This window comes from Zymomonas mobilis subsp. mobilis ATCC 10988 (assembly GCF_000175255.2).
In the GTDB taxonomy this organism is placed as follows: Bacteria; Pseudomonadota; Alphaproteobacteria; order Sphingomonadales; family Sphingomonadaceae; genus Zymomonas; species Zymomonas mobilis.
The window spans coordinates 922,745-980,415 of sequence record NC_017262.1 but is presented as its reverse complement, the minus strand read 5'-3'; the positions used below and the strand labels follow the sequence as shown (position 1 = coordinate 980,415).

42 protein-coding genes, 1 tRNA gene and 3 pseudogenes (2 of these 46 running past the window's edge) are annotated in these 57,671 nt (G+C 45.7%); 18 read left to right on the top strand and 28 right to left on the bottom strand.

Annotated elements, in window-relative coordinates; translation table 11 throughout:
• Both metK and lnt read right to left on the bottom strand, forming a co-directional pair.
• A protein-coding gene (metK, locus tag ZMOB_RS04320; protein WP_011240214.1) for a methionine adenosyltransferase crosses the window boundary here: on the bottom strand, positions 1 to 92 show its 5' end (the start). The gene continues 1,084 nt to the left of window position 1, outside the view; the window shows 92 of its 1,176 coding nt (coding positions 1-92); its start codon is at positions 90 to 92; its stop codon lies beyond the left edge, outside the window.
• 192 nt (positions 93 to 284) lie between these two features.
• On the bottom strand, positions 285 to 2,036 hold the full coding sequence (gene lnt, locus ZMOB_RS04315; RefSeq protein ID WP_014500734.1) for an apolipoprotein N-acyltransferase: 1,752 nt from the start codon (positions 2,034 to 2,036) through the stop codon (positions 285 to 287).
• A gap of 199 nt (positions 2,037 to 2,235) precedes the next feature.
• Here lnt and ZMOB_RS04310 point away from each other — a divergent pair, with 199 nt between their 5' ends.
• The 8 genes from ZMOB_RS04310 to ZMOB_RS04275 all read left to right on the top strand — a co-directional run bounded on the left by ZMOB_RS04310 (position 2,236) and on the right by ZMOB_RS04275 (position 11,143).
• Entirely contained in the window at positions 2,236 to 2,616 is a 381-nt protein-coding gene (locus ZMOB_RS04310) for a hypothetical protein (protein WP_185737971.1), read from the top strand.
• A 43-nt stretch (positions 2,617 to 2,659) separates the two neighbouring features.
• The gene (locus ZMOB_RS04305) at positions 2,660 to 4,084 is read left to right on the top strand and encodes a retropepsin-like aspartic protease (RefSeq protein WP_014500732.1); all 1,425 of its coding nucleotides are present in this window, start codon (positions 2,660 to 2,662) and stop codon (positions 4,082 to 4,084) included.
• Between the two features lie 54 nt (positions 4,085 to 4,138).
• Positions 4,139 to 5,548, top strand: a complete 1,410-nt coding sequence (locus tag ZMOB_RS04300) for a pepsin/retropepsin-like aspartic protease family protein (RefSeq protein WP_014500731.1) — start codon at positions 4,139 to 4,141, stop codon at positions 5,546 to 5,548.
• Between the two features lie 56 nt (positions 5,549 to 5,604).
• A protein-coding gene (locus tag ZMOB_RS09845; RefSeq protein ID WP_099045773.1) for an IS5 family transposase occupies positions 5,605 to 6,368 on the top strand; the annotation gives its coding sequence in 2 pieces (ribosomal slippage) (positions 5,605 to 5,938 and positions 5,938 to 6,368; 765 coding nt in all).
• A complete protein-coding gene (locus ZMOB_RS10530) occupies positions 6,365 to 6,697 on the top strand; it encodes a hypothetical protein (RefSeq protein WP_041573372.1) in 333 nt (110 codons plus the stop codon). Before ZMOB_RS09845 ends, ZMOB_RS10530 begins: the two co-directional genes overlap by 4 nt.
• 54 nt (positions 6,698 to 6,751) lie before the next feature.
• On the top strand, positions 6,752 to 8,179 hold the full coding sequence (locus tag ZMOB_RS04285) for an aspartyl protease family protein (protein ID WP_014500730.1): 1,428 nt from the start codon (positions 6,752 to 6,754) through the stop codon (positions 8,177 to 8,179).
• A gap of 54 nt (positions 8,180 to 8,233) precedes the next feature.
• Positions 8,234 to 9,661 carry a retropepsin-like aspartic protease gene (locus ZMOB_RS04280; protein WP_014500729.1) on the top strand — a complete coding sequence of 476 codons (1,428 nt, stop codon included), beginning with the start codon at positions 8,234 to 8,236 and terminating at the stop codon, positions 9,659 to 9,661.
• Between the two features lie 54 nt (positions 9,662 to 9,715).
• The gene (locus ZMOB_RS04275) at positions 9,716 to 11,143 is read left to right on the top strand and encodes a retropepsin-like aspartic protease (RefSeq protein ID WP_014500728.1); all 1,428 of its coding nucleotides are present in this window, start codon (positions 9,716 to 9,718) and stop codon (positions 11,141 to 11,143) included.
• Between the two features lie 58 nt (positions 11,144 to 11,201).
• On the opposite strand, the pseudogene ZMOB_RS10090 reads toward ZMOB_RS04275, so the two are convergent.
• Positions 11,202 to 11,980, bottom strand: a pseudogene (locus ZMOB_RS10090) (IS5 family transposase).
• A 59-nt stretch (positions 11,981 to 12,039) separates the two neighbouring features.
• Between ZMOB_RS10090 and ZMOB_RS04260 the strand changes: the two are divergent.
• The 4 genes and pseudogenes from ZMOB_RS04260 to ZMOB_RS04240 all read left to right on the top strand — a co-directional run bounded on the left by ZMOB_RS04260 (position 12,040) and on the right by ZMOB_RS04240 (position 15,792).
• Positions 12,040 to 13,477: pseudogene (locus ZMOB_RS04260) on the top strand (retropepsin-like aspartic protease).
• A 54-nt stretch (positions 13,478 to 13,531) separates the two neighbouring features.
• Positions 13,532 to 14,089, top strand: coding sequence for a hypothetical protein (locus ZMOB_RS04255; protein ID WP_252507321.1), 558 nt, complete (start codon positions 13,532 to 13,534; stop codon positions 14,087 to 14,089).
• 25 nt (positions 14,090 to 14,114) lie between these two features.
• Positions 14,115 to 14,893 (top strand): annotated as a pseudogene (locus ZMOB_RS10565) (IS5 family transposase).
• Positions 14,863 to 15,792, top strand: coding sequence for a retropepsin-like aspartic protease (locus ZMOB_RS04240; protein ID WP_252507320.1), 930 nt, complete (start codon positions 14,863 to 14,865; stop codon positions 15,790 to 15,792). The pseudogene ZMOB_RS10565 and the gene ZMOB_RS04240 overlap by 31 nt, the downstream one beginning before the upstream one ends.
• Positions 15,793 to 15,797: 5 nt before the next feature.
• On the opposite strand, the gene ZMOB_RS04235 is transcribed toward ZMOB_RS04240, so the two are convergent.
• From ZMOB_RS04235 to ZMOB_RS04190, 10 genes are all read right to left on the bottom strand, one after another.
• On the bottom strand, positions 15,798 to 16,442 hold the full coding sequence (locus ZMOB_RS04235; protein WP_041573435.1) for a heme exporter protein CcmB: 645 nt from the start codon (positions 16,440 to 16,442) through the stop codon (positions 15,798 to 15,800).
• Complete coding sequence (ccmA, locus tag ZMOB_RS04230; protein WP_014500726.1) at positions 16,442 to 17,107, bottom strand: heme ABC exporter ATP-binding protein CcmA; 666 nt, start codon at positions 17,105 to 17,107, stop codon at positions 16,442 to 16,444. Before ccmA ends, ZMOB_RS04235 begins: the two co-directional genes overlap by 1 nt.
• A gap of 196 nt (positions 17,108 to 17,303) precedes the next feature.
• Positions 17,304 to 18,761 carry an ATP-binding protein gene (locus ZMOB_RS04225; RefSeq protein ID WP_014500725.1) on the bottom strand — a complete coding sequence of 486 codons (1,458 nt, stop codon included), beginning with the start codon at positions 18,759 to 18,761 and terminating at the stop codon, positions 17,304 to 17,306.
• A 2-nt stretch (positions 18,762 to 18,763) separates the two neighbouring features.
• On the bottom strand, positions 18,764 to 19,441 hold the full coding sequence (locus ZMOB_RS04220) for a response regulator transcription factor (RefSeq protein ID WP_011240200.1): 678 nt from the start codon (positions 19,439 to 19,441) through the stop codon (positions 18,764 to 18,766).
• Between the two features lie 222 nt (positions 19,442 to 19,663).
• On the bottom strand, positions 19,664 to 21,388 hold the full coding sequence (gene dld / locus ZMOB_RS04215) for a D-lactate dehydrogenase (RefSeq protein WP_014500724.1): 1,725 nt from the start codon (positions 21,386 to 21,388) through the stop codon (positions 19,664 to 19,666).
• Positions 21,389 to 21,509: 121 nt separating this feature from the next.
• Positions 21,510 to 22,691 carry a beta-barrel domain-containing protein gene (locus tag ZMOB_RS04210; protein WP_014500723.1) on the bottom strand — a complete coding sequence of 394 codons (1,182 nt, stop codon included), beginning with the start codon at positions 22,689 to 22,691 and terminating at the stop codon, positions 21,510 to 21,512.
• Positions 22,684 to 24,831: a type I secretion system permease/ATPase gene (locus ZMOB_RS04205; protein WP_014500722.1), complete on the bottom strand. Its 2,148-nt coding sequence runs from the start codon at positions 24,829 to 24,831 to the stop codon at positions 22,684 to 22,686. The genes ZMOB_RS04210 and ZMOB_RS04205 overlap by 8 nt, the downstream gene beginning before the upstream one ends.
• Positions 24,828 to 26,303 (bottom strand): TolC family outer membrane protein, encoded by a 1,476-nt coding sequence (locus ZMOB_RS04200; RefSeq protein WP_014500721.1) that lies wholly within the window; start codon positions 26,301 to 26,303, stop codon positions 24,828 to 24,830. The genes ZMOB_RS04205 and ZMOB_RS04200 overlap by 4 nt, the downstream gene beginning before the upstream one ends.
• 4 nt (positions 26,304 to 26,307) lie before the next feature.
• A complete protein-coding gene (locus tag ZMOB_RS04195) occupies positions 26,308 to 34,950 on the bottom strand; it encodes an Ig-like domain-containing protein (RefSeq protein ID WP_014500720.1) in 8,643 nt (2,880 codons plus the stop codon).
• Positions 34,951 to 35,298: 348 nt separating this feature from the next.
• Entirely contained in the window at positions 35,299 to 35,757 is a 459-nt protein-coding gene (locus ZMOB_RS04190; protein ID WP_011240194.1) for a RidA family protein, read from the bottom strand.
• 171 nt (positions 35,758 to 35,928) lie between these two features.
• Between ZMOB_RS04190 and ZMOB_RS04185 the strand changes: the two genes are divergently transcribed.
• Positions 35,929 to 36,291, top strand: a complete 363-nt coding sequence (locus ZMOB_RS04185) for a response regulator (protein ID WP_012817423.1) — start codon at positions 35,929 to 35,931, stop codon at positions 36,289 to 36,291.
• A gap of 115 nt (positions 36,292 to 36,406) precedes the next feature.
• On the opposite strand, the gene rpmG is transcribed toward ZMOB_RS04185, so the two are convergent.
• The 3 genes from rpmG to hslV all read right to left on the bottom strand — a co-directional run bounded on the left by rpmG (position 36,407) and on the right by hslV (position 38,731).
• Positions 36,407 to 36,574: a 50S ribosomal protein L33 gene (gene rpmG / locus ZMOB_RS04180; RefSeq protein WP_011240192.1), complete on the bottom strand. Its 168-nt coding sequence runs from the start codon at positions 36,572 to 36,574 to the stop codon at positions 36,407 to 36,409.
• Between the two features lie 285 nt (positions 36,575 to 36,859).
• Positions 36,860 to 38,152 (bottom strand): ATP-dependent protease ATPase subunit HslU, encoded by a 1,293-nt coding sequence (gene hslU / locus ZMOB_RS04175; protein ID WP_012817424.1) that lies wholly within the window; start codon positions 38,150 to 38,152, stop codon positions 36,860 to 36,862.
• 24 nt (positions 38,153 to 38,176) lie between these two features.
• On the bottom strand, positions 38,177 to 38,731 hold the full coding sequence (hslV, locus tag ZMOB_RS04170; RefSeq protein WP_011240190.1) for an ATP-dependent protease subunit HslV: 555 nt from the start codon (positions 38,729 to 38,731) through the stop codon (positions 38,177 to 38,179).
• A 534-nt stretch (positions 38,732 to 39,265) separates the two neighbouring features.
• Here hslV and ZMOB_RS04165 point away from each other — a divergent pair.
• Both ZMOB_RS04165 and ZMOB_RS04160 read left to right on the top strand, forming a co-directional pair.
• Entirely contained in the window at positions 39,266 to 39,541 is a 276-nt protein-coding gene (locus ZMOB_RS04165) for an HU family DNA-binding protein (protein WP_011240189.1), read from the top strand.
• 261 nt (positions 39,542 to 39,802) lie between these two features.
• Positions 39,803 to 40,639: a TorF family putative porin gene (locus tag ZMOB_RS04160; RefSeq protein ID WP_014500719.1), complete on the top strand. Its 837-nt coding sequence runs from the start codon at positions 39,803 to 39,805 to the stop codon at positions 40,637 to 40,639.
• Between the two features lie 399 nt (positions 40,640 to 41,038).
• On the opposite strand, the gene ZMOB_RS04155 is transcribed toward ZMOB_RS04160, so the two are convergent.
• From ZMOB_RS04155 to ZMOB_RS04125, 6 genes are all read right to left on the bottom strand, one after another.
• A complete protein-coding gene (locus ZMOB_RS04155) occupies positions 41,039 to 41,305 on the bottom strand; it encodes an ATP synthase F1 subunit epsilon (RefSeq protein ID WP_011240187.1) in 267 nt (88 codons plus the stop codon).
• Between the two features lie 59 nt (positions 41,306 to 41,364).
• The gene (gene atpD, locus ZMOB_RS04150; protein WP_014500718.1) at positions 41,365 to 42,819 is read right to left on the bottom strand and encodes a F0F1 ATP synthase subunit beta; all 1,455 of its coding nucleotides are present in this window, start codon (positions 42,817 to 42,819) and stop codon (positions 41,365 to 41,367) included.
• Positions 42,820 to 42,847: 28 nt separating this feature from the next.
• On the bottom strand, positions 42,848 to 43,744 hold the full coding sequence (locus ZMOB_RS04145; RefSeq protein ID WP_011240185.1) for a F0F1 ATP synthase subunit gamma: 897 nt from the start codon (positions 43,742 to 43,744) through the stop codon (positions 42,848 to 42,850).
• Positions 43,745 to 43,777: 33 nt separating this feature from the next.
• Positions 43,778 to 45,307, bottom strand: coding sequence for a F0F1 ATP synthase subunit alpha (gene atpA, locus ZMOB_RS04140; RefSeq protein ID WP_011240184.1), 1,530 nt, complete (start codon positions 45,305 to 45,307; stop codon positions 43,778 to 43,780).
• Between the two features lie 2 nt (positions 45,308 to 45,309).
• Entirely contained in the window at positions 45,310 to 45,864 is a 555-nt protein-coding gene (locus ZMOB_RS04135; RefSeq protein ID WP_011240183.1) for a F0F1 ATP synthase subunit delta, read from the bottom strand.
• Positions 45,865 to 46,297: 433 nt separating this feature from the next.
• A complete protein-coding gene (locus tag ZMOB_RS04125) occupies positions 46,298 to 47,326 on the bottom strand; it encodes an Mrp/NBP35 family ATP-binding protein (RefSeq protein WP_014500717.1) in 1,029 nt (342 codons plus the stop codon).
• A gap of 536 nt (positions 47,327 to 47,862) precedes the next feature.
• On the opposite strand from ZMOB_RS04125, the gene ZMOB_RS04120 reads away from it, so the two are divergent.
• Positions 47,863 to 49,437, top strand: coding sequence for a Do family serine endopeptidase (locus tag ZMOB_RS04120; RefSeq protein WP_011240181.1), 1,575 nt, complete (start codon positions 47,863 to 47,865; stop codon positions 49,435 to 49,437).
• 92 nt (positions 49,438 to 49,529) lie between these two features.
• Entirely contained in the window at positions 49,530 to 49,916 is a 387-nt protein-coding gene (locus ZMOB_RS04115; protein WP_011240180.1) for a nuclear transport factor 2 family protein, read from the top strand.
• A 245-nt stretch (positions 49,917 to 50,161) separates the two neighbouring features.
• On the opposite strand, the gene ZMOB_RS04110 is transcribed toward ZMOB_RS04115, so the two are convergent.
• A tRNA-Tyr gene (locus ZMOB_RS04110) sits at positions 50,162 to 50,248 on the bottom strand.
• 236 nt (positions 50,249 to 50,484) lie between these two features.
• On the opposite strand from ZMOB_RS04110, the gene rlmB reads away from it, so the two are divergent.
• Positions 50,485 to 51,234 carry a 23S rRNA (guanosine(2251)-2'-O)-methyltransferase RlmB gene (rlmB, locus tag ZMOB_RS04105; RefSeq protein ID WP_014500716.1) on the top strand — a complete coding sequence of 250 codons (750 nt, stop codon included), beginning with the start codon at positions 50,485 to 50,487 and terminating at the stop codon, positions 51,232 to 51,234.
• 116 nt (positions 51,235 to 51,350) lie between these two features.
• On the opposite strand, the gene ZMOB_RS04100 is transcribed toward rlmB, so the two are convergent.
• The 5 genes from ZMOB_RS04100 to polA all read right to left on the bottom strand — a co-directional run.
• Positions 51,351 to 51,899 carry a hypothetical protein gene (locus ZMOB_RS04100; RefSeq protein WP_011240178.1) on the bottom strand — a complete coding sequence of 183 codons (549 nt, stop codon included), beginning with the start codon at positions 51,897 to 51,899 and terminating at the stop codon, positions 51,351 to 51,353.
• A 225-nt stretch (positions 51,900 to 52,124) separates the two neighbouring features.
• Positions 52,125 to 52,910 (bottom strand): ABC transporter ATP-binding protein, encoded by a 786-nt coding sequence (locus ZMOB_RS04095; RefSeq protein WP_014500715.1) that lies wholly within the window; start codon positions 52,908 to 52,910, stop codon positions 52,125 to 52,127.
• Positions 52,907 to 53,932 (bottom strand): FecCD family ABC transporter permease, encoded by a 1,026-nt coding sequence (locus tag ZMOB_RS04090; protein WP_014500714.1) that lies wholly within the window; start codon positions 53,930 to 53,932, stop codon positions 52,907 to 52,909. Before ZMOB_RS04090 ends, ZMOB_RS04095 begins: the two co-directional genes overlap by 4 nt.
• A 4-nt stretch (positions 53,933 to 53,936) precedes the next feature.
• Positions 53,937 to 55,484 (bottom strand): lipopolysaccharide biosynthesis protein, encoded by a 1,548-nt coding sequence (locus ZMOB_RS04085; RefSeq protein ID WP_014500713.1) that lies wholly within the window; start codon positions 55,482 to 55,484, stop codon positions 53,937 to 53,939.
• On the bottom strand, positions 55,481 to 57,671 hold the 3' portion of the coding sequence (polA, locus tag ZMOB_RS04080; RefSeq protein ID WP_014500712.1) for a DNA polymerase I. 575 nt of this gene lie beyond the right edge of the window; 2,191 of the gene's 2,766 nt are visible here — the last part of the coding sequence; its start codon lies off the right edge, out of view — the gene reads right to left on this strand; it ends in the stop codon at positions 55,481 to 55,483. Before polA ends, ZMOB_RS04085 begins: the two co-directional genes overlap by 4 nt.

The following is a 57,671-nucleotide window of genomic DNA, read 5'->3' as shown; positions in this document are numbered from 1 at the left end:
AAATCGACGATGGCATCAGAAATTTGGTCAGCAACCTTATCGGGATGGCCTTCGGACACGCTCTCGGACGTAAACAGGTAGTTGCTACGCATAGAAAAAGGATTTTCCTTATCTGTTAAACCTAAAAATGAAGCTGGCCTGACAGTTTCCCGATCAGAAAGAGGAAAAAATAAACATCTCGCCCTTTAAGGCAGATTTTTCTTCCCCAAAGCCAATCCCCATCTAAAAGTGACACGCTATAGAAAGATAGAATATAAAGATATAAATCTTTCCTTATATCAAGACTAGCGTAACTTAATACGCCCAAACAGGGCAATGAGCAACAGAGCCGTGGCAAAAAGCACACTAATCAGGTTGCCGTAGCGGGCAAAAAAGGTCGGTTGCAACGCTTTCGGCATCACCGCTAAAAGCCGTCCTTCGGTATTTTCAGGCAAAAATTGCAGGATACGCCCTTCTGCATCAATCACCGCAGAAATACCGGTAGAAGTGGCTCGCGCGATAGGCAGCCCCTCTTCAATCGCCCGCAATCGCGCTTGTGCCAAATGTTGGGGCGGGCCCGATCGACCAAACCAGCTATCATTGGACAAATTGAAAATGAAATCGGGGCGATGGGCGCGATCAACTACTCGACCGGAAAAAACGATTTCATAGCAAATCTGAATCCCGACCAGACCAAAAGGCACCAGATCAAGACTTTCAGGCTGCGCCCCTTCGGTGAATTCTATATCACCAGCGACCAACCGCCCTAATCCGACATAGGCCGCCCATTTCCGAAAAGGCATATATTCCCCGAAAGGCACCAGATGGGCTTTGTCATAGCGGTCTAAAATATCGCCCTTGGCGTCAAGGACAAATAAACTATTCCGAACCGAAGCGATATGACCGGAATTATCGGGGATCAAAGCATCGCCCCCCGTCAACAACAGATCATTTTTGCCCAATAAACGGCTCAAAGCTGCCCGTGCCAAAGGCTCTTCTTCAAGATAGCTTTGAACCGCATCTTCTGGCCATAAAATCAGGCGGGGATAATGGAGATCACTCTTCCCTGACAATTTCTTGAAAATAGCATCATGACGAGATTTATAACGGAGATCGTATTTTTCATCCTGCGGGATATTCGGCTGGACAATCACCACATGAGCAGGCGGCTGCTCTGATTTTTGCCAATGGATGTCATGACCATCGACCAACGCCCATCCTAAAAAAGGTAAAGCCATCCAAAACGCAGGAAGGAGCGACCGGATAGCCTGCCTCGCCTGTCTTTTCTCTATGGCTAATTTGATTCCGTCATAACAAGATAATCCGATACCGGCGGCAATAACCACAAGAGCCGACAGGCCGTAACTCCCGATCCATCGGGCGATATGCGCTATGGGCAGGATATTCAGCCAGATTGCTCCTAACGGGCTCCACGGGAATCCAGTAAAAACCCATGATTTTATCCATTCGCCCCATGTCAAACATCCCGCCAAGGCCAGCGTCAAACGCCAAAGCGGTATTTGCGACAAAGATATACTGAAAACAGGCACAGACCAAAAAGCAGCAGACCCAACAAAAAAACGGCTTTTCATCGTCCCTTCACGCGCTACCGCCGCGTCATTCTCAACAGGAAAAAGACGGGAAGGAATAGCATCGATATCCTCGGAATCCGCACCATCCCCAATCCCATCAGACGACTGAAAAGAATCCACTCTTTTTTCGCCTCGCCGGAAAGAAAGACATAAGAAACGAAGGGGCAAAGTAAAAAGAGAAATATAACAGGCCAAATAACAGGATAATAAAGGTACCGCGACCCAACCTAACCATGACGGCATCGCAGCCTGATGGGTAAAAGAAGTCGCAATCCAGTCCAGCCCTAACCAGAAAAAACCGAAAGCAAAAAGCCAACTAAGGGCAAAAATCTGCCAAGTCTTTTGGGTTTGTCGCAATAAGGCCAGCCATCCAGCCACAGCCACAAGACTGCATCCCCAAAGATTATAAGGCTGTAATCCCAAGGCCGCGACAAATCCGGCCAGAAATGCAAAAATCCAAGTCACAAAATTGGCTATCTCAATAGAATAGGAAAAAGGCAAGCCAGTTCAGCCACCCATCACCGCACGAACCAATATCTCAAATAAAAATGTTATTTCATATAATAATTGTTGGATAAAAACAGATACACCACTCCATATCACTTTTATTAATGAATGGAGTATAAAATTGGACAACAATTCACAAAAAAATAATAAAGATCTGATGATCTCTGATAAAAAACCGATATTAGCACAAAGTCTATTAAATTTTTTAAATTCGCAGCCTCAAAATCCATCGGATCGCTATCGTTATAAACCCTTAGATAATCGCTATAATGACGATAATGCCTGTACATTAGATATTGGCGGAGAAATTAATCATCATGTTCTTAATATAAAACCGATACTAGAGTGTAAAAATAATAATCTTGGTGCTAAAATTTATGGCAATTATTCTTCGGTATCTCCTCCCGGAGTGGGAGGATCATTACAATTGAATAAAATTCCGCTAACTAATTTGGGACAATTAACAACTTCTATTAGCCATAGTCCATCAAATGGTACTTCTGGTACAATAGGGATAGGTTTACCTTTACCTTTCTAGAATGCAGCATGAATGCTTCATTGCTCTAAAAACGGAAATATTTATGCTAAAAAAATATCTATTTCTTACTCTATTTCTTTTTTCTGAACTTTTAGCCTTTTCTAAAGTCAAAGCTGAGGAGAGCCTTCCCTCTTCCAAACTGGTTGACTTTCTAAAACAGCAAAGCCCTCAAACTTTAAAGGAAGGGCTAAAGGTCGCCCCTGGTGGCGATGAAAGCACCTTAGCCCTTTACGAAGGAGATAGCCTTCATCTCCAAAAAATGATCGATGATCCCAAGCGCACCAGCTTTGAAAAAAAATTTATAAATACAGACTTACTAAGAACCAAAGGCGACTTCAAAGAAGCGGATAGGCAGCTCGAGATTTGCCATAAAACCTATTTCATGGAGGGCAGCGGGATACATCTTTCGCCTATAAATCTGGGTGCCATGATCTGTGATCAGCTCTTGGCGGGAAATTATTTTCTCGAAGGCAATCTTGCTGCATGGGGTAAAAAAATTGATGACATCAAAAATACTTACTACCCTCCGATCCGAAAATTTGCAGGATTAGAGCAATTTTCTCTTTTCGATATTAAAATGGGCAACCTTTCAGTTCCCCCCAGTGAGATACCCCCCTTCACCGTTACCGGAATAGATCAGCAGCAAACACTGCCTCTACAATCTCAGAAACTTACCCAAGAAGGCTATAGGCGCAGTACTTGGAATGTCCCTTATTTAACCGCATCTTTAAACGGAACCGATTTCTCATTTTTCTTAGGAACAGATACCGCAATTAGTTTCTTACCCAAAGCCTTAAGCCATTCGCCTCACGTCCATATCGTCGGACATATTGAAATAGCGACCAATGGACGTGGCGAAGCCTATAACGGCGATCTTGGTATTGTTGATGAGCTAAAAATCGGGACGACGGTTTTAAAAAATGTCCCGTTCCTGTTTACAAATACGGATGAAGCTTCTCTTGGTCTGATGGTTCTTCAAAAATTAGGCAAAATAAAAATAGATCGGCAACATTTCACTTTCGGAAAAGATATTGACTGTCACTGTCAGAAAGACATCCAACTTGGCAGCATATTTGACGGCCGTTTTTATGCCCTAAGATATCCGATCACATGGCAAGGAAAGACCGAGATGGCGGCTATTGATCTTAGCCAGAGCGATGCCCGTTTTAGCTTTATGCTCTTCCAACCTGATTTTACCCCTGAAGAAGAAAAACAATCTTTTGAAATTAGTAAAGAAATTGACGGAACGAAAGTAACCGCTTCTATTTATTTAAAAGATGGCAATCTTTCCATTGATGGCATTGACTACGGCAAAAGACAAAAATCTGTACAAAAAGATAAACTACGCATATTTTCTAAAGTCATGACAATTACAATTCTTGAAAAAGCTGACCTCTATCTCGACTTCATCAATCACAAAGCCTGCCTCAAGCCGAACAATTCGGACGCTACACCTATACCGCAGTAAATATCAAAGAAGGGGGAAGAGCGTCATCACAACTTGTTTTATCGAAAGCCTTTTATGTTCAAAAAATACCGATCTCTTCTCTACCCCCTTCTTCTAAACAGCGTTCTCCTGCCACCATTAAAAGCAACAAAGAGCCTTCCCTCTTCCAGATTGGTTGACTTTCTAAAGCAGCAAAGCCCTCAAACTTTAAAGGAAGGGCTAAAGGTCGCCCCTGGTGGCGATGAAAGTACTTTAGCCCTTTACGAAGGAGATAGCCTTCATCTCCAAAAAATGATCGATGATCCGAAACGCACCAACTTTGAAAAGAAATTTATAAACACAGATCTACTAAGAACTAAAGGCGACTTCAAAGAAGCGGATAGACAGCTCAAGATTTGCCATAAAACCTATTTTATGGAGGGCAGCGGGATACATCTTTCGCCTATAAATCTGGGTGCCATGATCTGTGATCAGCTCTTGGCGGGAAATTATTTTCTTGAAGGCAATCTTGCTGCTTGGGGCAAAAAAATTGATGACATCAAAAATACTTACTACCCTCCCATCCGAAAATTTGCAGGATTAGAGCAATTTTCTCTTTTCGATATTAAAATGGGCAACCTTTCAGTTCCCCCCAGTGAGATCCCCCCCTTCACTGTTACCGGAATAGATCAGCAGCAAACACTGCCGCTACAATCCCAAAAATTTACTCAAGAAGGCAATAAAAGTATTACTTGGAATGTCCCTTATTTAACCGCATCTTTAAACGGAACCGATTTCTCATTTTTCTTAGGAACAGATACCGCAATTAGTTTCTTACCCAAAGCCTTAAGCCATTCGCCTCACGTCCATATCGTCGGACATATTGAAATAGCGACCAATGGACGTGGCGAAGCCTATAATGGCGATCTTGGTATTGTTGATGAGCTAAAAATCGGGACGGCGATTCTAAAAAATGTCCCGTTCCTGTTTACAAATACAGATGAAGCGTCCCTTAGCCTGATGGTTCTTCAAAAATTAGGCAAAATAAAAATAGATCGGCAATATTTCACTTTCGGAAAAGATATTGATTGTCACTGCCAGAAAGACATCCAACTTGGCAGCATATTTGACGGCCGTTTTCATGCTTTAAGATATCAAATCACATGGCAAGGAAAGACCGAGATGGCTGCCATTAATCTTAGACTCACTGATGCCCATCTTAGTTTTATGGTCTTCCAACCTGACTTCACCCCCGAAGAGGAAAAACAATCTTTTGAAATGGATCGCGAAATAAATGGAAAGAAAATAATTTCTTCTATTTATTTAACGGATGGTAATCTTTCCATTGATGGCATCGACTACGGCAAAAGACTAAAATCTGTAGAAAAAGACGAATTACATATCCCGGCTAAAGTTATAGGCGTGTCGATCCTAGACAAAGGCAGCCTCTATCTCGACTTCATCAATCACAAGGCCTGTCTTAAACCTAGGCTCAGGACCTGTTAATTTCTTGAGTTGAGCGGGCTGTTGTGATTCACAGGTTTACCGATGGAGGTGAAGCTGTGAGTGACGTGTTTTTGCTGTCTGAGCACCAGATGGAACGGATTAAGCCGTTTTTTCCACTGGCGCATGGTGTGCCGCGTGTCGATGACCGTCGTGTCCTGAGCGGGATCGTTTACGTGATCCGCAACGGCCTTCAGTGGAAAGACGCCCCGAAAGCGTATGGCCCGCACAAGACTTTATACAACCGGTTTATCCGGTGGAGCCGCCTGGGTGTCTTTGACCGGATCTTCGTCGCCCTGACGGAGCAGGCAGGCCGTTCGAAGCGTCTGATGATCGATGCAACACATCTGAAAGCACACCGGACAGCGGCCTCCCTGCTCAAAAAGGGGCTTTTCCCCGCCATATCGGACGCACGAAAGGCGGACTGAACTCAAAGCTTCACGCTGTATGCGATAGTCAGGGCCGCCCTGTCCGGCTGCATCTGACCGCAGGTCAGGTCAGTGACTTCAAAGGCGCGGATGTTCTGCTGGCAAATCTGCCGGAAGAAACACAAGAAATTCTCGGGGACCGGGGATACGACAGTAATAAAATCAGACAGTCTCTCGCAGACCGGAATATCACCGCCTGTATTCCGCCGAAGAAGAACCGGAAATCAAAGCCGCCTTACGACTGGCATCTGTATAAAAAGCGTCACCTCATCGAAAATATGTTCGCAAAGCTCAAAGACTGGCGGCGTGTCGCAACACGATACGACCGGTGCGCTCACACATTCATGTCAGCAATCCATATCGCAGCAAGTTTCATCTTCTATCTCAAAGAATGAGTCCTGAGCCTAGTCTCGACGATGTCAGTATTATTATTTCCCAACATAATTTTACGCCAGAAGAAGAAAAAAAATCTAGAGAAATTACTACAAATTTACCAAATACAAAGTCAAAGGAGGAATCTATTTACCAAAAAGAAGTTAATCTCATAATTGATGGTATCAATTATGGAAAAACAAAAGAATTATTTAAAAAGGATAGTGTTCATCGTCCGTTTCGATCAATGGGGGTATCCATCCTCGAAAAAGCTGACCTCTATCTCGACTTCATCAATCACAAAGCCTGCCTCAAGCCGAACAATTCGGACGAACAGCCCATACCGCAGTAAATATCAAAGAAGGAGGAAGAGCGTCATCACAACTCATTTTATCGAAAGCCTGTCATGCCTAAGAAATACCGATTTCTTCTCTATCCCCTTCTTCTAAACAGTTTTCTTCTGCCAGAATTAAAAGCTGACAAGCCCCTTGTCTCTCCAAAATTGATCGAGATTCTCAGGCAATATAAACCAGAAATGCTTCAAGAAGGCATAGAATTACGTCCTAGTGGCGAAGAGCTTCAACAAGCCTTATTCGAAGGAGATACATCCTTAATTCAAAAAATTGCTACTTCGAAAGAAAGCACGAATATCGTTCAGAATTTTGCTGAGATTGAAGTCTATCAATCTAAAGGTGCTTTTCAAGAAGCCAATAGACAACTGGAAATATGCAATAAAAATTTCTTTCAAGACAAAAATGCACAGGATCTATTATCACCTATTAACGGTATATTATTGACTTGCAGTCAAATGCTTATAGGGAATTATTTTTTAGAGGGAGATATTAAAAACTGGGGCATAGAACTCAACCTTATTGAAAATGTCTACTACCCAGCTATCCAAAAATTTAAAGGACTTGAAAAATTTTCTCTTGCTGTAACAAAGATGGGGAATTTGACAATTTCTCCAGATTCTATCCCTCCCTTTACCGTTACAGGAATAGAGCAACAACAATCAGTTCCGTTGCAGTTTCAAATTCCGATAGAGGAAATTTATAGGCGGAATGCGGAAAAACTGCCGTCTATAATTGCCTCATTAAACAAAGAAGATATTCCCTTCTTTCTAGAAACTGGTGCCGCTATTGGCAAATTACCAACTAAATTTAGCCATGCGTCCAATGTCCACCTCATCGGGCATATTAATAACGCAGATAATGCCGCTTCTGAAAATTATAGCGGCGAGCTCGGTATTGTCGAAGAATTAAAAATAGGAAATGCCACGCTAAAGAACGTTCCCTTCCTTTTTACCAATGTCAATCAGGCCTATCTGGGACTCATGATTTTACAAAAGCTAGGAAAAATTAAAATAGATAAACAGAAAATGATTTTTGGCAAAGACGTTAATTGTATCTGTCAACAAGATGTTCATTTTGGAATCACCTTTAAAGGGGATCATCAAGTATTAAAATATCCATTTTATTGGAAAAATAAACGTAATTTTGCTGCAATTGATTTAACTCAAAATAATATTGATTATGATATACTCACCTTCAAAGATAAATTTTTAAAGAACCAACAGAACCATTTTTTTGATGTTACAAATAATGTTGACGGCACTAAAATAAAAAACCCTGCTTATTTCACAGAGTCCAACTTATCTATCGACGGGATTGATTATGGTAAGAAGAAAGAATTAGTCATAAAAGATACGATACGTAATCCTTCAACGATTATAGGCGCGTTTGTCCTAGACAAAGGCAGCCTCTATCTCGACTTCATCAATCACAAGGCCTGTCTCATGCCGGATGAATCGGACACACAGCCTATGCCACAGTAAATATCAGAGAAGGGGGAAGCGCGTCATCACAACTCGTTTTATCGAAAGCCTGTCATGCCTAAGAAATACCGATTTCTTCTCTACCCCCTTCTTCTAAACAGCGTCCTTCTGTCAGAATTAAAAGCTGACAAGCCTCTCGTTTCTCCAAAATTGATCGAACTTCTCAAGCAACAAACACCTGAAACGTTAAAAAATGGTATTGAAATTCGACCGGGTGACGAAGAAATGCAAAGGGGAGTATTAGAGGGAGATGACCTACTCATCGACAAAGCCGCCAATGCACTAAAAGGCAATAATCTCGTCAGCCAATATGCTAAAATAGATAAATTACGCGTCAAAGGCGACTATCAAAACGCCAATAAACTGCTGGATATCTGCGGTAAAACTTTTTTTCAAAAACCCTATGATCCCGACTTACTTCCACCCATCAGTGGCGTAGGTATGACATGCCAACAAATTTTAGCAGGTAATTACTTCTTAGATGGTAATCTGAAAGATTGGGCTAAAATTCTTCATTTTGTTAGAAATGTCTATTATCCCCCCATCCGAAAAATTTCAGGATTAGAGCAGTTCTCGCTTACAGATATTGAAATGGGGAGGTTGTCCGTTTCTCCGGATTCTATACCCCCATTCACCATTACAGACATAGATCACCAGCAAAGCATTCCACTACAATATAAAATTCCGATACATGAAGATCATCGGCGTTTTGCTGAAAATGTTCCTTCCGCAATGGTTTCGTTGAATGGGAAAGAGGTGCCTTTCTTTTTAGAAACCGGTGCCGCTATTGGAAAACTACCCAAAGCATGGAGTCATTCCCCTCATGTCCATATTATCGGACATCTCGATAGATCAACCAATGCTGCATCTGAATTTTTTAGTGGCGATCTCGGCATCGTTGATGAGCTCAAAATTGGAAAAGCTGTTTTAAAGAACGTTCCCTTCCTTTTTACCGATGTCAGCCAAGCCTATCTGGGGCTCATGATTTTACAAAAATTAGGTAAAATCAAAATAGATAAACAGCAAATGACCTTTGGCAAGGATATCAATTGTAATTGTCAGCAAGATATCCATCTTGGCAGCGCATTGGGGGGCGATTTCCAAACCCTCAAATACCCAATTACGTGGCAAGGTAAAACCAGTCTAGTCGCAATTGACCTTACTGAGGATAATAGCGACTTTACGCTATGGACATTTAAACCAGATTTCACAAAAGAAGAACAAGAAACCACATTCCAATTCCCCACAAAAGAAAATAACAAAACTGTTCTAAGTCAAGGGCGCATTGTAAAATCTGACTTATCCATTGATGGGATCAATTATGGAGTAAGAGAAGAGTTTATTGCAAAAGATACTATCCAAGATCCAGCTACCATTATGGGCTTGTTTATCCTCAACAAAGTCACTCTCTATCTCGACTTCATCAATCACAAGGCCTGCCTCAAGCCGAACAATTCGGATGCTACGCCTATATCGCAGTAAATATCAAAGAAGGGGGAAGCGCGTTATCACAACTTGTTTTATTGAAAGCCTGTCATGTCTAAGAAATACCGATTTCTTCTCTATGCCCTTCTTCTAAACAGCTTTTGCCTACCGCCATTGAAAGCTGACAAGCCTCTTATCTCTCCAAGGCTCATCGAACTTCTCAAGCAACAAACACCTGAAACGTTAAAAAACGGTATTGAAATTCGACTGGGTGGCGATGAAATACAAGAAGGGGTATTGGAGGGCGACAGCCTTCTCATCGACAAAGCCATCAATGCGCTGGAAAGCAATAATCTTGCCAGCCAATATGCTGAAATAAACAAGCTCCGCATCAAAGGAGACTATCAAAGCGCCAATAAATTACTTGATATCTGTGATAAGACTTTCTTTCAAAAACCAGACACCTCAGCTTCGTTACCGCCTATCAATGCCATAGGCATGGTATGCAAACAGATTTTAGCCGGTAATTATTTTCTGGACGGTAATCTCAAAGATTGGGGTAAAAGCCTCGATTTTATTAAAAATATCTATTACCCACCCGTTCGAAAAATCTCAGGATTACAACAATTCTCCCTTGCGGATGTTAAGATGGGAGGACTATCTGTCTCCCCGAACCCAATACAACCCTTTACTATTACAGACATAGAGTACCAACAAAGCATTCCACTACAGTATCAAATTCCTATAAAAGAAAACTTTAGGCGTAATGCGGAACATGTCCCTTATGTAATAGCCTCCCTAAACGAGAAAGAAGTTCCTTTCTTTTTGGAAACCAGCGCAGCTATTGGCAAATTACCCAAAGCATGGAGCCATTCCCCTCATGTCCATATCGTTGGACATATTGAGAGAGCAACCAATGCTGCATCTGAATTTTATAGCGGCGATCTCGGCATCGTTGATGAGCTCAAAATTGGGAAGGCTGTTTTAAAAAACGTTCCCTTCCTTTTCACCAATGTCAGCCAAGCCTATCTGGGACTCATGATTTTACAAAAGCTCGGTAAAATCAAGATAGATAAACAGCAGATGATCTTTGGCAAGGATATCAATTGCAATTGTCAACAAGATATCCACCTTGGCAGCGCGTTAGCGGGCGACTTCCAAGCCCTTAAATATCCGATTACTTGGCAAGGCAAAACTAATTTAGTTGCCGTCGACTTTACTCAAGATAATACCATATTCAACTTATTAACCTTTAAGCTCCAATTTACAGCTGAAGAAAAAAAACAATCTTTCGAAGAAGATGTAAATTCAAATAAAAAAATGATTAAAATTGTCGGTTATTTGAATAACGAAAATTTATTTATTGATGGAATAAACTATGGAAAAATAAAGGCACTTGTCGAAGAAGATAATAGGCGCAAGCCAGTAATAATTATAAGTACATCTATCCTAGACAAAGCAAGCCTCTATCTCGACTTCATCAATCATAAGGCCTGTCTTAAACCAAATATTTCGGACACACAGCCTATGCCGCAGTAAATATCAAAGAAGGGGGAAGAGCGTCATCACAACTTGTTTTATTGAAAGCCTGTCATGCCTAGGTTTTGTTGACAAAGGAAGGTAACCACAATTTTACGGCCGCGAGATGAAGGAAGGCGAGAAAAGATTTTCTGGTTTTGTCATAGCGTGTGGCAATGCGCCTGAACTGCTTTAGCTTATTAAACATCCGCTCAATACGATTACGATCTTTGTAGTGCTGGAGATTATAAGGAATAGGCTTTTTTCGATTGGAACGAGGCGGGATAACAGGAAGAATGCCTCGAAAAAGCAGTTTTTCGCGTAACCTATCGCTATCATATCCTTTATCAGCGAGAAAACAGTGGGGTGTTGTGACAGGGATATCTATCAAGCTATCAGCGCCAGAATAATCAGAGACCTCACCACCGGTTAGTGCGAAAGCTAGAGGGCGGCCTTGACCATCGGAACGGGCGTGGATCTTGCTCGTAAAGCCTCCGCGACTGCGACCAAAGCCTTCCTTATACGTCCCCCTTTTGCGCCAGCCGCTTGGCTGTGGGCGCGAATAATCGTACTATCTATCATATGTTGCCAGTCATCTGTCAGGCCAAGGTCAACGAGAGTTTCAAGAAGAGCGTCCCACACACCCTGTTCTGCCCACCTACGAAACCGAACATAGACCGAATTCCATTTCCCATAACGTTCATGCATATCTCGCCACGGGCAGCCTGTTCGAAGCACATAAAGCATACCATTGAGAAATAACCGATTACTTTTGGCGGGACGCGCGCAGCGGCCTCGTTCGCTTGGAAGAAGACCCTGTATTATCTCCCACTCCGCGTCCGTCAGATCTCCTCGCATCCTATCTACCCTACAAAACTTGTTCTCAAGTTATCTCTAAAAATCTTAAATTATACCCTTTGTCAACAGAACCTAAGAAATACCGATTTTTGCTCTATCCCCTTCTTCTAAACAGCTTTTTCCTGCCACCATTAAAAGCGGACAAGCCCCTTGTTTCACCAAAACTGATTGAACTTCTTAAGCAAAAAACGCCTGAAGATTTAAAAAACGGTATCGAATTGCGATCAGGCGGTAATGAAATGCGAAAAGGGTTATCTGAGGGAGACGACCTGCTTATTGACAAAGTCGCTAAAGATCTAAGCAACAGTCACCTTGTCCAAAAATATGCTGAAATAAACAAGTTTCGCATTAAAGGTGATTATCAAAATGCCAATAAATTACTTGATATCTGTGATAAGACTTTCTTTCAAAAACCCGATGCCCCCAACCCATTTCCACCCATCAGTGGCGTAGGGATAATATGCAAACAAACATTGGTCGGTAATTACTTTTTGGATGGTAATCTGAAAGATTGGGGTAAAAGTCTTAATTTTGTTAGAAATGTCTATTATCCACCCATCCGAAAAATTTCAGGATTAGAAGAATTCTCTCTTACGGATGCCGAAATGGGTAGATTGTCGGTCTCTCCGAATTCGATACCCCCCTTCAAGGTTACTGGGATAGATCACCAGCAACGCATTCAACTGCAATTTGATGTTGCTATAGACGAAGAACATAGGCGGAGTGCTAACTACGTTCCCCACATAACCGCATCCCTAAACGGAAAGAACATTCCTTTCTTTTTGGAAACCAGTGCCGCCATTGGCAAATTGCCAGAAGAATGGCGTCATTCTCCCCATGTTCATATCGTCGGGCATCTCGATCGGGCAAAGAATGGAGCTTCTGAATTTTTTAGTGGTGACATTGGCATTGTCGATGAAATCAAAATCGAAAAAGCCGTTTTAAAAAACGTTCCCTTCCTTTTTACCAATGTCAATCAGGCCTATCTGGGACTCATGATTTTACAAAAACTAGGTAAAATCAAAATAAATAAACAGCAGATGACCTTTGGCAAGGATATCAATTGTAACTGTCAGCAAGATATTCACCTTGGCAGCGCATTGGGGGGCGATTTCCAATCGGTCCAATATCCAATTACATGGCAGGGGCACACGCGTTTAGTGGTAGTTGACTTCACTCAAGATGATACCGTTTATAATTTAACAACTTATAAGTCAGAATTTACGCCACAAGAGAAAGAACAATCTTTCGAAGAAAGACCAGACCCAAATAACAAAGAATTGAAGTTTTCAGTTTATTTCAAATAAAGGCAATTTGTTCGTGGATAATATGGATTATGGGCAAAAAAAAGAAATAGTTATAGAAGATAGTCGATCTCGATTAGCCACAATCATCGGATTATCTATCCTCGAAAAAGCTGATCTCTATCTCGACTTTATCAATCACAAAGCCTGCCTCAAGCCTAACAACTCGGACGCACAGCCCATACCGCAGTAAGTATCAAAGAAGGGGGAAGAGCGTCATCACAACTTGTTTTATCGGAAGCCTATCATGCCTAAAAAATATCGATTTCTTCTCTACCCCCTTCTTCTAAACAGCTTTTTCCTGCCGCCATTGAAAGCTGACAAGCCTCTCATTTCTGAAAGATTAATCGAATTTCTAAGGAATACAACAGCAGAAGAACAACAAAAGGGTGTAGAGCTCAACCCTGGGAATAAAAGGCTTGTAGATGCCCTTTTCGAAGGAGACAGTCTCCTTATTGAAAAGATTGCTAATGAGCCAGAAACAACAAATACCGTCAAAAAATTTACAAAAATTGAAGCGTTGCTCGTCAAAGGCAATTATGAAGAGGTCAATCGACAATTAGCAATATGTAAAAAAACCTTCTTCCAAGACCCAAACACGCCTACTCTACTTCCTCCGATTAATAATGTGGTGATGACCTGCGACCAGATTTCTGCTGGTAATTATTTTTTGGAAGGTAATCTTCCCGCTTGGGGTGAAAAACTCAACAACATCAACAATACTTATTATCCTGTCATCCGAAAATTCAAGGGACTAGGTTCTGTTGACAAAGGGTATAATTTAAGATTTTTAGAGATAACTTGAGAACAAGTTTTGTAGGGTAGATAGGATGCGAGGAGATCTGACGGACGCGGAGTGGGAGATAATACAGGGTCTTCTTCCAAGCGAACGAGGCCGCTGCGCGCGTCCCGCCAAAAGTAATCGGTTATTTCTCAATGGTATGCTTTATGTGCTTCGAACAGGCTGCCCGTGGCGAGATATGCATGAACGTTATGGGAAATGGAATTCGATCTATGTTCGGTTTCGTAGGTGGGCAGAACAGGGTGTGTGGGACGCTCTTCTTGAAACTCTCGTTGACCTTGGCCTGACAGATGACTGGCAACATATGATAGATAGTACGATTATTCGCGCCCACAGCCAAGCGGCTGGCGCAAAAGGGGGACGTATAAGGAAGGCTTTGGTCGCAGTCGCGGAGGCTTTACGAGCAAGATCCACGCCCGTTCCGATGGTCAAGGCCGCCCTCTAGCTTTCGCACTAACCGGTGGTGAGGTCTCTGATTATTCTGGCGCTGATAGCTTGATAGATATCCCTGTCACAACACCCCACTGTTTTCTCGCTGATAAAGGATATGATAGCGATAGGTTACGCGAAAAACTGCTTTTTCGAGGCATCCTTCCTGTTATCCCGCCTCGTTCCAATCGAAAAAAGCCTATTCCTTATAATCTCCAGCACTACAAAGATCGTAATCGTATTGAGCGGATGTTTAATAAGCTAAAGCAGTTCAGGCGCATTGCCACACGCTATGACAAAACCAGAAAATCTTTTCTCGCCTTCCTTCATCTCGCGGCCGTAAAATTGTGGTTACCTTCCTTTGTCAACAAAACCTAGAAAATTTTTCCCTTTCAGCAACAAAAATGGGAAGTCTAACTGTATTTCCCTCTTTAATACCCGCTTTTACGGTTACCGGAATAGATCATAAACAATCATTACCGATAAAATATCAAGATATAAATAAGAACAGAACCTGGAAGATTCCTTATATTAACGCCTCTTTAAATGGCAAAAAGACGATTCTTCTTCTGGATACGGAATCCGCGATTAGTAAATTACCCATAGAGTTAAAAGATTCGCCCCATGTCCATATTGTTGGACATATCAACTATGCAGATAATGGGACTGCTGAAATTTTTAGTGGCGATCTCGGTATTGTTGATGAACTCAAAATCGGAACAGCCGTTTTAAAAAACGTTCCCGTTCTCTTTACTACTACAAAAAAAGCCTATTTGGGGCTGATGGTTCTTCAAAAACTGGGTAAAATCAAAATAAATAAACAGCAGATGACCTTTGGCAAAAATATCAACTGTAACTGTCAACAGGACATTCATCTTGGAAGTACATTTGAAGGAGATTACCAAGCACTCAAATACCCCATTACATGGCAAGGTAGAACCGATCTAGTTGCCATAGATCTTTCTGAAGAAAACACCGATTTTAACTTACTACAGTTCAAATCTGAATTTACGCCAGAAGAACAAATATTATTTGAAAAACAAAAGAAAATTATTGATGAATTCACCGACATTACTAAAGATAAAATAACTGATCCAGCCTATATCGTGGAATCAGATTTATCTATTGATGGGATCAATTATAGAAAAAGACAAAAATTAGTCCTCAAAGATACTAGACGGCGTCCTACGATGACTATCGGAGCATCCATCCTCGAAAAAGCTGACCTCTATCTCGATTTTATCAACCACAAAGCCTGCCTTAAATCGATACAGTAAGCCTTTTACCCATCTTGTCCGATGCGCAAAGCGGCACCGATGACAAAAGGCGCGACAGCAAGCAAAAACAACGAACAAGCCGCCAATAATAGGAAGGCCCCAGGCTGATGACCATCAACAGCCCCCGCGCCAAAGATGAGGAGCGGCACGGCCAAAGGCAATAAAAGTAAAGCAGCCAACCCACTTCCGGACTTTATCCTTGCCGTCAAAGCGGCAATCATAACCCCCAAAGAGGCCAGTCCAGGAGTAGCCAATAAAAATCCGGCTTCCAATTTCCAGAAAACAGACCAATCCAAAGATAGCAAAGCCGAGGCGGGTAACAACGCCACCATTAAAGGGACAGCAAAACTCACCCAATGGGCGATAATACGCGCCACAGCTATCCATTCTTCGCTAATCCCGCGCACCGCATAATGATCGAAAAAGCCATTTTCGACATCGGGAATAATCAAACGGTCAATGGGTAACAAAGAAGCTAACAGAGCGGCAACCCATAATATTCCGCTACCAGTACGCGATAAAATTATGGGATCACTGCCCACCGCGAAAGGGTATAGAACGGCAACCAATAAAAAAAACAAGACAGGTAGAAATACCCCTGCCCCGATCAAAATTGAGCAATCCCGACGAATTAATAAAACAAGCCGGATCAAGAGAAATGACTTTCATCCAAAAGGTCAAAGAAACCTGATGACTGGCCAGAATTCGCTACGAAATTTTCTAAAGACAAGGTTTTATAATCAGCCATATCAAGCCCTTGATGACTAACAGCCAAAATAATCCCGCCCTTTTGGCGATGGTGCTCTATCATTTCGATCAAAGCCCTAACAGAAGCCGCATCAAGCCCGTTTGCCGGTTCATCCAACAACCAGATAGCAGCCTGGCTTGCCAACAAACGCGCCAACACAGCTCTTTTACGCTGCCCAGTGGAGAGCAAACGGACAGGTGAATCCGCCAATCTATCAAGAGCCATCACCGCCATTGCTTCTTTTTCAGCGCCCAAAACACCATCTAAAGCCGCCCAATAAGCCAAGGCTTTTTCTAAAGGCAAATGCCGATCCATTGCCAAAGCCTCATCCGCAAAAGCCACCCGACCCCATTTTTTAACATGACCCGAAAAAGGTTTCAGAAAACCCGCCAACAGACGCAAAAGGCTGCTTTTACCAATACCATTTGCCCCCGTTATTAAAACGGCCTCCCCAGCCTTCACTTCAAAAGACAAATGGGTAAACAGTAAGCGGTCGCCTCTCAAACAACTCACGTCATGACACGCCAGCCTTGCATTCCCGAAATCGGACAGCCTTTTTCTCCCCAACAAGATCCCGCCAAAGGGATAGAAAACAATATCAAAAATCTATGTCTTGACACTACCCCAAGCTAAAGCACCTTAACGCCACAGAAAAACCAAGAGAGCAGAAAGATACCGTTTCAAAATAATACTTTGTCTATCAGAACAGACAAATAGCAGGGCTATGCAAAACCCTTTATGCGGATCCCATCAAATCGTGAATTTAATGTACTGATGGCAATGCCAGACGGACAAACAGGCCACCTAAATCTTCACTTTCTTCCAAAGTAACACTGCCGCCATAAATTTCGACCACATCGCGAACAATTGCCAACCCCAACCCAGTCCCGGGTTTATCTGTATCCAAACGCGCCCCGCGTTTAAACAACTGCCCACGGAGATTTTCAGGAATACCCGTGCCATCATCTTCAATCAGGATTTCAACCGACTTACCCTGTTTTTCTACCGTAACAAAAACGCGTCCCTGACCATATTTAGCAGCATTTTCTATAAGATTTCCCAAAATCTCGTCCAGATCTTGTCTTTCTATTCTGACAACAGCGTCCTTAACTCCTGCAAGATCAATCGTTGCATGAGGATAAAGCCGAGTAACCGCGCGTTCTACCGCCAGTAAAGCAGGCCATACCTCTGCTTGGCTTTGGGCATTACCCCGCCGTCCGATAGCCCGCGCTCGCGCCAAATGATGATCGACATGCCGCCGCATGGTCATCACCTCCCGCAAAACAACTTCTTTCAAGGCATCGCTATTGGCATTCGCCTCATTAGTCACAACCGTTAACGGCGTTTTCAAGGCATGAGCCAGATTACCAGCATGTCGCCTAGCCTCTTCGGCTTGCCGCTCGTTATGAGACAACAAAGCGTTCAATTCTTCAATCAAAGGGGCGACTTCATTCGGCATCCGGTCATGAATACGTGAAGCCTGACCATTACGGACAGCACTAATCTCGCGCCTTAATTTCCGCAGCGGCCATAATCCGATCGTCACCTGTAAAACGGTAATAACAATCAACCCCGTGCCTAAAATCAAAAAGGCTTTCACAAGGGTATGGCGTAATTTTTTAATCTGATTGTCTAAAGAAGTGCGAATTTCAGCGACTTGGAATCGCCATAAAACAGACGAACCGGGTAAGCGGACATCCCGTTCCATCACTCGCAAAGTGCCATCAGAAAATTCGTCGCTATCATATGTCCGCACCAATTGCCCTTTAGGCATCGGATTGACTTGTAGCGAGCGATCCCAAAGTGAAGGGGACGGAAATCTTTCATATCCGCTACCGCTAACCTGAAAATAAAGGCCGCTATGGGCTTCCAAAAAACGCTGGTCACCCAAAGGCCGATTCAGTCGAACCGCCCCTTCGGGATCAATTTCAGAAGAAGCGATCATCGCCGCCAAAACATAATCAAGCTGGCTGTCAAAATTATCGGTGACGGCTTGGGTCAGCACCCGATCCAAGGTTACGCCGCCGCCCGATAGCAGGATAAATATCCACAAAGCCGAAATAGCAATTAACCGGCGGGTCAAAGAACCGGTAGGACGTATTACCGGCTCCTGACTATTATTTTCTCCGACCAGATTTCCGCTTTTTTCGATTTTTTTCCGGCGAAAGAAACGACTAAAAAAACACTTTCGGCCACCGCTAGGGGAAGAAGCGGAAGCCATAATCAGCCGTTATTCCGATCCTCTGGGTCGTTCAAAGCATAACCCAAACCGCGAATAGTCGTAATAACATCCTGCCCCAGTTTCTTACGAATACGGGTTACAAAGACTTCGATCGTATTAGAATCACGATCAAAATCCTGATCGTAAATATGCTCGATCATTTCGGTGCGACTGACAACTTTGCCTTTATGATGCATCAGATAGGAAAGCAGCTTATATTCCTGCGCCGTCAATTTGACAGGCTCACCCGCCAAAGTCACTTTGCCGGAACGAGTGTCAAGCCGGACATCACCTGCCGTCAATTCAGAAGACGCATTACCGGAAGCCCGTCGGATCAAAGCCCGCAAACGGGCAATCAATTCTTCGGTCTGGAAAGGCTTGGTCAGATAATCATCAGCACCGGCATCAAGACCAGCAACTTTATCAGACCAGCTATCCCGCGCAGTCAGAACCAGAACTGGCATTTCGCGGCCTTCTTTGCGCCAACGATCAAGAACGGTGAGACCGTCGACTTCGGGCAAACCGAGATCAAGGACGACGGCATCATAATTTTCGCTCGAGCCTAGAAAATGGCCATCTTCGCCATCTGTCGCCAGATCGACAGCATAGCCAGCCCCTTCCAAAGTTGTTCGCAACTGACGGGAAAGCGTCGGCTCATCCTCAACGATTAAAACGCGCATACCGTTCTCTTTCTCGCTTCCTTCTTTTTATTCTTGCAAGGCTAAACCCCAAGCCTCGTTTTCGGTTGCATGCGTTAGGAAAAGGCAACCTGAAAACAGCTATTATAGATATTTTCAGGCTGACAGAACACTGCAAAAGAAAAGAAAGGTCGGAATAACCTTTTTCCCCGAAATCAATCAGAAAGCATTATTTTGTAAAATATAATATTTATAGCAGCTTAACTATCTCCAATAAGCGGCCTTGCTGGTATGACCAATTCCCGGATTAAAAGAATTCGTCGGGTCTAATTCATGATAATGCGTCTTCAGGCTGTCTTTGGCGTAATAGAGATGCCCGACATTATGTTCTGCTGGATATTCGGCATGACGGCTGTCCAAAATTTTCCACATAGCATGTTCGATATCAGCGCAATTTCCACCTTTTTTGACGATATAATCCTGATGGAATACCTGACAAAAGAAATGGCCATAATATAAAATATGGCTGATTTTATCAGTAATTTCAGATGGGAGATGCTCTTCCCACGCCTTGTTATTACGCGGCAAAGCAATATCCAACGCAACGATATCTTCGACTTCATCCTGATGAACGTCACGATAGCGGATAGCCGCACCAGCGGCGGCGAAACGATGCAGAAAAGCCTTTTTCCCTTCTTCATCGCTACATTCAAAATAACCACCGCTTGCTTTTTCGAAAAAGTCTTTCAGAAAAACACGCGCTTCTTCAGTTCCTTCTTCGGACACTTTCAAAATCAGATGATGTTCATAGCGGTCGCGGAAATCATCCATTCGCTTAGGCAGATGATGCGGGAACAGAGTGGATGCAAATTGCATCACCCGATCGCTCAAATAACGCGGCAAGAAACTGACACGGTTGTTTAAACCATCAAACCAGCCCTTCATGGCGAAAAGCTGCGGTAAGCGATCGGTGCCGAGATATTCAATCGCTAAGAAAGTATCTTTTCCGTATTTCGCCGCAATATCATAAGCATGGCGATGCATATATTCGCCTGAAATTGGCAAATATTTGAAAGACTTCAACACCTGCCGCCGAAGCTCGGTTAATTCATCGGGATCATTGGTGCCGATATAAAAAACCTTGGCATTTTTTTGCTGCGGAAAAGTATCAAGTCGCACCGCAAAAACCGCCACTTTTCCGGCACTACCAGAAGATTCATAAAGACGAGACCGGTCAGCATTAAAGCGCGCGGGTGTCTCTGCCTCAATATCGCGAATATGGTTATGATATTCACAGTCGGAAGCATGCTTGCTTTCGTCATTGATAACATCATCTTCGGTATAGTCGCCTTTTTCAACACGACTTAAAATTGTTTCGGGGTCATCACCCAGACGAACCCCCAAATGATTGACTAACTCTAATTTGCCCTGTTCATTGATACGAGCATAAAGGGTCAACTGCGTAAAGGCAGGGCCTCTTTGCATCAACGCGCCGCCGGAATTATTACAAACACCGCCAAAAACCGAAGCCCCGATACAGGAAGAACCGATCACCGAATGGGGTTCTCGTCCCAAGGGACGAAGGATAGTTTCAAGGTCATATAAAGTTGCGCCGGGCAAACAGATAACCTGCTCACCTTTGTTAATCGGTTTCACACCGGTAATGCCAATACCACTAATCAAAACAATATCGCGATCGTAGTCATCGCCATCAGGCGTTGATCCGCCGGTCAATCCGGTATTGGCCGCCTGCATAATGATGATCTTGCCGGCATCAACACAGGCTTCAACGACATGCCACATTTCAACCAAGGAAGTTGGACGAACAACCGCTAAAACCTTGCCACTACCAAAACGGAAACCAGTGCAATAATGATGCATCTCACCTTCAGAAGTCAGCACATGATCCGAGATTTCACGAAGATGATCCAGAAATTGCTGATTTTCTGTTTCATTCCCATGTCGGGTAGAAGAAGGAAGCTGCACCATTATATCGACCTTTTATTTTCAAAAATTTAATCTAATAACCCATAGCCTTACGCATAGTTTCAAGATCTTCTGAAATTGAAAATTATCTTTTCATTTATCGATCAAAATAATCGACTTGTATTTATCTTTCTCTCAAGGCTTCTTTTGCGCGATTCAGCGGCTTTACTAAATATTCAAGAACCGTTTTTGATCCTGTATGAATATCAATTGTTGCTACCATACCGGGAACAATAGGAAATTTATGGCCAGATTTATTGGTTAGATGATCAGAATCCGTGCGTACCCAGACGCGATAATAATAGCTATCTTTCCTGACATCATCCTGCACGGTATCCGGCGAGATAACCGTCACTTTTGCAGGCAAGCCCCCATAAATAGCGTAATCATAAACGGTCAATTTGACGGTTGCCCGCTGACCGGGATGAATAAAAGCAATATCCCGAGGTGATATCCGTGCCTCGACCAATAATTGTTCATCCAAAGGCACAATCGTCATCAAACGACCATTAGGCGGAATAACGCCGCCTTTCGTGGTAACTTCGATATCCTTAACGATGCCCCTTACGGGCGAAGTAAAGGTCAAGCGATCTAACATATCAGAACGCCCTTTCGTAACCGATTGCTGGGCTTTCGCCTCTGCCTCGGCTTTTTCAAGGTCTTCTCTGGCCTTCACCATATATTGATTTTGCATATCATCGGCGCGAGTGTCGATTTCGCTTACCTGCCGTTTCAAACGCAAAACCTCGACATCACTAGCCGCCCCCCTTGCCACCAGTGGCTCGGTCATCGTCAATTCATTTTTAATCAAAGCCAATTGCTGATGAAGATCGCTCAATCCCATAGCCAAACTATTGCGGCGAGAACGATAAAGATCAGTCTCTGATTTTACCAAAGCAGGATAGGCTCTCACAGAATCGGGAAAGGAAATCGGGGTATTATTCACCTCTGCCCGCAACCGAGCCGCCGTTGCTTCTGCGGCCACAGCACGCGCAGCCGTTTCTTCAACCGAAGATTGGGTGCGGGTGCGATCAAGCTGCGCCAACATTTGTCCGGCCTGAACAATATCGCCCTCTTTGACATTCAAGCGAACAAGGATTCCACCTTCCAAAGATTGGATGGTCTGTTCATGCGAGGAAGGCACCACCTTCCCTGTTCCGGTTGAAACTTCTTCAAGCGTAAAGCAGGCTGCCCAAATAAAAAAGCACAGCAACATCACCACAACGATCCAGACAATCCGTGCTGGAAGATGCAAAGGGTCACGATCATCGACCATGCTCTGGGTGGACAAGGAAAGGTTAGCCATTGGTCAGCCTTTTCAGAACAGAATCCCGATCACCGTCCATAACGATATGGCCTTTATCAAGGATGATAATACGATTGACCCAGCGCAAAATACTTTGACGATGGGTTGCCACGATCAAGCTGCGGGTTTTCACCCAAGGGGTCAGATTGTTAATCAGATGATGCTCTGACATTTCATCAAAATGAGCGGTCGGCTCATCCAATAAAACGACAGAAGGCTCTGATAAAATCAAACGCGCTAAAAGGATTGATTGGCGTTGTCCTCTGGATAATTCACCACCGCCCTCTTTCAATAACATATCGAGGCCATCGGCTCGCTGATCCAAAATGGTTTTCAATCCAACCATATCCAAAGCCGCCAAAACCTGACTATCACTCGCCAAAGGCGCGCCCATGGTCAGGTTATCGCGCAAACTACCATAAAAGATTTTGGCTTCTTGGGTCATCAAGCCAATGTCACGCCGCAAATCCGCGGGATCTATCGTCGGTAAAGCGATACCATCTAACATAATCCGGCCATTGGAAGGCTGATGGAGGCCAGATAACATCCGCAGAAAGGTCGATTTACCCGCGCCATTCCGACCTAATAAGGCGATTTTTTCACCGGGACGGATAACCAGCTTAGGAATATCGAGATCAGGTCGTCCCGATTTTGGGTCATGCAGGAAACGAACGCCTTCAAATTGATATTGCCCGCGAATGCTGGGTAATTGCACTAATTGCGCCTGATCCGCACGATCTGCCGGACGGCTCATCAAAGAATCCAGCCCTTCACGGGCAACGCGTGCTTGTTGAAAACGCAAAAAGAAACCCGCTAATTGTGCCAAAGGGGCAATCATGCGGGAAGTCAAAATAGAACATCCGACCAAAGCACCCGTTGTCATCGTTCCCTTCATGACTTGGAAACAGCCGACCAATAAAATCAGGGCATAAATGATGGTTTGGATTTCCTGACTCCATGTCACCATCAATCCGGTATAGAAACGCTGCCGCATGGCAATGGAGGCGGCCACCGAATGGACATGATTCCACCGTCTTTCAAAACGAGGTTCGGCACGCATCAATTTAATATCTTCAAAACCATCAACCGCTTCGATCAGCAAAGCATTGCGTAAAGCGGATTCACGCATTCCCTGTTGTGACAGGCGGGCAAGCGGATATTGCACCAGAATACCGGGGATAAGCAACAAAGGCACAGCGGCCAACGCCACCCAAATCAAATTACCGCCAACCATCCATAAAATACCTAAAAATAGGCAAAAGAAGGGTAGATCGGTAATCATGGCGATACTGGTCGCGGTCAATAATTCGCGGACATGTTCCAATTCGCGAAGCTGGGCAATAAAACTACCGGCGACTTTCGGACGGGCATCGTAAACCAGACGGATCGCATGACCAAAGACATGCTCTGAAATCCGCAAATCGGCTTTTTTCCCGATCACATCCAATAATCGGGTGCGGGCAACCTTTAACAGTAATCCGAAAAAGACCGCCATCATCACGCCCGAAAACAAAACCCATAAGGTTGGCTCTGATTGGGCAGGCACAACGCGATCGTAAATCTGCATTGAAAACAGAGTCGAAGACAAAGCCAAAAGGTTGATAAAAAGCGAGGCGACAATAACTTCCCCGAAACGTCGCCAATCAGCCAAGGCCAAACGGCGGAACCAATGGGGACGATAAGGCTGGATATAATCATCGACCCGCCCATCGGGTATAGAGCGCAATGGCCGCAAATAAGCGATTTCAATAACGTGATCGGCTAACCAGTCAATTTCAACCGGCGTTTCCAGATCGCCTTCGCCCGAAAAGCGAACCGCTAAATGCCCGTCACCATCATTGGTCATCACACAACCAATACGGCCATCATCCCAATGGGCAATAAAGGGTAACGCGACACCCGAACGCACGGCACCTTCGGCTTTCTCGCCGGATTCCAAACGGAATCCCAAACCTAAATGACGCGCCATAACGGATAGGCGACCTTCATCAGATTCGGCCTTATCCCATGACATGATATTCCGAACATGCTCGACTGAAACCGGAAGGGTATAATGACGGGCAATCGCAATCATGGCATCCAGCCAGGCTTCCCATAAAAGAAGGGATTGGCGTTTTTCTTCTCCACCCTGCCCCATCATGGCAATATCTCCAATCCCTGAACGACGGTGTGGTCAATGCCATAAACGGCTCTTGCCCGACCGGATGCGGCGACCTGATCGGCTTCACTCACCCATAAATCATGCCTTGCATTGATATTTTCTGTGCGCGCCTGATAAATTTCCTGCTCACTATTCAGCAGATCGACCAAAGAACGAGAGCCCAAACGATATTGATCGCGATAAAGATCACGGGCTTCGATAATGGTTTTCAAACGACTTTGCAGAACACCTATCCTTGCCATAGAACCCATCGCCGCCGCATGAATCGAACGGAGCTTGTTATGGGCTTCCAATAAAGCGGTTTGTTGCCGCGCATGGGCGGCATCGACAGCATGGCTGGCGGCTTTTAATTGACTTAAAATACCGGTTCCCTGAAACATCTGAGTTGAAACATTCAAAATAACGCTACCATAATCCTGACGCCGATCCGGTGCTGCCGGATAGATGGCTCCCCGCAATGAACGACCATAATTCCCGTCGATAGAAATGGTTGGGAAACGTCCGGCTTTCACAATACCCAATTGGGCTTCAGCCGCCTTCGCTTCGGCTTTGGCTTCTAATGCTGCGGGCAATAAATCAGGGTTTAATGAAGCATCAACGGGGGCTTCCGGTCTAAACGGTGGCAATCCATGTGGCTCTGCAATGCAGATATTTTCCGGTAAAGGCCGGTTTTCATTCATCAAACTGCGCAAATTTTCTCTGGATTGTTCTAACATGGCACGGGCTTCGATCATGTTGGCTCTCGCCTGATCGAGACGGGATTCCGCCTGAATAGGATCAGATCGGGTCGAAATACCGGCTTTTGCCCGTAATTCTGCCATTTCTTTCACCGCGGATACCGCCTGAAACAGATCCGCCGCTGCAATCATCAATTGCTGATAGCGGTGAACATTAACAATCGCTTCGGCAACATTTTTGGAAACTTCGTCAATACTGCCCAAAACTTTGGCCTGTTGCCGTGCTGCCAGAGCCTTGGCCTGCATGACCTGATGGGACACCTTCCCGAAATCATAGACCATCTGGGAAGCCGAAGCCGATATATAAGGGCCCAAGCCCCGTGCCGAGGTCCAAGGGCCTCCACTCATCCCCGCCTTGAATTGAGGATAATATCCGGCATGGGCAACACCGATTCCGCTTTGTTGCTGCCCCAAAGCGGCAATCGCATCGGTGATAGAAGGATGCCCTTCCAAGGCACGATGAATGGCCTGATGCAAGGTCAGCCAACCCTCATCCACTACCGCGTTACGGGCAGCTTCATCACGCAAATAAGCGGGTTCGTCATCACACCCTAAACTATCACTCAAGCTTGGTAAGCTATCAATAGTCGGCATTTTCGGCACATATTCATCAGCAGAAGCCGCGAAAGGTACTGAAAAACAACCGGCCACAAGAAAGATTACCTTTCTCATCAGGCGGGATATTTCATCCCGCCGCGCCAATTTTTTGATCATTTTATCAGGCGATAATCAACTGATGGTTACCGATCAGGGTCGCAAGATCGGTCTGGGTATTATCAAGGGTAACCAAAGCGGTCATTTGATGATTGCCATTGGCACCGTCACGATCAACGGAAATGGTCGTATTGCCATTATGGACGCTGGTAGAAACAAATTGGTCAAGACCGCTAGAGGCTTTATCCATAACAAATTTGTTTTCGGTCACGTCATAAAAGACATTCGCCGTGCCCTGATAATCGGCCAACAAATCCTTGATATTGATGATATCGGCATCGGGATTGTTAACCGTATTACCCAAATGGAAATCATTGACCGTATCGCTGCCATTACCGCCGGTGTTATCGCTGTTATCCAGCAATTTATACATCAGGGTATCATGACCGCCCTTGGCCAGATTGAAGGTATCGTTACCGCCACCGCCTTCGAAATAGTCACCTTTACCATCACTGGTAAAACTATCGTCGTAATTGGTGCCGACAATACCTTGAATAGACTGCAAGCTATCATGCCCATCCGTTTTTGAAACGGATACAGTGCCGATACCGACCGAATTGCCCATATTGACGGTAATCGCGCTGCTTTCACCGCTGTAATCGACAACGTTATGACCGCCGGACGACATCCAGACATATTCACCAGCGCTATTATAGCCCCAGCCACCGCCGCCGATATAGCTGTTGTTACCCGCTCCGGCAAAGAAGGTGTCGTCATAGCCTGTTCCGGTAAAGACGCCCCCAGTCGTATGGCTAGCGGTGGTATCTCCTTCCAGAACATAGGCATGATTAGCTGCCCCTGGGGTCAGATTATTCCAGCTTTTTTCAACATTCTCGACTGTATTTAAAGCCGAAGCCGCGCCCGTTTCACTACTGCCATCACTGACTGAAGAAGAATCCTCCACGCTAGACAAAGTGAAGAATTGACCATAGCTGTCCCGACCACCAATATCGTTGGAATGGCCGTCGGTTGCCCGAACAAGGGCAACGGAATAATGCTGATTGGGATCAAGGTTATAGAAATTGACGATCCCGCTGGAATCGTTGTTCCACATACCTTCTTGCGGATTGATAATCTGGGTCGAAACCAAATTACCGTCAGAGTCAAACAACTGGACGGTGTTGCCGAAATAGCTGTTGACCCCATTCTGATCCAGAATCTTCAAATGCAGGCTGGTGCCATCAGCCACCGCATTGGTATTCATGATCGAATAGATATTACCTTCGGTGGTTTTTCCAGCTTTATCAGCCTGCGTATCACTACCGCTAGCCGTAGAATATAACAGATCAACCGCACCATCCCAGTTCACATCAGTGGCGGCAATACCCGTAATATTGGCACGTGGTATGGTCGTCATATTTGAAACAGTAAAGGGATTAAGCGTTCCGTTACTATTAACCCCATTATTGGTTAATAAGGTTACCGGAATATTGGTGACATTGTTTTCAATGGCCGTTCTGATTTCAATAACGTCCATTTTGCCATCGTGATTCCAGTCGGTCGCAATGGCCGCGCCACCGGCAAGATTGTCATCGGCAATAATCGTTGGCGTGCTAGATAACACACCATTGTTATTCATATAGATCCGGCTATCTGTATTATCGCTGCCACTGGGCGTATTCCCGCCTTGGCTCAAATACAAATCCATATGGCCATTATTGGCAAAATCTGCCCAAACCATGGATTGCGCCCCCCAGACACTCGGCAAGGCTTTTTGCCCTGTAGTGCCGGTGGGAATACCGCGACTATTAAAGACATTATCAATATTCTGACCCAACGACAGCGTGCCGCCGTTATTGTCAATCAAGGCCAAGGCATATTGGTTGCTGGATGCGCTATTTGAAATCGTATGGGCGGCAACATCAATATTGCCATCACCCTTTAAATCAACGCCTGATACTTCCCGCTCAAACTGAAAATTCTGCAATCCGGCAGTGCCATTGGTTCCGTCTTGAGACAACACACCATTGGTATTTTTAATAAAAGTCCCATTGGTTGCCCCATTTTGTGGACCCCAGTTACCTAGAACAGCGTCAACATAGCCATCGCCATCCTTGTCATAGGCCATCACACCTCCAGCCGAATTATTACTGCTGGTTGCGCGGGTCAGACTATATCCAGATTGTGATCCGGTCCAAACAGCCACTCCCGTTGTCGCACTATCAATATAATCAGAAGCTAAAACATCTGAATATCCGTCACGATTATAATCAACAATCGTCGATGAATTGATTGTATTCCGGCTATCCGTGCTCTGATTGGTATAGCGCACCAAATAAGGCAGCTGTTGCACATCTGACAAAGCGTAATTTGTCGAATTCGACTGGGTTATCAGGCTAGATCGCTGAAGGATGTTAAGATTGCCATAGGCATCAAATCCAACGGCCATACCGGCGCTATCCCGCACTTCCTGCGGTGGCAAAATACTCGCCTGAAAGGCCGTATTCAAAGCTGATGTCGGCGGTGCAGTATAAGAAACTGTATTCGACAATCGGGAATAATTTCCGGCAACATCATATTGGACAAGACCCAAATTATAATGCTGTCCGGCGGTCAAAGTCGCAGATAAGGTCGCCGTGGTGCCACTATTATCAGCTACGGCCAGAACCTTATCAACACCTTGCTCGTAAACGCCGTCATGGTTGACATCATTGATCAATGCCACGGTCGCATCGGCATCCTTAGTCACGGTAATGCCTGCGTCATTCCATGTCGGCATGACCAGTGAAGAAGGCGCGATCAAATCAATCGTGATATCTTTTGATGTCGTATAAACGACCTTACCCGAACTATCCAATGTCCGCAGATAATAGGTAAAATTGCTATCATGGGCGGTTGGATCGGTCCATGTCCATGCCCCATTTGCAGATGGCGTCACGGTTGACCAATTCTGGCCATCAGTCGAAATCTGCAACACATCACTAAAGGTCGAACTGGAGGCATTGGATGATGTCAAAGACATCGCCAACGGTATGGCCATAAATGAAGCCGCTGCAGCCTCTTGCGCTGGCTCAAGATTGGAGGTGCCAGATACCGTCAAGGTAGGATCACGGGTGTCAAAATCGTTGTTCTGGACAGTCGAAACCGCACTTGTCGGCAAAGTATCGGTTGCAATCGCGGTAACTGCCGCCTGATGCGTTGCCAGCGCGCTATTATCACTGTCGGAAGAGACCGAACCAATAGTCAATGACGAACTACTGCCAACATTACCTGCCGGGTCGGTTGCTTTTGCAGTCAGAACTGTCCCGGGCGCAACAGGATCGGCTAATGTCAGACTATAACTGCCATTTGTAACCGTCCCAGTTCCAACAAAATTACCCGTATTATCAAAGACCTTTACGGAAGTGACTGTTGAATCATCAACCGTGCCAGTCAAGGTCTGATTATCGGCTGTAGTAAGCGTTACAACCGGTGCGACATTATCAACAACGGTTGTTGCCGCGGCTGAAACATTCCCTACCGGATCAGTGCTGGTGACACTAACCGAAGTGCCATTTGCCAAAGGCGTATCTGGTCTCACCGACCATTTACCATCTGATCCCGCAACTTCGGTGTAATCAGCCACCCCGTCGCCATTCGTATCCACTTTGACGACAGCGCCGGCTTCCGTCGTTCCCGTAATGGTGGTTCCATTACTGTTATCAACCGTTACAGCCGGCGGCGTTGCATCAACACGCGTCGTTACGACACTACTGACATTTCCGGCTGTATCGGTTGCCGTCGCTTTAATCGGGGTGCCGTCAGCGATATTCAAACCACTGATTGACCAATGGTTATTACTATCTGCAACGACGGTTCCTAAAACCGTTTGACCATCATTGCTTAACAAATTGACGGTCGTGCCAGCTTCGGCAATACCGGAAACCGTCTGACCATTCGTCGGATTAATACTGATAAGATCCGGCTTGGTTGTATCAACAGTTAGATCAATGACATTTGAATAAAGCGGCATATCATGAACGTCATTCCGCACTGCCCGATAGAGATAATGCCCATCGGGCAGATTACTCTGTGTCGCTGATGTATCCGTCCAGGTTGTGCCGTTATCTTTAGAAATCTGATAACTTGGCGTAGTCCCATTCGCGGCATTATCCAGATTCAGCGTAAAACTATTATCCTGACTAATATAATCATTCGCTGAAGCCCCCGTATCCGTATAATCTTGCAAATTCAACTGACGGGTATCGAACACAACCATCCCTGTTATGACACCAGACCCATTGGTAACATCGGGGCTTATAGAAAGACTATTGATACCGGCATTGTCAGCAACCGGAGTAACAATAATTTTATAAGCAGCATTCGTCCCATCTGCGCTACCGCTGGTGCGCTCAAAGCTCTTCAGTGTCCCATTTTCAATAGTTAAATCATTGGGCGAAAAGGCTGGGTTAGAATTATTAAATACGACGTAATAAGTAATATCACCTGTAGCCGTCGATCCATCCTGATCACTAAAAACCCTGACGTCATTTGGCTGAATAATATATCCGACCGCATGCGTGCTATCAACAACCATAGGATTGCCATTCACATCCTGCACGGAACCGGCAGGAATGTTGACAACTAGCGTCCCCCCTGAATTTTGGTTAGGCGTAACGACCAAAGAATAGCTTAGTGGATTACTACTATCCTGTATCAGGCGTCCTTTTGTCCCGCCATAGACGTTAATATCGTCAGCTGTAAAATTCTTGAGCGGTTCCGACAAAGTGAAGGTATAAGTAATTGTTCCTTCAGTAGTAGTATCATTGTCCCCCGTACTTGTAATGGCAATAGTTGGGGGCGCGGTATCAAAAGCAATACTATCCGTGGAATTACCAAGATTAGAAAGCCCAATAATATTATGTAACTGCCCAGATGGTATCGTTGCTGTAACATTACCAGTTTGATTGGCATCGGGCGTGACAACCATGTGGTAAAGTAACGGATCGCTGGAATCTTGGACAAGCTGGCCTTTTGAACCACCTGTGACCGTCACACTATCTGCCGTAAAGTCATTCACAGCCTGCGATAACTTGAAATTATAGGTAACAGGGCCAATAACTGTCTGACCGTCACTATCGCTTGTTATCGTAACAATCGGATTGGTTGCTACGGAACTATCATAAGGCACGCTATCGGTTGCATCCGATAACGTCGGGTTGCCGGCTAAATTATGGACACTACCTGCCGAGACAGTCGCGGAAAGCGCCGAAGGTGTATCAATAGTCATCGGACTAACAGTTACCTTCGGGGTCACTGTCATATAATAAACGAGTGGATTACTGGTATCCTGAATCAAGTTACCCTTTGTGCCACCGGATACAGTTACGCTATCGGCATTAAAGTCGCTTAGAGGTTCCGATAGTGTAAATTTAAAAGTCACAGGTTCAGCCGTAGCTTTCCCATCACTATCGCTCGTTATCGTAACGACCGGACTGTCAATATTGGTTGTATCATAAGCAACCGTATCACTTACATCCGATGCTGTCGGATTACCGGCTAGATCATGAACAGAACCGGCAGGAATTTTGACATCTATAGATCCGCCACTGGCTGAATTAGGGGTGACGGTCATATGATAGACCAAAGGATTGGAGCTATCTTGAACTAAATCTCCCTTCGTTCCTCCTGTAACTTCAATATTATCAGCCGCGAACGCTAACAAAGGCTCTGATGCTGTAAAGGTATAATGAACCGCGCCATTTACCGTCTTACCATTGCTATCATCGCTAATGGTTACTGTCGGAGGAATCGTATCATAAAGAACGGTGTCATTTACACTCGAAAGATTGGGGTTACCCGCCATATCGAATACAGCACCAGCAGGCACCTTAATACTGATCTCGCCAGAACTGTTGGGATTCGGTGTTACCGTTAAAAAATACATAAGGGGATGGTCAGGTGAACTGGTCAACTCACCTTTCGTCCCACCTGTAACCTCAATATTGTCGGCAGAAAAACCTTTCAAAGGCTCAGATGCAATAAAGCCAAAAGTGACTGGTGTGTTGGTAGCGGCAACGCCATCATGAGTACTTGTAACTGACAAAGTCGGATTACCCGCCGGTGTCATGTCATAGGCCACATTATCGGTTGCATCCGACAGAGTTGGATTGCCTGCAAGATCGTGTATAGCCCCCTTGGGAACAGTGACAGAAACGGTTCCACCTGTCCCTGTTTCAGGCGTAACCACCATATGATAGACCAGCGGGTCAGTGGTATCTTGGACTAATGCACCCTTGCTGCCGCCTGTCACCGTCACACTATCTGCGGTCAGATCGCTCACAGGTTCTGACAATTTGAAGCTATAGGTGACTGGACCCGTCGCTGTCTGGCCGTCACTGTCACTTGTCACCGTCACCACCGGATTACCCGCTGGTGTCGTATCATAAGCCACCGTATCCGTGGCATCCGACAAGGTCGGGTTACCCGCCAAATCATGCAGGCTGCCACTCGCTATCGTCGCGGTGACCGTGCCCCCTTTGCTACCATCTGGCGTAACCACCATATGATAGACCAGCGGGTCAGTGCTATCTTGAACCAATGCACCCTTGCTGCCGCCCGTCACCGTCACACTATCTGAGGTCAGATCGCTCACAGGTTCTGACAATTTAAAGCTATAGGTGACTGGGCCCGTTGCCGTCTGGCCGTCACTGTCACTTGTCACCGTCACCACCGGATTACCCGCTGGTGTCGTATCATAAGCCACCGTATCCGTGGCATCCGACAAGGTCGGGTTACCCGCCAAGTCATGCAGGCTACCGCTCGCTATCGTCGCGGTGACCGTGCCGCCTTTGCTACCATCTGGCGTGACCACCATATGATAGACCAGCGGGTCAGTCGTATCTTGAACCAATGCACCCTTGCTGCCGCCCGTCACCGTCACACTATCTGCGGTCAGATCGCTCACAGGTTCTGACAATTTAAAGCTATAGGTGACTGGGCCCGTCGCTGTCTGGCCGTCACTGTCACTTGTCACCGTCACCACCGGATTACCCGCTGGCGTCGTGTCATAAGCCACCGTATCCGTGGCATCCGACAAGGTCGGGTTACCCGCCAAGTCATGCAGGCTACCACTCGCTATCGTCGCGGTGATCGAGCCGCCTTTGCTACCATCTGGCGTGACCACCATATGATAGACCAGCGGGTCAGTGCTATCTTGAACCAATGCACCCTTGCTGCCACCCGTCACCGTCACACTATCTGCGGTCAGATCGCTCACAGGTTCTGACAATTTGAAGCTATAGGTGACTGGACCCGTCGCTGTCTGGCCGTCACTGTCACTTGTCACCGTCACCACCGGATTACCCGCTGGCGTCGTATCATAAGCCACCGTATCCGTGGCATCCGACAAGGTCGGGTTACCCGCCAAGTCATGCAGGCTGCCACTCGCTATCGTCGCAGTGATCGAGCCGCCTTTGCTACCATCTGGCGTGACCACCATATGATAGACCAACGGGTCAGTGCTATCTTGAACCAATGCACCCTTGCTGCCGCCCGTCACCGTCACACTATCGGAGGTCAGATCGCTCACCGGTTCTGACAATTTGAAGCTATAGGTGACTGGACCGGTCGCCGTCTGGCCGTCACTATCACTTGTCACCGTCACCACCGGATTACCCGCTGGTGTCGTGTCATAAGCCACAGGTGTAGCCACTGCATCTGCGGTAGTCGTGCTTCCTGATAAATCGTGCACCGAACCGGCGGGGACAACGACAGTAATAGTGCCGCCTTTCCCAGCATCTGGCGTGACCGTCATATGATATACTAATGGATTACTAGAATCCTGTACCAGCTCGCCCTTTTGACCGCCGGTTACCGTCACACTCGCTGTCGTAAAATCTTTAGAGGCTTCAGAAAGTGTAAAAGTATATGTAACAGGCCCCGCCTGCACAGTGTTACCGGCATCACTAGTGATAACAATAGCGGGCGTTATATCAGTATAATCATGCGTAACAGGGTTACTTACATTGCTTGAGCTATCAGAGGAAGTAACCGCGATCTGTCCAGTCGCCTGAGGCGTCGTGGACGTTGCATGATAATCACCTTTACTATCAGCCGTTGTTTGCGCGACCGTGCCATCTGGGAAGGTAACATTAACGGTTTGGCCTGGCTGAGCCGTACCATTGACAGTGACTTCACCTGTTGTCGGGTCCGTTGTAACACTATCCACAGAAGGAATAGAAAGATCTGAATTGTTGTTATTATCTTTATGGCTGTGTCCACCAGTCAAAGCAGCTGCGGCACCACCAGCAGCCCCCGCCCCCAATAAACCTGCGAGCAAAGGCACCAACAAACCATTATCATGGTAAATAAGTAACGGCTTAATGGTCTCGACCTGACTATAACCGACATCAGCGCCAGCTAGATTAGGATGAGAGGCATCTGGCATTTCAGCATGCCACCATGCCTCTTTCTGATCTTCATCACGCAGAACAAGGTCACTATGTAAATGCTTGTCATCATCGACAAAAAAATTATCAAACTGATACTGGCGACCATCATTCAGCTGGACGAGTAGTGTATCTCCCTGTCTTGATAGAGACCGCACTTGAGAACGGTAAGCATTCACCTGAACAACAGAAGGGTGCTGTAGAGAAATATGATTTTCTTCAGTAGAAAATGCTTTATGGTTACCGCGTTTTTTAGTGATCGTCAGGCTGGAGGCCATAAATATACCTGCATCAGATTTTAGGATTTAAAATAAAGCAGAAGCAGAGGTATTATTTTACCAGTTACTAATGCCCCTATCTCGCAAATCTTAGGGTATATTTTGTGCAGTCTTATACAAATTATAATAAATTCATTGTGCTTTGTAATAAAAAAACAACTATTTTGAATATAAATATAATATTTTTTATCTTTTATTTTTAACGATTTACAGAAATTTATACCAAATCTCTTGCCAATAAGACATTCAAAACAGAGTTATTAGCTTTCAAAAAAGCTATCATTGTAAAAAAGGCAGGTGGGAGCCTAAATTCTCCAACCTGCCTTTGTCATTTCACATTACTTTAATCTACGGTCGAACAGCTACAACCGCATCAATTTCAACAGGAGCATTTAACGGTAAAACAGCCACGCCGACAGCACTGCGGGCGTGAACACCAGCATCGCCAAAGACTTTCGCCAAAAGTTCAGAGGCGCCATTCACGACTTGCGCCTGCCGCGTAAAGGAAGGTGCTGAATTTACAAAAGCATTCAGCTTTATAATTTTTTCGACCCGATCAAGACTGGTAAGGGCAGCTTTCATCTGAGCCATAAGCATAATGGCACAGCGTTCGGCAGCTCTAAAACCGTAAGCTTCATCACGGTCTTCACCGAGGCGGCCTGTCATTAGCTGACCTTCAAGGAAAGGAAGCTGGCCAGAGATATGAAGCAAGTTACCCGCCAACACTGTAGGAGCATAAGCTGCAACAGGGGCTGCCGCTTCAGGGAGAAGGATGCCAAGTTCGGCAAGTCTGGTTTCAATAGTCATGGAAAAGATTTTTGTCTTATAGGGGGTAAAGGTCAAGCCCCGAAAGCACAGTTCATTTAAAAACAATCCGTTTTTATCAACAAACTGAACAAACACATAAATTATCGTTAGATTTGATAGATTTTTTTGGTCTAAACTGGCGCTATAATCAGAAAAGAATGGATGCGAATAATGGCTTCGCGTATTTTGATAGTTGAAGACAATGAATTAAACTTAAAACTCTTTTGTGATCTATTGCGCGCGCATCATTTTGACGTAGAGCCTGTAAGAGACGGGCGAGGCATGATAGCTCGCGCTCACAGTTTTATGCCAGATCTTATTATTATGGATATTCAACTACCCCATATTAGTGGGCTAGAGCTGATCGGGCAGATTCGAAAGACAAAAGAATTATGCCATATACCGATTATGGCAGTCACGGCCTATGCCGCACCAGAGGATGAACAAAAAATCCGTCAGGCTGGGGCAACCGGTTATATCGCGAAACCGATTTCTGTAGTTCGATTTCTTGAAGCCGTAAAAACTTTGATCTGATCGTAAAAGACAGAAAACCGGCCTACCCTGCCAACCACGAGCGGGTCACCGCAGAATAGCTGCCAAAAGGCAGGCCCGGTTTATCTGGGAATTTCTAAAGAAGCGCTTTAAAAAATTATTTAATTTTAGCTTCTTTGAATTCGACATGCTTCCGGACAACCGGATCATATTTACGAAGGCTCATTTTTTCGGTCTGGTTCCGCGGATTTTTGCGGGTAACATAGAAAAATCCGGTGTCTGCAGAACTAACGAGACGAATCTTAACTGTAGTCGGCTTAGCCATAGTGAAACCTTTTGCACCTAATTCTAGAAAAAAATGCTAATCGCATCAGGCGCCAGACATAGCTGCCGATCACCTGTAAAGTTGGCTTACTGCCCCTAAAAGCAGGGAAAAGTCAAGGGGTATATAGCTTTCTGGCCGATCAAGGGCAAGATGAACCCTGATTATCGGCAAAAATATAACAGGCAGGTCACTCAAAACCAATAACTTACAAAAATAAAGTAAATTTAAAATACAAAATTGGGGGCTCACTTTTACAATAAGCAAGCCCTCAAATTTGTTTGAATTTTAGAGAATATATTTACTCAAGTCAGAATTTTTGGCGATGCCAGATAATTTTTCATCGACATATTTCTTGTCTATTTTTATTTCTTCACCGCGCATATCCTCAGCATTAAAGCTGATATCCTCTAACAGTTTTTCCATTACTGTTGATAAACGACGAGCCCCAATATTCTCGACCTCGCTATTTACCTCGGCCGCGATATGCGCCAGCTGGCGGATACCATCTTCTTCAAAATGAAGAACAACATTTTCGGTGCCAATCAAGGCTCTATATTGTTCGACCAAAGACGCTCGGGTCGAAGAAAGAATGCGGATAAAATCATCTTCTGTCAAAGCAGACAATTCAACACGAATAGGCAGACGCCCCTGTAATTCCGGCAAAAGATCCGAAGGCTTTGCAACGTGGAAAGCACCAGATGCAATAAACAGAACATGGTCGGTTTTCATCGGGCCATATTTTGTCGTAACTGTTGTGCCTTCCAACAAAGGCAAAAGATCGCGCTGCACGCCTTCACGCGAAACAGAGCCCCCTCGAACATCGCTTACCGCAATTTTATCGACTTCATCCAAAAAGACGATACCATTTGCCTCGGCATTCGACAAAGCGATCCGGCCAATTTCATCCTTATCAAGACGGCGATCGGCTTCTTCGTCAATCAAACGACGCCATGCTTGACGAACAGGCAAACGCTGACGCTTTGTGCGATGTCCCTTCCCCAACATATCACTCAGACTAATCATGCCGACTTGTCCGCCCATACCTGGAATTTCCACCGGCATAGAGGGGGCTTCTTCCAGCTCAAGTTCGACTTCTCTTTCGTCAAGATGCCCATCTAAAAAGCGCTGACGGAAAGTCTCACGTGTAGCTTCACTGGCATCCTTACCGACCAAAGCCTCCAACAAGCGCTCCATTGCCGCTTGCTCTGCTTTTTCACGCACTAAAGCGCGCTGTTTCTCGCGCTCCAACCGGACGGCTTCTTCGACCAGATCACGACCAATCTGCTCAACATCGCGGCCGACATAACCAACTTCGGTAAATTTAGTCGCCTCAACTTTAATAAAAGGCGCATTTGCCAACTTAGCTAAACGACGACTAATCTCGGTTTTACCGCAGCCCGTGGGGCCTATCATCAAGATATTTTTAGGATTAACTTCATCCTTCAAATGCTCGGGCAAATTTTGTCGCCGCCAACGATTCCGCATAGCGACAGCAACAGCACGTTTTGCTTCTTTTTGTCCGACAATATGGGCATCCAAAGCCTCAACAATGGCTTTGGGCGTAAGGGCATCAGTCATACAATCTTTTTCCAGCAAGAAGAATTAAACTCGACTTTCAAGCGTCTCAATGGTCACCTGATCATTGGTGAAGACACAGATATCGGCAGCGACCGCCAGAGCCTTACGAGCAATGACTTCGGCATCTTCTTCGTAATCAACAAGAGCCCGCGCGGCAGACAATGCAAAGTTACCTCCAGACCCAATAGCAGCAATACCGCCAACAGGTTCTAAGACATCCCCATTGCCTGTTAATACCAATGTCACCTGATCATCAGCCACAATCATTAAAGCTTCAAGATTCCGTAGATATTTATCGGTGCGCCAGTCTTTAGCCAATTCAACAGCAGCCCGTAAAAGCTGCCCATTATGACGTTCCAGCTTGGCTTCAAGTCGCTCGAATAATGTAAAAGCATCCGCCGTGGCGCCAGCAAAGCCGCCAATAACAGAGCCATCTCCCAAGCGGCGTACTTTTCGGGCATTCGGCTTCATCACCGTATTGCCCATCGAAACCTGACCATCACCAGCAATGACAACACGTCCATTCCGTCTGACAGAAAGGATCGTTGTGCCATGCCAGCCTATTTTATCTTCACTCATCACCCAATCCCTTGAAGACTTAAACTTTTAGAAAACAATATGGGGAGATAATAATAAATCGCAATCGCTGAGCGCCCAGTTAAGAGAGATTAACAATCTCAAGACACGCTCATTCCTATGGAGATTCCGCTCTCAATGAAGCGCTAAAAGCAGAATATTTCCTACTTTTCTTCTCAAAATCATAGAATCAGCCTATCGGCCTATAAATCGAAAAAATGGCTTAAAAATCACGCTTTCCGATAAAAACATGAGAAAATTGTTAAATTCGGAGGAAAAATTCATTTTTTCTTGCAGCATCTGGCGAATAAGCGCTTTGGGCAATATTGCCATTTTTGTCAGGGAATATAAGAGTCACCAGCTTAAGACGCTGCGATCCCCGCTCGTCTAGTTGCTCAAAGGAAGGACAGGATGCCGGAATTAAGATTATAGACAAGGCTCCCATCTTTCTTAATGTAGCGACCACCGCCGGGATTCATTTCTGACAGGAATGAATCTTAAAAATTTTTCTATTTATTAATGCCATAGGATCACGACATGAACAGCAACGATCTGGTTGACCGGATTGCCTCCGGTCAGGGCCTCACCAAAACGGATGCCAAGAAGCTTGTAGATGCCGTTTTTTCTACCATTGTTGACGCTGCTGTCGCTGGAGAAGAAATTGCCCTGAACGGCTTCGGCAAATTCAAGGTAAAGCATAGTGCTGCCCGTAAAGGCCACAATCCGGCAACCTTACAGGAAATCGAAATTCCGGCTTCAAATCGTCTGACCTTTACTTCAGCCAAGGCTGTTAAAGATCGTTTGAACGCCTAATTTCCTGAAGACACGACCAATTGGCGCGGTAGCAGGCTACTGCGCCAATTTTTGCCACTCAAAATCCAATATTATCTTCTTCCTACCAAAATCTTTTCTGTGTAAGACCCAGCGGTAAAGGTCCGACTAGACTTCCATTTTTACACAAAAATTTCGATAATCCGAACCACTAGAGATATTATTTTTAGGACATCTCTCTGTTTACCGTTATATTCGCCGGCATTGCTTGATTATTCTTCCTTCAATCCGGAAAATTTATTAATGCGGAATCTGCTTTTTTCTTCCTGTTTTCTAATGGCTTGTAACACGGCCTTTTCACCGGCCAATGCGGGCATTACAGATCCGCCCTCTTCTTCTTTTACTGTTTCAGGCAGCCTCAGCCTTTTTTCGGATTATCGTTTCCGAGGTCTATCACGCAGCAATAATCATCCAGCCGTACAAGGCACTGTTACCGTAGCCCATAAAAGCGGTTTTTATGTTGGAGCATGGAGCTCTAATTTGGCGGGCTGGGGGAAAATGGGTGACAGCAAAATGGAGATCGATGTGTTTGGTGGTTATCGCCATACACTCGGCGCATTTACAATGGACGGTGGCGCAATTGGCTATATCTACCCCGCCGGAGGTGGCGGAACAAAAAACAACTATTTTGAAATTTACGGAAGCGCCAGCGCTCTTGTCGGGCCTTTCACAGGAAAACTTGGCTTTAATGTAGCCCCACCCCAACATGCCTTAGGACGTTATGATCCGGTTTCTCTTTCCAAACATGGCGATCACAGCAATGTCTACGCCTATGGTGAAACCGATTTTGCTATTCCACGCACAGCCGCTGCCTTACATGGCCATATCGGGCATACAAGCGGAGATGCTGGTTTTGGGCCTAACTTTGCCAGTCTATCCCCAACAGGAGGCTATTGGGATTGGAAGATCGGTGCAGACTATACTTTTGTAAAGCATGTGAAGGTCGGTGTCTGGTGGTCTGATACCAATATTGATAACAAAAAATTCAAATCTATGTGGTCATCTACAGATAAAGGTTTAGGGCGCAATGGATCTATAGCAGGAAGCGCCGCTATCTTTTCTTTGACCCTACTTCTTTAAAATCTTTTTATTCAAAAGCCGTTTTAGGGTAGTCAAGTCTCTAAAATCCAATGATTAAATCATCGGTCTAAAAATCACCTAACAGCTGGCGACTGTAGAATTTTCACAGCAGTAGCCAAAATAACCAAATTCTATTATTTAAATGTTGATCTTATTACATTAAAAATAAATTAAAAATTATCTCAATAAAAATGATTATTGTTACTATAGTAACAAGAATTTAAAGAATAAATTTTTTTAGAAAAAATCAAGTAAGTAAGACTAATTTTTTCTATGGAAAATTTTTTATACTTAAAAAAATATACGATATTGAGTAAAAACACAAAGAGCGACTATCGAATAGGTCGAAAGTCGCTCAATCTGTTTTTATTTAGGCTGAAAAGAAGACAGCTAATAGAATTAGTTTTCTTCTTTGGCTTCTTCTGCAAGGATAATCAGCCCTTTTTCGTTGATTTCAGCAAAGCCACCAGAAATATGAAACTTTGTTTCGATCTGATGTTCACTGCTATAAATAGCCACTTCGCCATCCCGGATAGCTGTCATGGTAGGCATATGACCTGCCATAACACCAAGATCGCCCTCGGTTCCGGGAACAACGACCATAAAAGCATCGCCGGAACGGGCAAGACGTGAAGGTGTTACCAGTTCATAATGAAGCTCAGCCATTCTTCCTCACTATCTCCGCCCCTTTCTATACAGAAAGAGGCGGTTTTATTTTTCAGCAACTAGGCTGCTTCTGCGGCCATTTTTTCAGCTTTAGCGACAGCTTCATCGATAGAGCCGACCATGTAGAAAGCATTTTCAGGCAAATCATCATATTTACCATCAATGATTTCACGGAAGGAACGAACCGTATCTTCAACCTGAACAAATTTACCAGGCATGCCGGTAAAGACTTCAGCCACATGGAAAGGCTGTGACAGGAAGCGCTGAATACGACGAGCACGACCAACGACCTTGCGATCGTCTTCCGACAATTCGTCCATACCCAAAATGGCAATGATATCCTGCAAGTTTTTATAATGCTGCAAAATTTCCTGCACATCACGAGCCGTCTGGTAATGCTCATCACCAACGATGCGTGGTTCAAGGTTACGGCTGGAAGAGTCAAGCGGATCGACGGCGGGATAAATACCCATTTCCGAGATCGCACGGCTCAACACGGTAGTCGCATCCAAATGGGCAAAACTGGCGGCAGGTGCAGGATCGGTCAAATCGTCGGCCGGAACATAGATGGCCTGAACCGAGGTAATGGAACCCTTCTTGGTAGAAGTAATACGTTCCTGCAACTGACCCATGTCAGTAGCCAAAGTTGGCTGATAACCCACGGCAGAAGGAATACGACCCAACAGAGCGGAAACCTCTGCACCAGCCTGCGTGAAGCGGAAGATGTTATCCACGAAGAACAACACGTCTTGACCTTCTTGATCACGGAAATATTCCGCCATCGTCAGACCAGAAAGAGCAACACGAGCACGGGCTCCCGGCGGTTCGTTCATCTGGCCATAGACCAAGGCCACTTTGGAACCTTCAGAAATCGCATTACCATCTTTGTCGCTGGCAATAACGCCAGCTTCAAGGAATTCATGGTAAAGATCGTTACCTTCACGGGTGCGCTCACCAACGCCGGCGAACACCGAGAAACCACCATGGCCTTTAGCGATATTGTTGATCAGTTCCTGAATCAACACGGTCTTACCAACACCGGCACCACCGAACAATCCGACCTTACCACCTTTGGAGTAAGGGGCCAGAAGATCGATAACCTTAATACCCGTCGTCAGAATAGCTGTATCCGTGCTCTGTTCCGTGAAAGGCGGAGCATCAGCATGAATTGGCATGGTCTGTTTGCTGCCGATGGGACCCCGTTCATCAACAGGACGACCAACGACGTTCATGATACGGCCGAGCGTTTCAGGGCCAACCGGGACGCGGATTTCACTACCGGTATCAACGACTTCCTGACCACGAACCAAACCGTCGGTCGTATCCATAGAAATGGTGCGAACGACATTTTCACCCAAATGCTGAGCTACTTCCAGAACAACCGTAGCATCCTGGTTTTTGGTTTCAAGAGCCGTAAGAAGAGGAGGAAGTTTCTCTTCAAAAAGCACGTCGACGACCGGACCAATGACCTGGCTTATCCGGCCAATATTCTTTTTACTAGAGGCAGTAGCCATAATATTTTCCTTGCCAGTAATTCTTTAATTACAACGCTTCTGCGCCCGAAATAATTTCGACCAATTCAGTCGTAATCGCTGCCTGACGCAAACGGTTATACTGAATAGACAGTTTGGAAATCATTTCACCGGCATTACGGGTGGAATTTTCCATGGCCGACATACGACTACCCTGCTCGGACGTCGCATTTTCAAGCATAGCCTGATAAATGGCAACGGCGATGCTACGGGGCAGCAATGTCGACAAAATGGTTTCTTCATCAGGTTCGAATTCAATCGCACCAGAAGAAGCATCATTGGCTGCAGCCTGATTTTTCGTATCATCACCTTCAGGTGCCGCAGGGATAATCTGCGTTTCTGTCGGTACTTGTGACAGCACCGAGTGATAATGCGAAAAGAACAGATGGGCGACGTCAAATTCACCCGCATTAAAACGCTGGATTAAATCCTGAGCGATTTTCTGCGCATTTTCGAAAGTAACCGGCGAAGTCTCTTCACGTTTAGTTTCGTGAATAGTCTTGCCAGGGAAATTATTACGAATTACCGGCGCATTTTTAATACCGATAACATAGAATTGAACGGTTTTACCCGCCGCTTCCAACGCCAAAGCCCGATCCCGAGCCTGACGGTAAATATTGGAATTAAAACCACCGCATAAGCCGGCGTCAGAAGACGTGACAATCAACAAATGCGTCTGGTCTTTGCCGCGCCCGTTTAACAAGGGCAAAGCATTAGGCGTTCCGGCTGCTCTCGCAGCCAGTAACGACATAACTTGCGCCATTCGCTTTGCATAAGGACGAGCTGCTGCAAGACGACTTTCTGCCCGCCGAAGCTTGGCAGAAGCCACCATTTGCATAGCCCGAGTGATCTTACTGATCGACTTAATCGAACTGACGCGCGTTTTTAAACTTTTCAGGCTGGGCATAGTGTCCCCACTCCTGTCATTGACACATCAGAATTAGGCGAAAATTTTGGCAAAGTTATCAAGCGCAGCCGTCAACTTCGACTTGGTTTCGTCAGAGAAGTCGCCCGTCTCACGGATCGTCGCCAGCAAGTCGTTATGGCTTGAGCGCATATAGCTCAGCATAGCTTCTTCATAGCGGTTAACATCCGAAACTTCGATACCATCGATATAGCCGTTCGTACCCGCGAAAAGGGAAACAACTTGCTCTTCAAATGGCATCGGATGGAACTGCGGCTGCTTCAGAAGTTCAGTCAAACGTTTACCACGATTGAGCAACTTCTGGGTAGACGCATCAAGGTCAGAACCGAACTGAGCAAAGGCCGCCATTTCGCGATACTGAGCCAATTCCAACTTGATAGAACCAGCAACTTTTTTCATGGCCTTGGTCTGCGCAGCAGAACCCACACGGCTCACGGAAAGACCGACGTTAATAGCAGGGCGAATACCCTGATAGAACAAATCGGTTTCAAGGAAGATCTGACCATCCGTAATCGAAATCACGTTCGTCGGAATATAGGCAGAAACGTCACCGGCCTGAGTTTCAATGATCGGCAAAGCGGTCAAGGAACCTGCACCCATTTTGTCGCTCATCTTTGCTGCGCGTTCCAGCAAACGCGAATGCAAATAGAAAACGTCACCAGGATAAGCTTCACGGCCTGGCGGACGACGCAGCAACAAAGACATCTGACGATAAGCAACAGCCTGCTTGGAAAGATCGTCATAAACGATCAAAGCGTGCTGTTTGTTGTCGCGGAAATATTCACCCATAGAGCAGGCTGAATACGGCACCAGATACTGAAGCGGAGCAGGTTCAGAAGCCGTAGCAGCTACGACGATTGAGTACTCCATGGCACCCATTTCTTCGAGCTGACGAACAATCTGAGCAACGGTCGAACGTTTCTGCCCGATCGCAACATAGATACAAAACAGCTTCTTGGTATTGTCGCTGCCGCTGTTAACCTGTTTCTGGTTAATAAAGGCGTCAATAGCAATAGCGGTTTTACCGGTCTGACGGTCACCAATAATCAATTCACGCTGACCACGTCCAACTGGAACCAATGCGTCAAGGGCTTTGATGCCCGTCTGCACGGCTTCGTGAACGGATTTACGCGGGATGATACCTGGAGCCATCTCTTCAGAACGACGCCGTAATTTGGCGTTGATGGGGCCTTTTCCGTCGATCGGATTACCCAGAGCATCAACAACGCGCCCTAACAATTCCGGTCCGACCGGAACGTCAACGATTTGACCGGTTCTGCGAACCGTATCGCCTTCACCCACTTCAAGATCGGAGCCAAAAATCACGACGCCGACGTTATCGGCCTCGAGGTTGAGGGCCATCCCCTGAACACCACTGGAGAAGGTAACCATTTCGCCGGCCTCGACTTTATCGAGACCATATACGCGGGCGATACCATCGCCCACTGAAATCACCCGACCAACTTCGCTGACTTCGGCATCAGCACCAAAGCCTTCGATCTGTTCACGGATGACTTTTGAAATTTCTGCGGCGCGGATTTCCATATTCACCCTTTCATCGCCTGTGCAAGCATATGCAGCTTGCTCCGAATCGATCCGTCAATCTGACGTGAACCAAGACGAACAATCATCCCGCCAAGAATGGAAGGATCAACCGTTGCGTTGATTTGCACATCAGCCTTAAGCTGTTCTTTAAGCCGAGCGGTCAGCGTCGACTTTTGTTCGTCAGATAAAGGATGAGCCGTAATAACATCGGCCACCTTTTCAGAACGAAGGTCAGCTACATATTGGCGATAGGCGCTCGCAATTTCAGGAAAAGCGCCCAGCCGCCCCTTAGCAGCCAACAGATTCAGAAATTTTGCCGTTAAATCATCAATCGCCAGCACAGGAACCAGTGCCGCGATAGCTTTTTCAACATGTTTACGGGAAAAGATTTGATTATTTGCAAGCAGACGAAGTTCTCTTGCTTGAGCAAAAGCTTCATCGAATTTGCCGAGACTGGCAGCGACCGTGTCGATCTGCCCTTTTTCCTGTGCAACCTCGAAAAGTGCCAGGGCATAACGGCCACCAAGGCTTGCTTGAATGCTGCCGGATATTTCCATGCGCCTGCCGTCCCCAGATTATAGATGCCTCACCCTGTATTCCGTCCCGGTTCGAAACAACCGGGGCGCACATAGGGCCACACTGGATATGCCGCATAGGCATACAAAACCGGCGAGAATAAAAGATGGAAACCCGAAGGCTTTTCAATCATTTTCACCAGTTATGATCCGCAGTTTAATTAGCAGGGGGGCGGATGGGATGCAAGGTGGCGCTAACCGATTAGCACAAATCGAAAATTCAAAAAAATCGATAAAATAAAGCATAAAAAAACAAAAATGGCAAAAGAGGTTTCAGACCTCTTCTGCCAAAATAGTGGCTATTATCAGAGACTTTTCAAGAAAATCCCGAAAAACTTCCGATAAAAACAAGAGAGCGCATTTTTTTCTAAAGGAAAGCGCTGTTATTTTGTCTCAGCCTTGAAAAGCGTAATTATTACCCTTGTTGATCAACCCAGACACCGAGTCTTTCTGCTATCTTAGAAAAGGCCGCAGCAGCGCCTTCTGCCGAGTCTTTCAGACAGTCTCCGAGATGGCCGGAATCAGCTGCCAAACGGATATTCAGACCCAAGGGAATATATCCCCAAAAATCGATTCCCATATCTGCCGCCGCTAATTCAGCGCCTCCGGCACCAAAAGGATCGGATATTTCACCACAATGAGGGCATTGATAACCGGCCATATTTTCAATCAGGCCAATAATTGGGGTTTCAGTTTTTCGGAACAGATCGACCGCTCTTTTAGCGTCAATCAATGCCATATCTTGAGGGGTCGAGATAATCAGAACGCCATCCGGCTTATGTTCTCTCACCATGGAAAGCTGAATATCACCGGTTCCGGGGGGCAAATCCACGATCAAAACATCACATTCACTCCAGTCCGCCGCCATTAACTGATTAAATGCGCCTGCAATTTTAGGACCCCGCCAAGCAATAGCCTGATTAGGATCAGCAATCTGCCCCATAGAAAGCATGGCGATCCCGTCTGCGGTTACAACTGGGCGTAACTGATCACCGACAGCCGCAACAGATTGTTGTTTGGCGCCCATGAGTAGCGCCTGTGACGGGCCATAAATATCAGCATCAACCAAGCCAACACGCCGTCCCTTTTGCTTCAACAATAAAGCCAATGCCGCCGACAAGGTAGACTTTCCGACGCCGCCCTTGCCGCTTGCAACCGCGATAATCTTCGGTTTTGGCTTGCTTAAGACAAAGGTAAAATATGTCTTGGCAACAGAAGGATCTGCTTGCAACAAATCGGATATTTGTTTTTCAAGAAGGGCGCGCTGCTCTGCTGTCAGACCATTAGCTCGAATAACAAAACGGGCATTAGACTCTTTTAATTCGGCAGCCATAAGCCGTTTAGACTCAATCAGACTCTGGCCAGAAACAGGGTCAGACACAGAACGTATTTTATCAAAAAGATAGGCTTCTTCAGAAGCGGCATTGCGGTCTTGGTCAGCCATCAATCAACCTGAAATGAAAACAAAGAGGAATATATCTGGATTCAGCTTGGATAATTCAGAAAATCTTGCCGAAAATATCACAAACATCATAAATTCAGGCGAATGATATATTCTAAATCCTGCTCTTTTAAAGGGAATAACCGCAATAATCCCAAGATCTTTTTTAATCCTATTGCACTCTGATATAGATGTCTTAAAATTTCAATGTTTGGTCATTATCTTAATTACCCTATGGCATCTCTTTAAAGAAGAGGGGATTTTATTTTCTATAATAATTGTAAAATTCTGGGAAAAAGTGACCAATATCTGAAATATCATTCAAAAAAGGTTCAGCTATTATTTTCCTATTCTGACTAGAGCTTTCATAAACATCGCTTATATTAAAACAGCTAATCGGATGCTATATTTAGCTCTATCTTAAGGATGCTATGGCTTAAAATATTTAAGTCGTGACCAGCATACCCAACAAAAACGATGATGAATTAAACGAAGGAGTGACAGTGACACCCCCGAAAAAAATCAGGAGGTCTGCCAAAGTGCGCTACGCCTATGCCGTTACTGCCGCCTTACTTATCGGCGGCGCCACTGCCACCATGGTCACCCAGCAGCCGGTAGATGCACAGGTCGCCCAAAATGCGCCAGGAACAATCCATGCACCGGTTTCAAAGAATGGAACCATACCCGGCTTTGCAGATCTTGTTGAAAAATTACAGCCAGCCGTTGTCAATATTTCGACAACACAAAGGGTAAAAATCCAAACGCCCGCTAATCCTTTTGCTGGCACCCCTTTCGCAGATCTGTTCGGGGGACTTGGCGGCGGAGACACCGGACGCCCTATAACAAGGGAAGCCCAGTCACTAGGTTCCGGCTTCATCGTCTCACCGGATGGTTTTGTTGTGACCAATAACCATGTTATTTCGGCAGGCGATCCAGACAAGCAAGGATCAGGCACGGCCAGTGCTGTTGTCGAATCCATCACGGTTACTTTACCGGATCATGGCGAATATAAAGCCCGTGTTGTCGGGCGGGATTCCGCATCAGATCTGGCTTTGCTCAAAATTGAATCAGCAAAACCCCTTCCCTTCGTCCAATTCGGGGATTCGACCAGAACCCGCGTAGGCGATTGGGTGTTGGCGATCGGTAATCCCTTTGGCTTTGGGGGCTCGGTTACCGCTGGTATCGTGTCCGCTATGCATCGTGGCGTTGGTTCAGGGCCTTATAACCGTTACATCCAGACGGATGCGGCCATCAATCAGGGCAACTCCGGCGGGCCAATGTTTGATGTAAACGGGAATGTTATCGGTATTAACACGGCGATTTGGGCGCCAAGTGGTGGCAATATCGGTATTGGTTTCGCGATTCCGGCAGAAATCGCCAAACCTGTGATTGATACATTGCGGTCTGGCAAGAAAGTCCGTCATGGCTATCTGGGCATTGCCATACAGGTGCTGACAGATGATATCGCAGCCGGTCTAGGCTTACCCAAAGATCACGGTGAAATCGTAGTTCGGGTAGAACCCGGCGGCCCCGGATTTAAAGCCGGTATTCGTCAGGGTGATGTTCTGGTTAAGGTCAATAATATTGACGTTACACCAGATAATACCCTTAGCTATCTGGTGGCTAGCCAGCCCGTCGGTGCGAAAGTTCCGATTGAAGTTATCCGCAATGGCAAACATATGACGCTTTATGCGGTTCTGGCAGAACGCCCGCCAGAAGATCAACTGGCTTCAAATGGTGTGCCAGATAACGATGATAGCGACGATGACAGCAACCAGAATACCCCTCGCAATTCAGCACGGACAGCACTGGGTATCACCTTAGAGCCTGTCACTCCTGAAGTAGCGAACCGGTTAAACATTCCGCAGAATTCGCATGGCCTCTGGATATCGAATGTCGATCAATCCAGCGATGCCGCAGAAAAAGGTCTGCGCCGTGGCGATGTCATTCTGTCTATGAATGAACATCCGGTAACCAGTATCGGGGATGCGGTCGCCGCTATCAATGCAACAAAGGCCGCCGGTCGCAATACTGTGCTTGTTCTGGTTCAGCGTGGTAATAATCCGCCGCTCTTCACCGGACTGAAGCTGATGTCTCCGACTAAAAACAAATAATATCTTTAATAAAGAGACCCGTTTTTCTTCCAAGAAAGGCGGGTCTTTTTTATTCGATAAGATTTTTTCTATAACGGGACAAAGGAAACATCATGAGCAATCCTGTTCAAAAATTCTTCAGCCATGTTTTTAAAGGCGATATACAAGGCGCATTGCAATTTGTTCATGAAAATGCTGTCTTCGAAGCCCAAGGCCCCAGCGATGTCCCAATCTATGGCCGCTATAACGGCCATGAAGGTGTCATAAAATTTTTATCTATTCTATCAGGATTATTCGATACCGAAGACTTCAAATGCTTCGAATGGTCAGACTCTGAAAATTATGTTTTTGGCTATGGCTACATGCAGCATAGAGTCAAAAAGACAGGTAAATTATTCAAATCGGAATGGGCGCTGGTGTGCAAAATAGAAAATAATCTTATTATCTCCTACAAAATCTTCGAAGATACCGCCGCTTTGCAATCGGCTTATAAAGACTAAGCGCACTTCAAATTCAAAGCCCAATATAACTTCGAAAAGACAGCTACTGAATAAAAAGCCTAACAACTAAGGATACTCTTATCCTCTAGGGGTATCGGTAAATAAAAATATCCAAAAACAGGCTCAGGATAGTTGCACGACTAAGCTAGCAATCTAGACCGTTTAGGCCAGACTTTATTAGAAATTTTAAGGATTAGAATAAGAGATAAATTGGCCTAATCATTTACCAAAGGAAGGGTAAATGATGGTGGACAGGAATGGATTCGAACCATTGTAGGGCGAAGCCCGGCAGATTTACAGTCTGCTGCCTTTAACCACTCGGCCACCTGTCCACAAGGAGGCAATTTATTTGAGGGGGTTGAATGGCGAAAATATCACCATTTGTCAAGCTGATATTTGAAAAATAATTATTTTTTATTCATTTATCTGAAAAAAAGTGCCCAAAATCACGATTGTCTATTTTACATCCTGTAAACTGAAACGATATGACGGCTTTCAAATAGGCATTTATCTCGAAAGTGATAATATCGCCTAAGATAACCCAAGACTTGCATTAAGGAATAAATTTATGGCTCGAAGCCGGAATAAGGCCTCCCCCTCTCATCCTCGTTTTTGGGGACGCCATGCGGTTGAAGCGGCTCTCAACAATCCAGAACGCCATATCCGGCGGATATGGGCTACAAGGGAAGCCTTGGCACCCTATAATATTGATAAATCTATTCCGGTCACTCTTTCTGACGTTGCCGATCTGGGTCGTTTTGTTCCTAATGATGCCCCGCATCAAGGCATTGTTATCGAGGTTGATCCTCTTCCTGATATCTGGCTGGCTGACCTTTTGGATTTGCCAGAAACAGATAAACGCCCGCTTCTAGTTCTCGATCAAGTGACAGATCCCCATAATGTCGGGGCTATTCTACGCTCGGCGGCGGCCTTTGATGCCCTCGGCATCATTACACAAGATCGCCATGCACCGCCAGAATCCGGCGCTTTAGCACGGGCAGCCAGTGGTGCTTTGGAAGTCGTTCCTTGGGTCAGAGTGACCAATCTGGCGCGGGCTTTAGATGAAATTGCAGAAGCCGGTTATTGGCGTATTGGTTTGACGGGTCATTCAGAAGCCACCTTATCCCAAACCTTAGGCAGCGGAAAAACCGCGTTAGTCTTAGGAGCAGAAGGCGAAGGCTTGCGGCAGAATACTGAAGCGCATTGCGATGAATTGGCGAAATTGCCGATCAGCTCTAAAATCGAGAGCCTGAACGTTTCGAATGCGGTGGCTGTCGCCCTTTATGCGGCAGCGGAAAAGCTCAATAGCCAAGACTAATCACAAGGGCAGCATTCTTTCCAAAAGGAGGCTGCCTTTCCATTTCTTTAAAATTACACTCAAAAACAAAAAAGCCGCCGTGTCATTCGGAGGCTTTCCTCAAAATATCAAAAACACTAATTCGGTAGATGCTGCTGCACCTTTTCAACCCATTCGGGAATAAAGCAAGGCGGACGGTTCGACCATCCGGGTGCCGTCACGGCAGCCTCACTAATCGACTGCAAAAGCGCACGACGCTTTTCAGGATGAAGATGCGGCAAAGCAGCCGATGCACAAAACGCTGATGGTAACCAAGGACGCACAGCCGCCCCAATCAGCCTTTCGTAAAGAAAACGATAGGCTGAGAAACTGTTCAGACGATCCTGCCCCAAATCAAAAGCCGACATAATAATCAGCGGCGTCATGAAATGCTGCAAAGATTCCAAACCATTGTCATCCGGCAAGTGATGACGAACCGTATCCAAATGATGATACACTTGAGTCTGCGCCCGAATACTGGCCGCTTCGATAACATCCCGCGACCACCGTTCTAAAACGTCATGGCGTTTCAGACCAATATCCAATGAACGACGAATATAGCGTTGAGTTGCAGCCGGAAAGGTCGCAAACTCTTTCATTTCCACCAGAGCCATGGCACCATTAGCTGGTTTCTTCGGGGAATTCATGATACGTCCTCCCTCCCGTTGGTGCTGAAGCGTTTTTCTCTCCGAAACAAGTCGGCAAGAATGTAACGGCAATCTTTTGCTATCTTCACCCCAATTAAGATAATCAAAGGCCGATAACTGACTTAATTGTCCTGTTACCTTTTATAAGAGTGGACATTTTTTCGGCATTAAACAAGCTGTGATTAAAGATAATTTATATAATTAAGGTAAACTCCAAAATTAATTTCAGGAATCCACCCGATCATAAGGGGTGACTAACCAATGCCCCCTATAATTCTGGCTGATCGCTTTTATATGATAACATTGCTCTAGCCACTCTTGGGTCAAAACTGTTTCGGGTTTACCGTCAGCAACGATTTCACCCCGATGCCATAAAAGAAGCCGATCACAATAGCGCGCTGCCAAGGTCAAATCATGCAAGGCAACAACAACAATCCGTCCCTTTTGGGCTTCTTGTGATAACACTTCCATAATCTGCATGGCATAACCGGGATCAAGGGCAGCCAAAGGCTCATCTGCTAATAAAATAGGTGCATCAACCGCTAAAGCCCGCGCTAACAAGATACGCGCCTGCTCACCGCCAGAAAGTGAATCCATAGAACGATCAAGTAAATCACCCGTTTTTGTTGTTTCAACAGCATGGGCGATGGCATGGCTATCTTGCTGATTTAATCGGTTTAACGACCGCCCATAGCGTAAACGACCAAGCGCAATCAGATCGCATGCTTTCACGGGCCATTGGATCCGGCGATCTTGGGGCAAATAGGCAATCGCCTCTGCTTTTTGCTGCGGCGACAAATCAGCAAGGCGACGGTCATTTAAAATAACCTGCCCTCTTTCCGGAGATTGCAAGCCAGCCAATATTTTTAAAAAGGTGGTTTTACCTGCGCCATTGGCACCAATCATTCCGGTCAGAATACCCCCCTCAAAGGAACAACTGCCACGGAGGGTGATGGCAGCCTGATGGCTACCCGTTTTAAACAGAATATTGCCGGCAGCCAGATGTATCATAGGCTTTTCATCGCTCCCACGCCTTTTATGGCCTGCCGGAAAAAAATAGGTACTCCGATAAAAGCGGTCACGACCCCCAGTTGCAATTCATTCTGTGTCGGTAACAGACGAACAAGGATATCAGCCAAGGTCACTAATAAAGCGCCCCCAATAGCAGAAGGCCATAACAATTCAGAAGGCAACTGACGAGTAAAGGGGCGGAGAATATGCGGCACAATCAAGCCGACAAAACCGATTGCGCCGCTGACCGCAACAGCACCCCCGACCCCTATCGCCAAAGCGGCCATAATCAACCAACGTAATCGAGCAAGATCAAATCCCAAACTGGCAGCAACGTCATCCCCTAAGATCAACGCATCAAGGGCGGGTGCCGTGCGCCTAAACAAAAATAAAGACAGAAAAAACGGCGCAATAAGAAGCCAGACATGGTTCCAACTTCGATCTGTAATAGCCCCCATCAACCATGTCATAATTTCCATAGCGGCAAAGGGATTGGGCGATAAATTCAAAGCAAGACTAATACAGGCTCCCGAAAAAGCTGCGATCGCTACGCCCCCTAGGATAAGGCTTTGTGGGTCATTATGGCGGCGGACAAACCATAATAAAGGCAATAACCCAGCCAAAGCACCGATAAAGGCAAAAAGAGGTAAACAAATAGGAAAGCGGGCAGAAAACCCAAAATAGAAAGCTAAAACAGCCCCCAAAGCAGCGGCATTAGAGGTACCTAATAAAGAAGGGTCAGCCAAAGGATTCCGCAAATACCCCTGATTAACCGCGCCCGCCATCCCCAAAATAGCGCCGACAGCTAAACCAACACAAAGGCGGGGTAAACGTAACAATCCTAAAATCAATCGTGATGTTGGGTCACCGACTCCCGCCACCGCCTGCCATAAAGCCATAACACCGATATGGGTTGACCCTATTGATAAAGACAACAGGGCCATCGGCGGCAAACAAATCGACAAATTTATCAGCAGCCGGTGCGCTTTATAAAAAGAAGATAGACCAGAAAGAAAGCGCATCCGGTCAAGCCTCTTCCTCATCTGCTTTCATCACGGGTTCAGCTAAATCGGGCATTTTCTGGCGTTTAAACAGCATCCGGTCTTCAGCCGAAAATCCTAAATACCAGATAATAGAAGAATAGCTGACCAAGATCATAATAACGCCCAAAGACAGTTCCAGCCATTCAGGGAATTGCCGCGCTACCATTCCCACAGCCCCTGCCCCAATCACTGCCGGAAGCAAGGCCCATTTCCAAGGAGAAACTGGCGCTTTCAAAAGGCGGCGTAACAAGCATGATTTCAAAATGGAGCCAGTGCCAAGCGATATCGCCAAGGCAAGTGCTGGGCCCGCAGCAGCCGCCAAGTCTGACGGTAAAGGATTATGTCCCAGATGCTTATGCAAAACAGAAATCAACGGAATTGAAAGGGCAGCCTGCAAAGACAGCATCGCAATCGAAATAGCCATATTGGTTTTGGGGGCAATATAAATCAGGGCAGCTTCTGAAATGACTGCGGTTGCGGCTACCACTTCTGCAACCAACAAAAAGCATAATGCCCCATCACCACCAGCAAAGCGAGGGCCCACTAACCCCATGACACCATGACTGGTCAAACCCAAAGCAAGGGTAACGCCGGTCTGCGCTGCAATAATCCAAAATCCGACCTGACGCACCTGATTGGCAACCGCCGCTTTATCACCAGCCTCCAGACTACGGGTAATTACAGGGCCCAAAATCGGATCGAAACTGGTTTTCAGCTTTTGCACCAAAGAGGCGACCTGTTGGGCAACATAATAGACCCCGACGACTGAAGAAGAGAAAAACAGCCCCAATAAAACGATATCAAGCCGCCTCGAACTCCATTCAATCGCATCAGCAGCGGCCAAGGGAATATTGCGCCTTGCCAGAGAAAATAAGGTCGGAATATGGGGACGCCAACCATGCGGCCAACCGAAACGCTTTAACAGAGGATAAAGCGATGCAGCCAAAGCCGCGACTGCCGAGGCAACATAGGATAATAACAAACCTTCATGCGGCGCTATCCAGATAAAAATCACCGATGAAATAGACAACACCCAAGGCTCGATAATCGCCTGCGCTTTCACGCTAGCCGCAATATCGCCATAAAAAGCCAAGGCCGCCAAGGCAATATCAGCCCAGACTAAAGGCACCACGACCCAAGGGAATAACCAATGGTCAGCAAAGCTGACAGGCGCGCCCCGAAACATCAGGATAGGTAGGAAAGACAAAATCACCGCCCCGATCGAAGCGGTTATCAAGGATAGCAATAACGCATCCCCGACGACGTGATTTTCGTCTTTTTTCGTGCGCGCCAATTTCTCGGCCAGCCCTCGGGTCAACCCTAATGTTGCCAGTTGGGCAGTAAATTCTGTTACCAAAATAGCATAGGCAAAACGGCCAAGTGCATCGGCACCATAGATACGCCCCGCAATAAAAAGAAAGGGGATACGGGCTGCCAAGCGTAACAGAAAGCCAAAAACATTGGTGCGCCCACCCTTTGCCAAGATAGCAATATCTTTAGCTTCAGCTTCTTCTTTATTTAGGGTTGTCAATGTGCGGCACCCCAACTTGTCCCCGTGCCGATTTCGACTTCCAGATCAACCGACAACTGAACAATCGGTAAAGCCGCCTCCATCATCACCTGACGAATAACAGGTTTCGCTTTTTCAATATCTTCTTCGGGGACTTCAAAAATCAGTTCATCATGAACCTGTAAAAGCATTTTCACCGAAGAAAGTCCGACTTTTGCTAAGGCAGGCTCCATTCGCACCATGGCTCGCTTGATAATATCGGCAGACATGCCTTGAATAGGCGCATTGATCGCCTGTCTTTCAGCGGCTTGCCTTTCTGTCACTTTACGGCTTTTTATCGCAGGCAAATGAGTCTTACGACCAAAAGGCGTTTCAACATAGCCATGCAAACGGACAAAATCCAATGTCCGATCAATATAGTGACGAATAGCAGGAAAACGCTCAAAATAGCGGTCTATCATTTCCTGCGCTGAAAAACGGTCTATTTCCAGCCGCGCTGCCAGCCCCCAAGCCGAAATACCATAGAGAATAGCAAAATTGATGGTCTTGGCACGCGCCCGACTTTCACGATCAACATGACCAAATAACTGTTTGGCTGTCAAAGCGTGAATATCTTCTTTCTCCTGAAAGGCTTGTAATAAGGCTTTTTCGTCGGCTACATGCGCCGCCAATCTCAACTCTATCTGCGAATAGTCAGCCGATAATAACAGATGCCCTTTTTTTGCGATAAAGGCATTTCTGATTTCCCGACCAATTTCGGTGCGGATAGGAATATTCTGCAAATTCGGATCAGTAGAAGATAATCGGCCAGTCTGCGCCCCAACCAGACTAAAGCTGGTATGGACACGCCCCGTTTCAGGATTGATCTTGCCAATCAAAGCATCACTATAGGTGCTTTTCAGCTTTGAAAGCTGCCGCCATTCCAAAATCTTGGAGGCAATCACCTCACCTTCGGCCGCTAATCGTTCCAATTCCGTAACATTGGTAGAATATTGTCCGCTTTTGCTCTTTTTACCACCAGCAAGCCCCATCGTCCCGAATAACACTTCACCCAACTGCTTAGGGCTAGAAATCAAGAAACGGCAGCCTGCCAAGGCATAGATTTCTTCTTCGAGACGACTGATATCATGAGCAAAACGGGAAGACAGATGATGCAAAGCAACGCTATCGACCGTAATGCCAGCCTGCTCCATCCGAGCAATCACTGGCGGTAACGGACGGTCAACCTCTTCGTAAATTCGGGTAGCACCATCGGATGATAAGCGCGGTTTTAATAATGCCCACAACCGAAAAGTAATATCAGCATCTTCGGCGGCGTAACGCGTCGCTGCCGGAATAGGCACATGGTTAAAGGTTATCGCTGATTTTCCTGTGCCACATACGGATTTAAAACTGATGGGCTGGTGGTCAAAATACAAAAGACTCAGTTCATCCATACCATGGCCATGGCGACCCGCATCAAGATCATAGCTCAAAAGCATGGTATCATCGAAGGGCTGAACCGAAATTCCGTATCGGGACAGAACAATCATATCATATTTGATATTCTGACCGATTTTCAGAATAGAGGGATCTTCCAAAACCGGCTTTAACTTTTTGACAAGAAGCAACAAATCCATTTGATCGGGCTTCTGGTCAAGAAGATCATGGCCTCCATGCCCACAAGGGATATAACAGGCTTTCCCCGCCTCCGTGGACAAACTGACACCCACTAATTGCGCTTGGGTTGCATCCAGATTGTCAGTTTCAGTATCTACCGCGACCTGACCTTTTTGATAGATATCTGCTATCCAGCGATCCAAAGCCTTTTCATCGATCACGGTTTCATAGGCATCAGGGTCGAAACTCTGCGAAGAAGAAGCGGCCATCTCTTTACTGCCATCAGCAACGGGTGCGCTCTGCCCTCCCCCAGCTCTCGCTAATAAAGAAGAAAAGCCCTGCTCGCTCAAGAAATCCCGCAAAGGAGTCATATCAACCCCCTTCACCACCAGATTATCCAGTGGTTCGGGTAAAGGCTTATCATCAACCAAAGCTACCAATTCACGAGATAAAATAGCCGTTTCTTTATATTCGATTAGATTTTGTCTTAATTTCGGCTGCTTGATTTCCGGTGCTGATTCCAAAATCTCGCTCAGATTACCATATTCATTGATAAGGCGACTGGCGGTTTTCGGGCCCACACCGGGAACACCAGGTATATTATCGGCG

Bases quoted from the DNA above. Each gene is read 5' to 3' on its own strand.
- hslV (WP_011240190.1), bottom strand. From the start codon at position 38,731: ATGAGTGAAGATAAAATAGGCTGGCATGGCACAACGATCCTTTCTGTC.
- ZMOB_RS04145 (WP_011240185.1), bottom strand. From the start codon at position 43,744: ATGCCCAGCCTGAAAAGTTTAAAAACGCGCGTCAGTTCGATTAAGTCG.
- ZMOB_RS04190 (WP_011240194.1), bottom strand. From the start codon at position 35,757: ATGACTATTGAAACCAGACTTGCCGAACTTGGCATCCTTCTCCCTGAA.
- ZMOB_RS04310 (WP_185737971.1), top strand. From the start codon at position 2,236: ATGATCTCTGATAAAAAACCGATATTAGCACAAAGTCTATTAAATTTT.
- ZMOB_RS04220 (WP_011240200.1), bottom strand. From the start codon at position 19,441: ATGCGCGTTTTAATCGTTGAGGATGAGCCGACGCTTTCCCGTCAGTTG.
- ZMOB_RS04300 (WP_014500731.1), top strand. From the start codon at position 4,139: ATGTTCAAAAAATACCGATCTCTTCTCTACCCCCTTCTTCTAAACAGC.
- ZMOB_RS04185 (WP_012817423.1), top strand. From the start codon at position 35,929: ATGGCTTCGCGTATTTTGATAGTTGAAGACAATGAATTAAACTTAAAA.
- ZMOB_RS04125 (WP_014500717.1), bottom strand. From the start codon at position 47,326: ATGGCTGACCAAGACCGCAATGCCGCTTCTGAAGAAGCCTATCTTTTT.
- ZMOB_RS04255 (WP_252507321.1), top strand. From the start codon at position 13,532: ATGCCTAAAAAATATCGATTTCTTCTCTACCCCCTTCTTCTAAACAGC.
- dld (WP_014500724.1), bottom strand. From the start codon at position 21,388: ATGGTGCAGCTTCCTTCTTCTACCCGACATGGGAATGAAACAGAAAAT.
- ZMOB_RS04205 (WP_014500722.1), bottom strand. From the start codon at position 24,831: ATGATGGGGCAGGGTGGAGAAGAAAAACGCCAATCCCTTCTTTTATGG.
- ZMOB_RS04275 (WP_014500728.1), top strand. From the start codon at position 9,716: ATGTCTAAGAAATACCGATTTCTTCTCTATGCCCTTCTTCTAAACAGC.
- ZMOB_RS04305 (WP_014500732.1), top strand. From the start codon at position 2,660: ATGCTAAAAAAATATCTATTTCTTACTCTATTTCTTTTTTCTGAACTT.
- ZMOB_RS04100 (WP_011240178.1), bottom strand. From the start codon at position 51,899: ATGAATTCCCCGAAGAAACCAGCTAATGGTGCCATGGCTCTGGTGGAA.
- hslU (WP_012817424.1), bottom strand. From the start codon at position 38,152: ATGACTGATGCCCTTACGCCCAAAGCCATTGTTGAGGCTTTGGATGCC.
- ZMOB_RS04195 (WP_014500720.1), bottom strand. From the start codon at position 34,950: ATGGCCTCCAGCCTGACGATCACTAAAAAACGCGGTAACCATAAAGCA.
- rpmG (WP_011240192.1), bottom strand. From the start codon at position 36,574: ATGGCTAAGCCGACTACAGTTAAGATTCGTCTCGTTAGTTCTGCAGAC.
- ZMOB_RS10530 (WP_041573372.1), top strand. From the start codon at position 6,365: ATGAGTCCTGAGCCTAGTCTCGACGATGTCAGTATTATTATTTCCCAA.
- ZMOB_RS04115 (WP_011240180.1), top strand. From the start codon at position 49,530: ATGAGCAATCCTGTTCAAAAATTCTTCAGCCATGTTTTTAAAGGCGAT.
- ZMOB_RS04135 (WP_011240183.1), bottom strand. From the start codon at position 45,864: ATGGAAATATCCGGCAGCATTCAAGCAAGCCTTGGTGGCCGTTATGCC.
- rlmB (WP_014500716.1), top strand. From the start codon at position 50,485: ATGGCTCGAAGCCGGAATAAGGCCTCCCCCTCTCATCCTCGTTTTTGG.
- ZMOB_RS04200 (WP_014500721.1), bottom strand. From the start codon at position 26,303: ATGATCAAAAAATTGGCGCGGCGGGATGAAATATCCCGCCTGATGAGA.
- atpA (WP_011240184.1), bottom strand. From the start codon at position 45,307: ATGGAAATCCGCGCCGCAGAAATTTCAAAAGTCATCCGTGAACAGATC.
- ZMOB_RS04285 (WP_014500730.1), top strand. From the start codon at position 6,752: ATGCCTAAGAAATACCGATTTCTTCTCTATCCCCTTCTTCTAAACAGT.
- ZMOB_RS04225 (WP_014500725.1), bottom strand. From the start codon at position 18,761: ATGGCTTCCGCTTCTTCCCCTAGCGGTGGCCGAAAGTGTTTTTTTAGT.
- ZMOB_RS04165 (WP_011240189.1), top strand. From the start codon at position 39,266: ATGAACAGCAACGATCTGGTTGACCGGATTGCCTCCGGTCAGGGCCTC.
- ZMOB_RS04090 (WP_014500714.1), bottom strand. From the start codon at position 53,932: ATGCGCTTTCTTTCTGGTCTATCTTCTTTTTATAAAGCGCACCGGCTG.
- ZMOB_RS04160 (WP_014500719.1), top strand. From the start codon at position 39,803: ATGCGGAATCTGCTTTTTTCTTCCTGTTTTCTAATGGCTTGTAACACG.
- ZMOB_RS04210 (WP_014500723.1), bottom strand. From the start codon at position 22,691: ATGGCTAACCTTTCCTTGTCCACCCAGAGCATGGTCGATGATCGTGAC.
- ZMOB_RS04280 (WP_014500729.1), top strand. From the start codon at position 8,234: ATGCCTAAGAAATACCGATTTCTTCTCTACCCCCTTCTTCTAAACAGC.
- ZMOB_RS04155 (WP_011240187.1), bottom strand. From the start codon at position 41,305: ATGGCTGAGCTTCATTATGAACTGGTAACACCTTCACGTCTTGCCCGT.
- ZMOB_RS04095 (WP_014500715.1), bottom strand. From the start codon at position 52,910: ATGATACATCTGGCTGCCGGCAATATTCTGTTTAAAACGGGTAGCCAT.
- atpD (WP_014500718.1), bottom strand. From the start codon at position 42,819: ATGGCTACTGCCTCTAGTAAAAAGAATATTGGCCGGATAAGCCAGGTC.